This is a genomic window from Paenibacillus sp. FSL R10-2734 (genome assembly GCF_037963865.1).
GTDB lineage: Bacteria > Bacillota > Bacilli > Paenibacillales > Paenibacillaceae > Paenibacillus_AQ.
Genome location: NZ_CP150170.1, coordinates 7,035,624 through 7,093,294 on the forward strand (window position 1 = coordinate 7,035,624; position 57,671 = coordinate 7,093,294).

Below are 57,671 nucleotides of genomic sequence, written 5' to 3' on the forward strand. Positions count from 1 at the left end.
ATATTCCGGCCCATTTCTCCAAGTGTCAGACAAGCGTAGGTGACTTGGGTGCCGTTGTGTATATGCTTGGCAAGCGTTCCAGATATACCGAAGGCCTCGTCATCCGGATGCGGTAATATAACTAGAATATGTCTTTCCACTGAATTCCTCATCTCCTCTGCCATTAGAACGGCTCCCGGCTTAATTGTAAAGATACGACCAGTTTGCCTTGGCTGTCATGACCGGCCAGAATCAATCTTTCTGTCTCACTCTCTTCATAGTGAGTTAGTCCTTCCGAGTACACCCAGCCCTGCGACATTTTTAAGCCGACCCGATAAGGTCCATTGCCGGAAATCGAACCATGGGAATATCGGATCACAGCATTGGTAATGAAAGTAGCAGCCGGATGCTTTGAACTATCGAAATGGGCAGCGTATGCTCCCGTCGTCATTTCAAGATGGATATACAGTTCCTGATCTTTAAGCAGGTCGATCCTATCTTGTATTTCGGTTTGATTGATTAGCTGCAAGGTTACGCCTCCATCTCTGAATGAAATTATGCCTACGAAAAATAAGATCCATACCTTATAAAGGACGGATCTGTTAAAGGATAAGCGGGTCCGTATTTCTCATCAAAGTATAACTTGCACAGCTTTTTTATTCAAATGGATGCGGTACGTTGCTCAGCGATTCATTCCTTCAGCTTTTTATCCAGAATAGGGCGTATGAACCATATGTAATAAAGCAGACAGAGAAGCAATACTGCCGATGTCAGTAAAAAGGGCATCTCGTAATTCTGTCCTATCAAAATCCATCCCGTAAGCAGAGCGGCTCCAGATGATCCGAGGCTCCGAAATACGGATCTCATCCCTGCATAGAGATTCCTCTCCCGTTCCTTAAAGGCAGACATCAACTGGCTGTCCAGCAGATTAGACAGCATAGTAAGCCCTCCCCCGCGAACCAGAAACATGATTGTGAACATCCAGACCGGCATGGCCCAGGATAAAGAGGCGAACACGAGTATGTTAACCAAAAAGACAGATACAATGGCCACATGGTGGCCGAAACGTTGTAATACGTAAGGCGTCATTAGAGAAGCCGCAAACAAAACAGCTCCGCTTACCGCCAGCAGAACTGACACTTTATCATCCATCCAGTTCAGTCTGTACTTCACAATTACATTAAGAAATGACCCAGTGATGGCTATTGCTCCTCCGAGCAGGGCCATGAATACCGAGAACAACCAGAGTGTGCCGGAAGGAAGCTTTTTCCTCAAGCCTGAAACCTCACGGCTCACTTCCAAATCTCCGGATGTTCCAACTGCTCCTCTTTCCCCACCCTCAGAGGGAAGCCAGAGTCCTCTAATCATACTGTGAACAACGAAAACCAGCGCAGCAAGCAGCAGCGTAAATCCATAGCCTTCCCCGCTATCAGCCAGATTCGGCAAGTATCCAGCAGCCAGGGTTCCTGCCCCGGTAAATGCCGTAAACACGGCAAACATCAGAGAGAATGCACTTGCTTCTTCCTTGCGTGAGGCACAATAATGGAATAGCAGCTGCACCTCAGTCGTCTCCACAAGGGTAAGGCCGATCGAGACCAAGGTTTGGGCCAAATAGAATATGCTGGAATGATCGCCGATCGCATAAAGTGCACTTCCTGCCGCTATAAACATGATGCCGGATACCAGCAGCTTTTTACGGCCTATACGATTCGCCGATATGGATACAGGAATAGCCAATGCCCCCATAATCAGTATACCTATGGACATGAGCAGCCCGATTTCATCCTCCTTCATTCCTTTGGACAGCAAATGCAAATTAAGAACTAGCGAATACATACCGATGCCGATGCCATACATGGCTTCGGTCATAAGAAACCGGCGGACGCCGACGGACAGACGCAGCAAGTCCCTCATATACCCAGACATATCCATAACCCCTTTCCTTGGTGACACAGTCAAATAGGAAGGGCTCCAAACAGAGCCCTTCTACTTTCAAAAACTTATTAATGTAAGTGCCAAGCCCTATACCGGCTGTGTCTTCTTTAAGTAAGCCCGCCACGTGATGCACCACTGTGCGGGATCATCTAGAGAAGATTCCACATTCCGGTGAACAGTGCTATTGTGCGGAGCTAATTTGACGATATCTGGCTGCGTATAAGCTTCATTCGAAATATGGGTCAGCGCCTCGATATATTCATCAAGATCTTCCTTCGAATAAGATTCAGTCGGCTCCAGAGTGAACGGCTGCGGAACGATGTACGGATGATGGGAGGTCCAATAATGCAGGCCGAAATCACACATCCTACGGGTGATGTCTTCTGTCGTTACCCCAGTCTCATCGGTAAGCTGCTTCCAGCTGTACCGCACCTGTTCAAGACGCCGACCTTTGATGTAAGGAGCGCTGGCCCCGCGGATTTGCAGAATTTTGTGATACAGGTAGTTGTTATTCAGTACAGCGATCTGGGCCACATCCTTAAGGCCATCTGGGCCCAGGCTCATAATCCAGGCGTAGGAGCGAAGCACAGTCTGGGCCACGCCGTGGAAGCTGCGGACTTTGCCGATGCTGTCGTCGTTTTGCTCTGCAAGGACATAACGACTGCCGTCCCAATCAACAAGTGGTCCCGGCAGGAAACGCTTCAGGGCATCTGTTACCCCAAGAGCGCCTGTAGCCGGCCCTCCGCACATGTGAGGTGCAGCAAAGGTCTTATGCAGGTTGAAGAAACACATATCAAACCCGGCTTCCTTGGCCCGGGTGATACCCAGCAGCCCATTCGCATTCGCTTGATCGTAGAAGCAGATTCCTCCCGCTTCATGAACCACATCCGTGAACTCGCGGATACGATGATTGTATATGCCTGTGTCTTCCGGGTTTGCCACGACGAAACCAGCCGTGCGTTCGGAAATGGCATTCTTCAGCTTCTCCAGATCAGGGAATCCGTCTTCGTCTGGATGCAGTGTAATGATCTTATATCCCTTAACCGCTGCGGTCGCTGCTTGAGACGGATGTGAGAAGATGGTCGTAATGATCTCGTCCCGCTGGTCTCCCTCACCGCGTGAATCGTGATATGCGCGGACTATGGAAGCCATGGCCAGCAAGGCCTGGGTGCCACTGCTCGGCTGGAACGTGAAGGCATCCATCCCTGATATTTCACGCATCGCCTGGTCCAGCTTATAGTAGATTTCCAGGATTCCCTGAACGGATCCGGCATCTTGAAGTGGATGCAGCTCCATCAGATTTGGGGTACGTATAAGCATTTCATTGATACGGGGAATATACTTCATCGTACATGTACCCTGTCCGATCTCAACGTTAAGATCCGAACCCAAAGTCTCTTGGGAGAGCCTTAAATAATGCCTAAGCACTTTGGCCTGACCGATCTCGGGCAGCGCCGGCGCTTCTTTTCGCCGCATGGCTGCTGGAATTCGGGCTGAGCCTTGCCCTACAGCCTCGGCAATCCCAACCTCTGTGCCTGGCGGGATTACTCCGCGCTCACCCGGCCGGTGAAGCTCGAAGATCACCGGTTCATCCCATTTGGCCTGGTGAAAGCGGCGCACCTTGTGGTCTCTACGAATCCGTCTCATGGCTTTCCTCCTCCTCTTCTGTCTATTGATTCTTGCAGACAATACTCTCGATAGCTGACGCAAGTCGGTTCAGATCTGCCTGCAAATGAATTTCAGTTACGCAATAAAGGGCACATTGTCCCCACTGGGGATAAGTGGAGGACAGATCTTTTCCTCCGAAAATCCCTACTTCCAAAAGACGTTTATTAATCTCAGCAACAGACAATCCGGTCTGATTGAAATCTAAGACAAATTCTTTGAAGAAGACTGTATCTTTGAATCGCAATGAAACCCCGGGAATGGCACACAGCATATCTGCAGCGTATTGGGATTTCTGCATAATGGTCTCCCCAACTTCCTGCATACCCGCTGGTCCAAGCAAGGATAGATAGACTCCGGCAGTAATTCCCCACAATGCTGTCTGTGTACCCACAGACTCCTTCCCCTTCTCCCGGAGAGCAAAGGACGTACGCTCATAGGCCACATCGCCGAAGCCATACTCGCCTTCCACCTCAGTAGGAACAATACCGAACAGGCGGGACGGATATTCCATCACATAAGTTTCTTCATCCCGGGTAGCGATGAATCCGGCTTGCCCCCCTCCATAGTTCATGTGCATGCCCAGCGGCTGTAAATCCCCACAGATAATATCAGCGCCGTATCGGCTTGGAGGTTCCAATACGCCAAGGGAAATCGGATCAACACCTACTATAGAGATAGCGTTCACCGCGTGCACAAGCTCAGATATTTCAGCGCCTTGGTCCTCAACAACTCCAAGGTAACCCGGATTCTCGAAATAGAACGCCGCCGTTCCTTCCTCAAGCTTCCCCTGCAAATCATCCAGATCTATCTTTCCTGTCACCGGATCAATCTCCACGTACCTAATTTCCATTACAGGTGTACAGTAATTGGTTATGATCTTGGCTTTATCCGGATCGACGGATCTTGGGAGCAATGCAATCCTGCGGCCTGTAATCCGACCTGCCATTCGGATGGCCGTGGAGGCTGCCTGTGCCCAGTCGAAGGTAGGGACGTTAACTACGTCCATATCGACGAGCTCGGCCATCAGGCTCTGATATTCGAACAAGGACTGAAATCGGCCGTGGTCTTCGTAAGGCTCTCCTGCATAAGCCGTCACGAACTCCGAGCGCTGATTAATTTCGTCGCATACAGCCGGAACAAAATGCTGCCAGCATCCAGCCCCGAGGAAGTTAATATAATCGGCGCCATGCTTGTTCTTCGCAAGCAGAGCCTCGATATGTCGACGAAGCTCATATTCATTCATAGCTGGAGGAAGATTCATCTCCCGCTTGAGCTTCAGACTGTCCGGAATCGCATCATGCAGCTGGTCGATGGAGCTCAGACCGATTTCCTTCAGCATTGCCTCCCGGACTTCCGGTGTTGTATTCGGGATATAGGGATGGGCATAAGTTCTGTGTTCAGACAAGGATAACGCCTCCGTCCTTAAAAGGTTGATTTTAAGTGTTCATTTCTTAGTCGTTAGGCAATGCCTCCGCCGTCCACAACAAGTACACTTCCAGTGACCCAGGAAGACAGATCACTGGCTAGGAACAATACCGCATTCGCGATATCACGTGGTGTGCCCAGTCGCTCCAGTGGACGCCCCCCAGCCGAGGCTGCTAGGAAGACAGCTTCGTCCTGTTGAAGCTGCTTGGCTTCATCGCGCAGAAGCGGCGTATCCGTGTCACCTGGTGACACACAGTTCACGCGAATGTTCGCGGGGCCGTGGTCAATGGCCATAGCCCGGGTGAGGTTAACCACACCAGCTTTAGCCGCGCAGTAGGAAGCGGCACGGTCCCCGCCTTTAAGGCCCCAGCCGGAGCCGGTATTAATGATGCTGCCTCCTCCTCCGCGCTCCATCACCGGGATCATATATTTGGAGAGCAAATAGACTCCCTTAAGTGATACATTCATCACCAGATCCCAGTCGGCTTCCTCAAGCTCGACCACGGTCTTGCGGCGGATAATCCCCGCATTGTTGAACAGAATATCGACTTTGCCGTATATGTTCTCAATCTCCGAGGCTACACGCTTGCAGTCCTCCGAAGAGGAAACATCGCAGCGGTGGAAGCTGGCCGCCCCTCCCCGCCCTTTAATCTCATGAACAGCCTGCTCCCCTTGCCTTACATTGATGTCCAGCACAACGACATGTGCTCCGAAATCTGCAAGTAATCCGACCGTAGCAAGGCCAATCCCTGAAGCACCTCCGGTAACAACAGCTATCTTTCCGCTTAAATTGAGTACATCCTGTGTGTGGAGCATGCTGCCCCCTCCTCTCATTGTTGTGATTGTGTTAACCCGAACAGCATTTGTCTGCCAAGCCACTCCGGTGTTGTATCTTCTGATATAAACGGAATAAGCAGAATACGGAATGTAAAAGCTTGCGATGTTACCTTATGATCCGGCATCTGGGCAGGTCCACAACTGTTGCTGCCCAGCCCATTCTGCCGGTAATCCAGATTCAGCGTGACAAAGTCACGCGGAACAAGCTCACTTGCATGTTGTGCCTCTTCAAGATCCTTATCCGTATAACGGCGCGCGCTGAATTCAAGAGTCGGAATCCCCGCAGCAAGTAGACCAAGTCCGGATGCATCTGTAACGGATATCCATCTAACATCCATTCGGTTCCCATTCTCCTGCGGATATATATATGGAGTGAATAGTCCATCAATTGAAGCTGTATACACTCCAACACGGCATGCCTCTTTGCTGTCTGAATAATTCTCACCGGGACCCCGGCCATACCATTTCACCCGATCCATGTCGCCTGGAATCTCCAACTGGAGTCCAATCTTAGGCAGCATTTCTGGCGGCTTACCCTCCGGTGTGCCCTGCACATCCATAGTGATTTGCCCTATGCTGGTTACGGTATAGGTAGTTACACAACGGAAACCCCAATCAAAAACTGGCGGAGCAATCCTTGAGCTTACAGTAATGCGAATGGTCCCTTCATCGAGTCGGGTCCAGCTAACCTCATCAACGCGTTCTGTTAGCCGGTCCAGATGCGCTTTGCGCCAGTCAGGCAGCACATACATGTCATTGTCGATCGGCGCACGCCAGAAATTCAGCCGCGGTCCGGCCTTCATCAGTTCCTTGCCATTCAGACGAAGCGAATCCATTCGCCCGCTCCGCGTGTCAAAGGCCATACGGATGTCATCATTTGCAAGAATGATCTGCCCAGCTGCTTCTGTGCAGTGAAGATTCTGCCTGATCAGTTGACTTCCCATCGGGATAACAGCAGCACTGGAGGGATCATCTGAATGGCCTGTATGACTATCGCCAACATGATTCCCCACCTCATCCCGCATTAGAAACTGGGCCCAAGCCACTTCATGACCTTGCTCCGCCCAAATACAGTCAGCCGAGATCGAGAAGCGGACATTCAGCCACCGTTCCGCATCCTCACTGCGAAAGAGAGCATCAATACTGTGTTCATAAGGAATCTCCACTTCCGACTGGCCGCCCGGGTTAATTTCTGGCAGTACAAGAACTCCGCTCTGAACGGTTCGCCCATCCATGGTGATGCTCCAATCAGCATGAAGATGATCCAGTGTCAGGAAATCATAGCGGTTAATCACATTAACCTTGTTCCTGCTTATATACTCGACCCGAACCGGCTCGATAATTTTCTTATATTCAAGTAGACCCGGTGATGGCGTCCGATCCGGCCGGACCAGACCGTCTATGACGAAGTTGCTGTTATTGGGCACATCCCCGAAGTCCCCGCCATAAGCGTAATCGGCCTTCCCATCTACCGTCTTCCAGCTCAGCCCGTGGTCAATCCATTCCCACACAAAGCCGCCCTGCAGTCTGTCGTACTTATCAAAAGTATCAAAATATGGTCTTAATCCACCGGGTCCGTTGCCCATGGCATGTGCGAATTCACACAGAATGTGCGGCTTCGGATGGTCAGTCAGCTGACCGAAGCCTTCCATTTTCTCAACGGAGGAGTACATCGTGCTTACCACATCACAGACTTCCGCTTCACGGTCTTCTTCATAATGAATAAGCCGTGTCGGGTCAGCTTCTCTGCACCACTGCGCCATCGCCCGGAAATTGCAGCCGAAGCCGGACTCATTCCCAAGCGACCAGAAGATCACAGAAGGATGATTCTTGTCGCGCTCGACCATCCGCTGAATGCGCTCCACATAGGCTTCCTGCCAGGCGGGGTCGTCGCTGAGTCTGGAAATATTACCAAGCAGCTCGAACCCGTGTGTCTCTAGATCGGTCTCTTCCATAACATATAAGCCGTACTCATCACACAGATCATAGAACCGGGGATCATTCGGATAGTGAGCAGTTCTTACAGCGTTGATATTGTGTTGCTTCATCATCTTGATATCCTGTAGCATAGTGGAGACAGTGACTGTGCGACCTGTATCAGGGTGATGATCGTGACGGTTGACCCCTTTGAGCTGAATCGCCTGTCCGTTCATCAGAAACTGGCCGCCGCACACCTCAACTGTGCGGAATCCAACCCGCTGGGGCACCATCTCTACTGTCTTTCCACTCTCATCCGACAAAGTGATCATCAAATGATATAAATTGGGGGTTTCCGCACTCCACAGTTCCGGCTGCCCTACCGGCATTACAAGCTGCACATCTCTTCCTGCAGTAACCTGATCCTCAGCTAGGGCAACAGATTCTCCAGTCCGCTTAAGCAGCTCAAGCCGCAGACGGCCTTGTATAGCTGCTTCCCCTTGTATGTTCACTTGAACGGACAAGATCCCATCTCGGTAAGAATCATCCAGTTCCGTTATAATCCGATAATCGGCAATACGGAGGGAAGCAGGCTCGGATAACAGATACACATCTCTAAAAATCCCGCTCATCCACCACATATCCTGATCTTCCAGATAACTGCCGTCTGACCATTGGTACACTCTAACGGCTAAGGTATTGAGTCCCGATTTCACATAAGAAGTGAGATCGAATTCTGAGGTCAGACGACTGCCCTGACTGTATCCGACCGATTTACCGTTCACCCAGATATGAAACGCACTATCCACCCCGTCGAACTTAATGGCGACATTCCGCCCGTTCCAGGATTCGGGCAACATGAACTCTCTCACATAACTGCCTGTCGGATTCTCGTCAGGCACATGCGGGGGATCTGCCGGGAACGGATAATATAAGTCCGTATAATGTGGAGCTCCGTACCCTTGTAGCTGCCAGTGCCCCGGCACCTGAATCTCATCCCAGCCGGAAGTATCATACTCTTCCTCGTAGAAGTGGTCTGGAGCCCACTTTGGCCCTTTGGCATAATTGAATTTCCACATGCCGTTCAAGGATTTGAACCAGGGTGAGCTTCCCCTATTGTAGGTTAGTGCCCCTGACGAGTCAGAAAAGGGGATGAAGTAAGCCCGGCTTTTGGCCCGCCCTCGCTGAAGGACGTCAAGATCATCCCAATCCCTCCCGTTAGTTTGCTGTGTCATGGTTCATTTCTCCTCTCTTTTCTCTACTCTGCGCTGTGTGCTATTGGTTCAGTTCTGTTCTCTGTTCCTTGTCAAATTTGCCATTCTCTATTAGCTTCCTGTACCCGTAACGGCCAGCTAACCTTTAATGCCCGTAGTCGCAATGCCTCCAACAATGTAGCGCTGAGCGAAGAAAAAGATCGTCAACGGTGGGATCGAGATCAGACAAGTAATCGCCATAATAGACTGCATATCCACACCGAACATCCCTTTAAACTGCGATAGTCCCAGGGTCAATGTGTATTTCGTCTGGTCGTTAAGGAAAATAAGCGGACCAAGATAATCGTTCCAGCAGCCCATCATCTGGAACACAGCAACCAGGATCAGCGAGGGCCCCATCAGTGGAACAATAACCCGCGTCAACACAGTAAACTTGCTGGCACCATCGATTGTAGCTGCTTCGTCCAGCTCACGCGGAATGGTGAGAATGAACTGACGCAGCAGGAAAATGAAATAGGCGGACCCAAAGAAAGACGGTACAATAAGGGGTTTAAGCGTATTAATCCATTCCAGTAGATTGAACAACATATACTGTGGGATCATGGTGACTTCCCAGGGTATCATCATTGTTGCCAGCACAACCAGGAACAGAAAGTCCCTGCCCTTGAATTGGAATCTGGCGAATCCATAGGCAACGAGCGTGCATGAAATCAGTTGACCGAGCGTCGATAGAATGGTAATAATCAGTGTATTTTTCAGAAACATATTGAAGGGCTGAATATTCCACGCCTCTGCAAAATTGCTGAACTTCCATACAGAAGGAATCCACTTTGGTGGAAAAAGATACAGCTCGGACTGTGACTTGAGCGCAGTCGTAACCGCCCAGAACAGCGGAGCCATGAACAACAGTGAAAAAAAGAGCAGCAGCACGTATACGAGTATTTTCTTCACAAAGAACGTCTCCTTCCTTGAGCCTTCAGCTTCTTCTGAGGATTCTTCTTCATTTCACCTTCGTAGAACACCCAGGCTTCCGAGGATTTGAACACAAAGAAGGTCAAGCTGAGCACGATCAGGAACATGAACCAGGCGTTAGCTGCCGAGTACCCCATTTTGAAATACTTAAACGCATTCTCATACATGTACATGGCATAGAAATAAGTCGCTTTCATTGGCCCACCTCCGGTCAGCAATAAAGCCAGGGTCAGCTGCTGGAAGGCTGCAATGATAGAAGTAATCAAGTTGAATAAGATCGTCGGCGTGATCATGGGGATCGTCACACTGAAGAATTGTCTGAGCACGCCTGCCCCATCAATGGAAGCGGATTCATAAAGATCTTTCGGTATCCCTTTGAGGCCAGCCAGAAAGATCAGCATCATCGAGCCTTGTCCCCAGAGACTTGCGACCACCATCGCTACTAATGACCACTGCTTGTCGTTAAGCCAATCAGGGCCCTGAATACCGATCAGGGACAGGAAGTAATTCAGAATCCCATAATCACCGCTGTATACCCAAGACCAGATCATAGCCAGAGCGACACCGGATATAACGGAGGGAATATAAAAGGCTGTCCGGAATATAGCACTGCCACGTGTCTTCTGATTCAAGAGAATCGCAAGCCCAAGTGCCACAATGATGTTCAATGGAACAAACAGCGCCGCAAATTTGAGGGTGACCCCGAGTGAGGTCCAGAACAACGGGTCATCCGTGAACATATCTGCATAATTGCCAAACCCGATAAAACGTACTTCGCCGACAATCGGCCAATCGAAAAAAGAGATGATAAGGGAAAATAACAATGGCCCCAAGGTGAACACGAGGAATCCGAAGATCCAAGGAAAAATGAAGAGGTAGGGAACAACCCTACCCCATCTACGTTTTCGTGTAGGCTTGAGTTGGGCCTTAGGTTCCCCTGCTTGATGCAGAAAGGTCTGAGCCATCTCTTAACCTTCTTTCTGTAAATGTGTTATTTCAAATAACGTTCACTATCTTTTACAGCTTGATTCAGCACTTCCTGGGCATTTTCGCCGTGCATAACTGCTTCCACCGCCGCAGAGAGCTGGCGGTTCACTTCATTCCATTTCGGATTGAGCAGGAACGCCGGTGTGTTGCTGGAACGCTCCAGCATCGTGTAATACGGTTTATAGAGCGGGTCCTGATCCTTCTTCAGCTCGTTTACGACACTGACCCTTACAGGCAAATCCGCCACACGCATCTTGATCGAATCGTTGGACACATAGAATTTCACGAATTCCCAGGCCAGATCTTTCTGCTTCGAATCCTTGGCGATAGACAAGGCGGACTCCGCAAGCACCCCTTTGACCGGTTTGCCCGGGAAGGCTGGGATTTCGACCGTACCTACATTTATGCCTGCCGTCTTGAACGATTCCAGCGGCCAGATCCCGCTCTCCCACATGGCGATTTTACCTGCTTTAAAAATGTCATCCCCGCTCTGCTGGCCTTTGCCTCCGGTCAGCACAGCCGAGCCGTTCTTAACCATGTCGCCGAGCATCTGGATGGACTCGGCTGTCTCTTTGCTGTTCATAAATCCATCAATAGTTTTGCCATCATCAGAGATGAATGAGCTTCCGTTGCTCCATACGAAACTCTGCAGGTCATACGTATCATTCTCTGCGCGAACCCCGAAACCGTACTGCTTCTTCGACTTATCGCTGAGCTTGGCCACGATATCCTGAAACTCCTTCCATGTCCATCCATCCTTCGGATAAGGTACCTTGGCCTCATCGAATAACTTCTTGTTGTAGTAGACCACGCGTGTGGTGAACCCTGCCGGAATGCCATAAAGCTTGCCGTCAATTTTGCCATAGTTGAACAATCCCGGATAGAAATCTTCGATGTTCAATTCTTTATCTTTGCTCGCATAGCTATCCAGCGGTTCTAGAGATTGATGATAGGTTGGGAAATCCCACATATACATCACATCAGGCGGATTGGTCGCCCCGAATCCGGCGGCAAGCTTCTGATCAAAACCGTCTGCATAAGCCTCTACCTGAACCTTCGTTCCCGGATGGGCTGCTTCGAATTTCTTGGCGATGTCTTGCTCAATCTTGAGCGCATCTCCGGTATCCCATGTCGCAAAGCGAAGCGTTCTCGTCTCCCCTGAGCCCGAGATGTCTGTGGATGATGAGCTCTCGCTGCTTCCCCCGCAAGCCGTGACCATAGTTGCCATTAACGTTGTGGCAAGTACAATAAGAGAAATTTTCTTTTTCACTGTGGCAGCCTCCCCTTTGAATGAGGTTATAATAATTGAACCGCTTTCATCTTAACTTTTATGAAAGCGGTTCAAAACGGATATCTATTCGAATGTTTGCGTACTTTTGTTCGATTTATAGTCCGGGGTGTCCATCTGTTCGAATCCCGGCTTCTTTTTGTTGTATGCGGTAATGACTAGGCGTCTCACCCGTGCAACGCTTGAACCATTTGCTGAAATATTTACTGTCCCCCAGCCCTGTCCGCTCCGCAATATCCTGCATCGTCAACTGCGTATCCCGCAGTAATTCCTTGGCCAGCTTAAGCTTCCGTTTATATTGAAAAGCCACAAAGCTATCGCCCACCGTCTTCTTAAACAGGATCGAGAAATGGCTTCGGCTGAGCCCCACCTGGCCCGCCAAATCGCTAACCGACCAGTCCGCTCCAGGGCTCTCGTGCAGAAGCTTCACAGCCTTCCAGATCGGTTCAGGCCAGTCCTGGGACGAAATACCATGCAGCTTCTCAATTTCCGCTTCCTTATGAAGCGCCATGAAGGTCTTGCTTAAGTCTTCAGCGTTGCGCAGCGGTCCTCTCTTAGCCCACTTCAGCTTCTCGTTTTGGCTTTTCATCTGAACGAGCATACTGTCCGTAGTCTCCAACTCGTCACTAGGTACAATCCAGTAGCAAAGGTCCTCACCGTAAGGGATGATAATAGATGCGCTGTCGGGCATCCGGCTATTCCCATCCTCTTTAACCTTGACGAGATCCAGATAGGTACGATCGCATCCGCAGGTCTTAACCAAATAAATGTATAAGGGCTCCCTGTTCAGCGGCAGCTTCTCCCCAATGAGTTTATCCATTTCGTCAACAAATTTGCTGCTGTGTCCACTCTGCCAGGCAAACAGGAGAGAGCCCAGCCGTTCTCCATAAATTTCACTTGTTTCAGCATCCGCTACAGGGGCAGGCGACGTCAGCTCACTCTGGAACTTCTCCAGCATTCCTTCCAGTTCTTCATCTTCAAAGGCCGTCTTAAGCAAATATCCTGAAGCCCCAAGCTTGATTCCCTGCTGAGCGAATTCGAAGTCACGGTGACAGCTCAGCAGAATAATCCGGGTATCCTTATCGACTTCTTTAACTTTCCGTAACAGTTCAAGTCCATTCATCTCCGGCATGACGATATCGGTAATCACTATTTGGGGCAGATGAATCTGATAGGCCTCCCAGGCTTTAAGGCCGTTCGGCGCATCCGCCACCACTTCCATCCCATACTTATGCCAAGGTATTGTGGAGCGAAGCCCTTTGCGCACGATACTCTCATCATCTGCAATTAACACTTTAATGGTCTTGGTTGTCTCCATGCGGACTCTCCTCCTTCTTGGGCCACCGAATAACGATAGTGGTGCCTTCACCTTTCGTGGATCGAACGATCAAGCCATACTGCTGTCCGAAATGAAGCTTAAACTTTTGGTCAGCGTTCTGTACGCCGAGCCCTCCGCGTCCCTGCGGTTTACTTTCCGGCTTTGCAAGCATAAGTGCCCTCAGCTTCTCTTCGGTAATCCCTGCACCGTCATCAGACAATGTTAACAACAGATGCTCGCCTTCCTCCCGTACACTTAACGAAATGTTCCCCTTCCCGTCTTCAAATCCATGAAAGAAGATATTCTCAAAGAGCGGCTGAAGGGTCATACGAGGAATCAGATACGGCTTGAGTTCTTCGCCGCAGGTCTGTTCATAGCTGAATGCGGATCCATAACGAATCTCCTGGATTTTCAGAAAATGCTCAATCATGCGGAGTTCACGGCCAAGCGTGATCAACTCCTGAGAGATATCCAGATTACCTTCGAGCACCATCGTCAGATGATAGAGCATCTGGCGGATATCCTCCGCCCCTTGGAGTCTTGCCTTCCACTGGATAGAATTCAGCGTATTGAAGAGCAGGTGCGGATTAATCTGATAGTGGAATGCCTTGAGCTCGGCCTCCTTCTTCAGCCGCTCACTCTGCTCCACTTCCTGGACAAGGGATTGAATCCCCCCCACCATGCGGTTGAAGCTGGTATCCAGGCTTCCGAGTTCATCTTTGCCCTCCACCAGGGTCCTCGTATGTAGCTTGCCAAAGCTGACCTTCTGCATCGAGTCTTTCAGCCTGCGAATTCGAGCAGTGAATTTCGATGAGAATATATAAGCTAGCCCAAAGGCGAGCAGACAAGAAACAATGGCTACAAGTACTGTATTGGAGCGAATGAGGCTCGAGGAAAAATAGAATTGTTTGGACGGCAGCCTCGCTTCAAGCTTCCATCCGTTGGCTGCCAGTGTCCTATTCCATACCACGTCACTGTCGTTTGAGGTGAACGGCGATTCTGACTGGTAAATGGACTGCCCCTCGGAATCAGTTATCGTCAAATGCGCTTTAGTATCCTCCTCAAACATATGAAACATATCTAGAAGAACCTGCGCATTCTCTTCAATTAAGATCGTGCTTCCATGCTGGGTTCCAGCCGGATTATTAATCCGTACGGCGAGCCCCAGTAAGGGTTCCCCGGTATCCGAATCTCCCATACCATGATTCATAGGATAGAAGCCCAGCCAATTGGGACCTTTGGATGAATAAGTAATGGACCGCCAGGCGGGAATATCGCTAAGCTTACTGACATCCAAAATATTCTCCCCATAGTAATAACCAGAGCGGGTAATCAGATAAATACCTCTCGTCAGATCCGTCTTAAGTGATTTAAGCAGCGCCTCAAAGTCATCTTTATCCATAATCTCCTGATACGTGGTCGGAACGTGGTCGCCTATTCCCCCCCGCGCAGGATCAAGGAGATAAGAATAAATTGTTCCTGTTGTCTGACTCATCCGGTTCAAAGCGGAAGTGATCTGCTGATCAAGCTGTGCCACGGTATTCTCCCCATATTTCCCGAATTGAGAGTTAATGACTATGGCGGATTGATAATAGTTCAAGGCTCCCAGTGATAACAGCGGAATAATCGCGACAATAAGAAAGCAAAAGAGCAGCTTGGTCCGGATGCTGAAATAAGAGCGAATAGAGAAGCGATGATATACCTTCTTAAAGAAATGATTCAACATGACTTCTCATCCCCGCTTTAATTTCATTTTTATAGTTGAAGTGTAGCACGGACTGGCACACTCGGGAATATCTCGGAAAATGGGAAAGCACTTCCCCTCACGCCAGTCTTGACCAGGAGGAAGTGCCCGTATGTTGTTAAGTTGTATACTCGTGTCCCAGTATTAAGAAGACACTTGAGGTCCAGGTGAATGCCCTGTCACGAAGACCTTGACCCGTCAGAGCATCGAAGTTCTCGGCCATACCACTCTTGTTCAGCATTTCGCAGAATCGGCGGGCAACCTCGCTTGCCAGTTCGATATCCCCCGCCGCGGCCACACCTTCCACAAGCAGCATGGTTGATGGCGCCCAGATTGGACCTCGCCAATAGCCATCCGGCGAGTAGTAAGGGCTCTTAACGCTCTCTGTAGCCCAGCCGTTCGGCGTCAAGAAGCGACTCTCATCCCGCAGTCCATCCAGCAGTGAGCGCAGGATTGGCTCCGGCAGCCGCTTGCCGAGCAGAATGGGCACGAAGAGCAGCAGGCTATCGCCGTCGGAACCCTCGTGAGTTCCGGAACGGCAAGCTGTGAACCTTCCATCCTTCCAAAAATGACGCAGCATTTTCTCCAGCGTCTCCTCACCTAATCTTCTCCATGCGGTGCTTTCATCGGTAAACCCCAGAAGCCCAGCAATTTCGGCAAGCAGTTCGATCTGCAGGATCAAAAATGCCGCCAGATCCGGACTCTCCACCGGAATCCCGTTATTAAAGGCAGTACTGTTGTCCCAACCCGAATCGTTCCCATGATTGTACTGCGGAATACCGTCCCCGTCGTTATCCCGGTAATGGAACCACCAGTTCGTCCACTTGCTCAAGGGTCCATACACTTCACGAAGATGGGACTCCTTAATATAATCCGTCCGCTGCATCATCCAGGCCAGTGTCCAGCCATGAATAGGCGGCTTGTTGCAGTTCCAGAGCTCATACTTGTCGTTGATAAAGTCCGGAATCAATCCGCTCTCATCCTGGCGGTCAAAAAAGATCATAAACTGATCCCAAGCCAGCTCCGGGTGATGTCTGACCAGAGCCATCGCATTGAAGCAGTGATCCCAGCTCCAAATATTCGTCATCCAGTTCTTCGACATATACATAGCTGGCCGGGTCAAGCATCCTCCCGCGGGAACCAGACAAGACCAGGTAATGTAAGCCGCCAGCTCACGGCCGTCCTGCCAGCGTTCGGGAACGGTCAAGCTCGCATCCAGCCACTGGTCATATTCTTGTTGCACCTCTTGTACCGCTTCCTCCCATGGCGTCCAGACATCACGCTGTTCCCATACCGTGCGAAATTCTTCCACCGCGAACTCGGCGATTTCCGTACCCGCTTCAGGGATGAACTCTGCCACAATGCGGGAACTCTTGATTTTGTCCCAAGGCACCTCCATCCGTAGAGCCCCGGTTAACTGGGTGAGCATGAACCGACATTCATGGGTGAAGCTGTTTACTTCAAAGCTGCCTGCGCTGTGTTCATAAGCATAATCGTAGGCTGAGGTACGGAAGGTGAGGCGGATGCCACATCCTTTGCTCTTGAACCGCACGGTACGACCATCTGTAATACAGATCTCCGCATAGATATTTTCGGTATCCGTATTCAAACGAAGCAGTGCAGGCTCGGCTTTGGCTTCAAACGGGATATACTGATTGCTCTCGTCCAGCAGTTCAATTTGAAAAGCTTCACCGAATTTATCATCCCCACCACGCACGGTCCGTAAGTAAAGTCCCTCCACTCTGACATCCGATTCAGGGAGTTCAGAAATAGCCAGAAAGGTGCCTCTTCGGCTGAAGGGTACCGCTTTAAGATTAAAGTTCATATCGTTGGACTCCTTTTCAAAGGAAGTATGCGCTTCCATTTTATCCAAGGCGTCCGAAATGCGGAACAGACAGGTGTTAGCGATGGGGAGTCATATTGTTGGAGTGGGCAGTCTGACACGTACACGGGTGTCTTTTTGTTAGATGATCAGGGGTACAAATGTTAGCACGTCATGATTTCCAACAAAGACGACGACTAGAACCTCTTAATGAAAAAGGCTATCCTGTGTACCTCATATAGGCATGTACAGGACAACCTTTTGCTGATATTGCAATTTAAATCGCTCGTGTATGCTACTTACAATTCAATAAAGGATTGTAAGTTAATTTAATTTAATTTAATGGGATTAAATAAAACAGTCGGGAGCTTTTATTGTTGGTGTACCAGATGATTTTGTCGCCACTAACAATAGGGCTACATTCGGATAGTGCAAAATTCTTAATCGTTTGGATGCCGCCAGTAGCTGCTCCCTCTCCATTTATCAGAACATATTTCAAATCACCCGGATGATTCTCCATATCAAATTCCTGCCATAACACCATCAGCTTGTCGTCTGTTATTTTCACCAGTTGAGGAATGGATGCAATCTTGGTCGTACCTACATATTTAGCCAAGGTGATGTGGTTCACTGACGCGCTAGACATACTCGCTTTTGGTAAGACACTAAGAACGATATCCCTCTGGTCCTTTTCCAGTCCCACCATTTCATAAGACGTATAGTCTTTGACAAGCGAATGATCAATCGTATTCATAGCGACAATATAATTCGCCGAAGACATCTCAAATCCACCTATAGAAACACCAGTAGCATTCGCTCCTGTGCTGCCAGGGATATTAAACAGGTCTACCTCGTTATAGCTGGTTCCATCTCCTTTATTCAGGACAATCGAACGGGGATAAGCATCACCATGATCGACTAGAATATGAGTAGCACCATCCAACAATACATATTGATCAAAAGAGTGGCTGACATGATTCTTCTGGAATCTTCCCAGATCATTCGTCACGGTCATAGTTTGGGTATTCACGATAATGGTCAGCTGTGATTGATGATTTAGTTTATCTTCTGTCGTGTATCTAGTACGTGAGGTGTGGAATACAAGCGTGTCACCAGTCTCAGCCATTCTACCTGCAGCCGCATCAAAAGGGACTACAGTATAACTCTCCCCACCCTTTATGGAGACACTATCGACTCTATTGAAGCTTTTATCATAACGAACAATACGAATCACTTCTTTGCTATCATTCTCTTCACGATTCTCTTGTCCAAAAGCAATATAGTTATACTTCACCCCGCTATAGAAGCCGCCAAATATCGGAAGCTCCAAAGGAATGCTTTTGTTACCCGTTCGTTCAAACTTCTCATTATACGTTTCAATCGTAACTTCTTTATTCGCCTCTAGAACACTTACAGTCCCATCATTATTTTTCACCAAATAGGAAGAAACCGTACTTTTCCATCTAGGAAAATAAGAAGACACAGCGTTACTCTCGGTTTCAACTGCCGTCTTCACTCGGTAAGCATGCTCTGGGACTTTGGAGAACAACGATATCCGATCAGACTGAGCGTCATATTCGATATCGAATGGAATCTTCCCCGCCAAATCTCGCAGCTGAACATAGTTATTCTCGTCAATATTGTACGCCGTAATAGACTGCAACTGCCCATCCACTAGCACCTTAGAGGTCGAAAGCGTGGCTGAATAAGTTCTATTGCGACTATAATATTTGCTGCTAGCTTTCTTTTCAGGAGTATAGGCTTGCCCGGTTAGGATCTCTATCGCGTTGTTTGCTTTATTCCAAGTGATATCAAATTGACTCGTTGTTCCCGAGAAATACTCCGCTAAGTCACGCAGTCGGAAATAATTGTTGTTCGATATATTGAAACCATTTAAATCCCTTTGTTCACCGTCAAAATATGTACTGCTCTCGGTCACCTTAGCCTTCACCGTATTGCTCGCAATGGTTGTAGTGCCGAGCGTTGGTATAACCAGTAATACAATTAACAGAACGCTAAAAATCCTCTTCATCCAACTTTCCCCCATTTATGTATAAATAAAACTACTATCATTTTTATCGGTAATTTCTCTATACTGCTTTAACAAAAAAAGAATGGGGTCAGCGCCCCACTCTCGATGTTCATATTATAAACTTGCCTATTCCTCAACCACATAACTTACAAACGCCAATCTCTTGCTATCAGGAGACCACGAATTCACGTTAATCGTACCTTGTCCTCCAAACAGCTGTACTAGTGTGCGATATTCTCCTCCCGCGCTTGCCATCAATCGAAGCTCAACATCCTTATTCGCAGGATGATCGCCAGGATCTACATCTCCTTTACGGTAACTAAGGTATGCAATCGTCTGACCATCTGGCGACACATGCGGGAACCAGTTGTTACTCTCATCAAAAGTCATCTGTGTCTGCTCACTGCCATCGGCATTCATTCGCCACACCTGCATCAGCCCTGTACGCACCGAATTGAACCAAATCTGCTCTCCATCTGGCGAGTATTCAGGTCCATCATCCAGTCCAGGCGTATCTGTCAGCTGTACCTCATCTCCTCCGTCTACTGGAATGGTATAAATATCATACTGACCGTTGCGCTCTGCACAATAAGCCAATTCAGCACCATTCGGAGACCAGCCATGTAAATAGCTTGGAGCATTCGGTGTAACTAGAACCGGTTCACCACCCTCCATAGGAAGGATATATATACGAGATTTACCATCTTTTTTCGTATGATGACTAATTGCGATCTTGGTATTGTCACAAGACAGAACATGATCGTTATTACATTCCGTAGCAAAACCCGAATCCAGGCGAACACTCTCACAGGTTGCTATGTCGAACGAATAGAGACAACCTTGACTATTATAAATAAGACGTTTGCCATCGCTAGTCCAATTGGGTGCCTCGATTAAGTAATCAAATGAGCGGAGCGCAGTTCGTTCCCCTGTCTGTACATCCACGATTTCTAATGTGCTAATCACTTTCATTATCCTCTCTCCCATCGTTAAAATATGTACATAACCCACTTCGACAGCTATCCAATATCCCCTTTCTTTCTTGTTAATACAATTATTAACGCGAAAAAAATCTGCCTCGAAGAGAATTCACTCCTCAAGGCAGATCTATAATCATCTTATAAACGTCCTGCAGCTTTTACTTTTACTAGCAAGGCATTGCCCGGCAAGTATGCAATCGGAATATCCTCTGACAATACGATCTGTACAGTATCACGATCTGCACCGGCAAGAACAGCTTGTTCTATTGCATGGCTGCGAGCATCTTCCTTAGCTTCGTCATAAGACATCTCATCCAGCGAATAGATTCGCTCTGTCTCTCCGCTAACCTCACCTAACGCAGCGCCAATCGCATTCGCAGCATCATAGTGATCCGGTCTTACAATCCGTGATACACCTTCAAGCTTATCTGCTACGAGAATGCTTCCGCCGCCGACCAAAATGACATCAACAGGATCCGAGCTTGTCTTCATCCGATCAATTGCATCCTCAATATCCCGGGTAATGATCTCATCTGCTCTCTTGCAGATCGATTCATTAAGCGCCTCTGTCTGCGCATCTTTCCACTCGTACCGACCAAGCTTAACCGCCACATCGGTTGCTGTGAGCGTATCGCCACCAAAGATAAGGCCGCGCTTCAGTAGCTCATACCCCACGCTATCCGGCCCCACCGTTACCTGATCCTGCGATTCATCCAAGCGGACGATTGTACCGCCGCCGATCCCGATAGATAAGATATCCGGCATGCGGAAGTTCGTGCGAATCCCGCCAATCTCAACAGCAGCGGAGGATTGACGCGGGAAGCCCTGCGTGAGAACACCGATATCCGTCGTCGTACCGCCAATATCAACAACCAGTGCATCATTAAGACCTGACAAGTGCGCAGCCCCCCGAATGGAATTTGTCGGTCCGCAAGCAATCGTCAGAATAGGGTAGCGAAGCGCATACTCACTGTACATTAGCGTTCCATCGTTCTGACAGATATATAGGCTCGCATCAATTCCAAAGGTCTGAAGTGCCTCTTCGAAGCCTTTTACTACTCCTGCAATGACGTTAAGTAATGCGCCGTTTAATAGTGATGCATTCTCACGCTCGAGCAATCCAATACTACCAATCTCATGTGACAGCGTCACAGGCATGTCTGCGCCAAGCACTTGCTTCGCGAGCTCTTCGACACGCTTCTCCTGCGAGGTATTCACTGGAGAGAACACACCACAGATCGCAACCGCTTCGACTTCACCCTTCATTTTCAAAAAGCAATCTTGAATCTCTTCTTCATCCATCTCGACAATCGTGCGACCATCATATTCATAGCCACCGTGAACGACATAAGCATGTGGGCAAACCGTTGCCTTAAGCGTATCGTCCCAATCCGCGAGTGGAGGAACCGCAGTTGTGGCTGGTGCCCCGATTCGAATCAAACCGACTTTCCCCAAGTGCTTGCGTTCCACAATAGCATTCGTACAGTGCGTAGTTCCGAGCATTGCATAACGAATCTGTGCCGGATTCACACTGCTCTCCGCTAGCAAACGACGGATCGATTCAGTAATGCCTTCATTGACATCACGTGTGGTATGCACTTTTATCGTATGAATGGTGTTTAACTTGGAATCGAGCAAGGCTGCATCTGTATTCGTCCCGCCTACATCAATCCCAATGCGATATATTTCATTCATGCTGTTAACATTCGTATAAGACATTACTCTGCTCCTCCTTTCTCTGTAGCCAATTTTTCAATTGGAACATAAGGTGCATCATAGCCGAAATACTGCGGACCTACCGTCTCAAGACCCTTTGGTGAACGCCATTTCGGATCACAAGGGAAACCAACCACGCTAACCCGGGCACCGTATTTCAAATTCTCAGTCGTGATCGGCATGCCGGTATCCTGGTCAAGCACAGAGATCAGGTCAGGAGTAATAGCCATTGAATGTCCATCTTCTGTGGCAAGAAGGAACTCATTCTGGAAGAACAAAGTCATCGTACTTCCCTTTTTAGCATCTGTGCCTTCGAAGATCGCTTCACCGCGTGTAAATCCGCCTTCTGTACGACGACGAATATCCACCGCCTTGCCTTGGAACAACGCATATCCATTCAGCTGCTTCAGCAGCATTTCAATTGGATTCTGCTTCAATTCCTTGGACTCGAACAATGTTTTTCCAATTTCATACGCAAGCGTCAAGGTATGCGGAATAGCACTTTGCTTTACCTGCGCTCCGGTCACTGGATAATCACAGATCGAAGCCGATCCACCCATTTGAATCGTAACCGCACGCGCCATCCGCTCTTCCCAGACGCCGTCGATCGCATGCATAAGCACACCGTTGCCACGTTCATCCGCCATCGTAATCGGACTGCAGTCGATCCCGTCCAAGTAGAATGTCACCATTTGCGATTCTGGAAAAGCCCGCCCCATGGCATCTGCATCCACGATAGGAATATTGCGTTCTGCTGCCGTAATCACAGGAACCAGTGAATTGCCACCGCCAACCTCAATCGGCATAATAGCGCTCACCTTGCGTCCAAGCTCTTTTTCAATCATATCCAAAGGCTTGATCATTTGCTGAATTGAAGGAATCTTCTCATTCATAACCGTTGGTGCACCAATCATGGATATAGGGACTACTAACGCGTCGTCCTCTAGATCCTCAGGACTTACTACACGAACAGGACCATGCTTACGAATCGCTTCCTTAGCCATCAATTTACCGATATGCGGATCACCGCCCCCACCTGTTCCAAGTACAGCTGCACCTACAGCGATATATTGTATCGCTTGCTCATTTAATTCTGTTAGTTTGAAATTTCTCATGCTGTTATCCCTTCTTTGTCATGATTTTTCCGACACCCCACTGTACGATAAAGGCGAACACAAACGCATCTAATGCCGGAACGCTCGTTACCTGGAACCATCCAAAGCCATCTGGCGCTGCAGTTGTCATAAAAGCGAACAGAGTAGCTGCAACCCATACTGCTAAGGAACGAATCACCCAGTTTTTATTGCGATCTAGACCTTCAAAAGTAAATTTCTTTCGATCCACAAGCAAAAATTCGGACGTGTAGATCCCCCCGATTGGAGAGACAAACATCGTAATGATATTTAGGAAAGTCAGGAACTTATCATAAATGCCTAATACGGCAAGCAGCGTAGCAATAATGCCCGCCACCACCGTGATCAGCTTCTTCGGAACTTTCTGGAACACGACAGAGAATCCTAGCGAAGCAGAGTATAAGTTGCTTGTATTCGTCGTCCATTGGGCAAGCGTTAAGACAATAATTGCTGGAAGTCCAAGCCCAAGCGCAATGAAAATATTCGTTAGATCATCTGTATCCATAATACGAGATAGAAAAATAGCCACGATCGTCATGAAGCTGTTACCCACAAAGAAACCAATAAAGGCTGCCGTTATGGCATGCATCGGTGTACGTGCCCAACGAGCTATATCAGGTGACAGCACCGTACCAACAATAAAAATACCAATAACAAGCGAGATCGCTGTCCCCATCGGAATCGCTGAACCGCTAATCGGCTCCCAGGCTGCTGAAGCTCCTTTGGTATGGAACGCTGAATAAATAGCTACTCCGATAAACAGAACAAGCAATGGTACGGACCATGTGCTTAACCGTTCAATAGATCGATACCCCCAAATAGCCGTTGACATCATCAAGAGCCCGCCAAGAAACGAAAGCACGCCTAGGGACAAATTAATATTCCATAAATGACTAAATGCAGTCTGCATGTTCGAAGCGAAGAATCCGACCTGCACCCCAAACCAACCGAGTGAGAAGATACCGAGGATGACCGCTACGATACGAGCACCCATATTTCCGAATAGGAAACGAGAGATCATTGACGTCGACAACCCCGTTTTCGCGCCTACATACGCACACATGGCTCCTATTACTCCTAGAATCATCGATCCTATGATCGTCGCTGTGAGCGAATCTGAAAGATTCATTCCATTCCCAAGCTGTGCCCCCAAGAACATCGCCGATAGATCGATCCCGATGGCAATCCAAACGAGCGACATGGACAGCCATCTTTTACGCATATTTGCAGGAACAGGCTCTCTCTCAAAATCCCCCGAGCTTGAATCCTTACTCTTCACTTGACTTGCTTCTGCCATTCTCCCCATCCCCTTGTTGTTATCTTCTTCTGCTGTTTTATGAGGACGCCCCATTCCAATACATTTCAAACGCATGGTTCAGTTTACGCTCATATATTCCTTTAGAAGTGTAATAGAAATATTGCATACTTAATCCATCCATCAAGTTGAGAAAAGCATCTACGAGAAGCTGCACGGATTGATCGCGAATTACTCCCTCCTCCATCCCTTTCGAGATGAATTGTTCAATGATCTTCGTCAGCATCGCGTCGGACTCTAGGAATGCTTCCTCAATCGTTTCCTTTAAGAATGCCGGTGGGAAGACCACATACCTCAGTACAATTTTGCTTGCTTCAGGACTCTTCTGATAGAACTCATACTGTCTAGACAATATGCCTCGTAGACTTTCCTGCGCACTCAGTACTTTCTGTTCTTCCGTTAGCTCTTGAATATAAGTGTTATAGGACTGCATAGCCTCACGAAAGACCGTCATAAACAAATCCTCTTTATTCTCAAAAAAGGCATAGATCGCCGGAGTCTTCACACCAACTTCCTTCGCAATTTCAGAGAGAGCCGTACCCTCGTAACCCTTCTCTCCGAATAGTCGCATCGCTACTTCTTTCAACTTGTTTTTGGTCAAGACATTCCACATCCTTTACTTACTTAATTAACGTTAATTAAAAAACACTATACATCTTTATGCATAATAACTCAATGATTTTCATAAAAAAATAGCCATCGATACATACAAAAAAGCCGACCAACATCAGGATAATCCCTGAATTATGATCAGCTGAACGGTGAACTGGGTTTACTTTAGAAGCAAAGTTGTTAATTTAATCTTTCATCAAACATTAATTGAATTTGAATACCGAACGGGTCTTCAATGATACCATAGGCTTTGCTAAATACATTGCTAGATAAGGGCGTAATGATTTTTACTCGGTCATCTGTAATTAAGCTACTATAGAAGTGTTCAATTTCCTCTAGGTCAGCACTTTGAATACATAATGAAGTGTTATTACCCACTGTATAATTCTCATTCGTATTCATGGTATCTTCTGCTATCATTATTTTTGTTTTTCCGATTAACAGGACAGAGTGAGTAATATAATCCTTATTTTCGTCCGTAAGCTGTATGGAGCTGTCACGTTCTGCGAGTTGTTGATAGGTAACACGTAACAATTCCTCTGCATTAAAATGCTTTTTGTAAAATTCTATAGCTTCCTTTGCTCTTCCCTTCATGGATAAGAAAATAGCTACTTCTAGTGTTGTACTCATAGTGTAAATCTCCTTCGTATATTTGATATGTGATCTTAAACTTATTATCATATATAAAGGTATCAAAACATGACACCTTTATAAGGAGCATTATATATGAAGAAATCCGAACGCTTACCTGACATGATGAGATACTTAAACAGTCGGGAATTTTTTAATTTAAGTGACCTCATGGATAAATACAATATTTCAAAAAGCACAGCGCTACGTGATATTAGTTCCTTAGAACAATTAGGTATGCCCATTTATTCGGAGCATGGTAGACACGGACGTTATGGACTTTTAAAAAATAGATTGTTATCCCCTATTATTTTCACGATGGATGAGGTGTATGCACTGTACTTTGCCATGCTTACATTAGAGTCTTATCAATCTACACCTTTTCATTTAAGTGTTAATAAGCTAAACGAGAAGTTTGAGCACTGTCTATCAAATACACAAATCAACCAGATTCATAAAATGAAAAAGGTCCTACAATTTGAAATGTATCAGCATAAGCATGTTAGTCGTTTTTTAGATAAAATTCTAGCAAGTATTCTGAATGAGAGTGCCTATAACATTGAATATACAAAAAATAACCAGACCAAAAGCTACGCTGTTCAATTTTTCAAAATTTCCGCGAAGTTTGGTCAATGGTATGCTGCTGGAATAGAGTTGGATTCGAATAAACATAGAGTTTTTAGATGCGATCGAATCACCTTTATAGCGGAAGAGGAACGCACAGCCCACTATTCTATAGAAGAACTTCTTAGTCGTTCATTAGAATTTTATCAATCCGAGAACAGTATTCACTTTGAAGTTGAGATTGCGGAGCAAGCCAAGGATATTTTTTATAAAGAGCATTATCCCTCTATGGAAATAGAAGCTGGCTCGAAAACAGTCATAAAGGGATTCTATAATCCAGGCGAAGAAGATTTTCTAGCTAATTATTTCATGCGTTATGGTCAGTATGTTAGAGCGGTGAAGCCTGAATCCTTGAAACAAATAATTCAGGATAAGCTAGAACAACTCTTAACTCACTATGGAAAATTATAAAGCTACTCAAAAGAGGTAAAAAACACATCTTGAAGAATGGCCTTAGCTTTCTTAAGATTGCGTGTATCAAGTTGGTTAAGCATGTCTACGATTTGACTCATTTCATCGATTTCCATTGCCTCAAGAGATTCTCCAACATTTAGTAGTTCTTCTTCAGCAACCGATTCCGAATGAACCCATGAGGCTTCCAAAGTATCCTCGAACGCTTGGATCAGAAATAACAATTCATCTGTGTTATATCTCTGTAGAAACCGATTTATCCCTTTATTCATCTCCTTATGTAGAGCCTGATGCAAAACGAATATTTCTTTCCCTAGAGGTGTTGTAAGAAACAGCACTTCTTTTTTATTATCGGGGAGAAACTCCGTGCGAATAATTTGCTGCAGAACTAATTTTCTAGTGATTTTGGACACGCTACCTTTCGGAATTCCGAAATGCTTCGAAATGGTAGTGCCATTCACCGGCTCAAGCTGTCCAATTGCATCTATTACATGCAGCATCATGACTGTGGAGTCTTGGAGGAAATCAATGATAAGGGGATTACTACAGTTCTGAATCAACCACGCCTTCTCTTCATCATCCTCCGATTGAAATCGCTTTTGTAATTGGGGAATCATCTCTATCAGTTTTTTTATCAAAATATCCTTATTAGGTAAGTTCTCGAAAGAATGCGTCACTGTTAAGTCTCCTCGTAAATTCATCTTATGCTCATTTTAACAAGACACCGCTCATAAATAAAGTTTCCTAGAAATAATATTGACAACAAGGAAACTTAAAACGTATTATTGTTTCCATAGTTAATATTTTATTTCTAGGAAACAATAATACGTAAAGAAGGTATTTATATGAATGTCTTAATTATTTTTGATCATCCATATGGAGCATCAGCGTCCGAGAATATCCCACATCAGCGAAGCTATTCCGCAGCCTTATTAGCCTCCGTAATGCGAGGTCTTACCACCAAAGGTCACACGATTGATCTTATCGATCTGCATGCCGATGGATTTGATCCAGTCATGTCGCGCGAAGAACTTGCTGCTTGGCGGCAAAAGAAAACCACCGACCCCCTAGTCGCCAATTATCAGCAACGGCTTATGGCAGCAGATCATATCGTCTTCATATTCCCCATTTGGTGGGAGGCCATGCCCGCTCTCACCAAAGGCTTTCTTGATAAGGTATTCGCGAAAGGCATTGTCTACGAGGAAATTAAACCTGGACGGCCCTTCAAATGCTTGCTCACGAATCTTAAAGGAGTGTCACTGCTGACCGTAATGAACACTCCCGACTTCTTTTATCGCTGGATTTTTGGCAACCCCATCACCAAAATTCTGTTCAGAGGGACCTTCCGCAAAATGGGAATACGGAAGAACCTCCGTTGGAATAATTATGCCGGGATGTCAGATCGCAGCTTAGAAGAACGGGTGAAGCATCTTAATAAAACAGAACAACGTTTTGCACGACTAGAGTAGATTAGATTACTGAAGCTGGAACTGATTTCGAGAGCTGAACATCGAGCTTCTTCGCCTCCCTAAGCACCAGCAATCCGATGAATAAGGATACAACACCAATAATGATCAGCAGTGCTCCCAGCTCCTGACTGTAGACTGTTAACGCCCCATCCCGATAAGCCATCCCGCGTATAAGGCGATTAAGCCAGTTCATCGGCAATGCCCAAGCGGAAATTTGAAAAAACTCCGGAAACGCTAATGGGCTCAATTGGATCCCAGTGGCAAGAAACGACGGATACAATACGAAATTAGTTCGTAAATTAACTTTGGATACGTCTTTGGCAGTATAACCAATCAACAGGCCCATAAGTGACAGAGCAAAGGCATACACAAACAGCGGAATAATAAACAGATAAGGCTCTGCTTCAAAGCGCATTCCCCCTTCCTGCCGCAAGCGAGGGACAATTGAGCCAGCTGCGCTTGTTGTAATCATCAGCACCACAATATTCACAAACCCAAGTACCATAAAGCCGACATAACTCGTGGTCGGATTAAACAACATACGCTGCTGCAGGGACAACGGAGGAACAAACCCTTTAGAGGTTTCGGCATCCATACCTTTCTGAATCAGACGGGTCATAGAAAGAGTCATATTTTCAGTCTGGATGACTTCCTGAATCGCGGTTCGGATGCCGGTTAGACCTGATGGCATGGTGTTATCCATTAAGATGCCGAGATTCGTTGATATCCCCTGCTGCTGACGCAGCTCCAACTCTTTAGGAAGCGTGATGACCGCGACCGCCTGCTCATTTGCCAGTAATGTTTCTGGATCTAGGCGGCTAGCGTACACATTGGTTACTTTCATATAAGGAGAAGCATTTATTTTAGAGATGAGCTGTCGTGAATACGAGCTGTGATCCTCATCAATGACTACAACATGCGATTCACTGATTTGATTCTTCGAGAACATTAAGCCAAAAAATATAGCCGCGATAAGCGGGCCGATAAAGATCAGGCGCAAATACTTACTACCCGCCACGTACTTCCACTCGTCAATCAGTGATTTCATCGAGCTTCACCTCCGCTGTCATCCCCGGAAGCAAATCAGCATTCGCATCCATAGCTATACGGACAAGAAACATGCTTAAATCGGCTTGCCCTTTTTCACGTGACATGCGTAAGCTCGCAAATTGAGGGGCGGCTGCGATGGAAGTAACGACACCCGTCACCTCACTTGGATGGTTCAAATACGGAAAATGAACGTCGATACTTTGATTCACCCTTAGCTTTTGGATTTCGCTTTCCTGTATGTAAAGGTCTGTATAAAAGTTGTTTTTTTGCAAAACCGCCATTGGCATTCCTAGCTGTATTTGATCTCCCGGCTTTACAACAATCCTGTTGACCGATCCGTCCTCCGGCGCGAGTACATCTGTTTCTCCTTCTTCAGCGGATTTAACCTTGAACAATACCTCTCCCTGTTTTATAGAATCACCTACAGCCACACTGACCTCTACAATTGACCCTGGACTGTTCTGATAAAATATAGTCTTTTGCTCTGCATCAAGAATCCCTTGTTTCCTGCTCTCAGCTTGACTGACAGCATCCTTTCCTTTTATGGCAAGTAGCGAACCTCCAACGATTAACGCAATCGCAATTCCAATATATAAACCTGCTTTTATCTTCATTTCCCACTCTCTCCCCTTACCATTTTTTTAGCCGTATTTTCGGCAGCCTCCATAATCACTTCTCCCAATGTGGGATGAGGGTGAATGGTCATCGCCAAGTCCTCTACAGTTGCTCCCATCTCAATAGCAAGGGCAAGCTCCGACACCAGTGTAGATGCTTCTACTCCAACAATTTGGGCACCAATAACGATTCCCGAGGTTGGGTCCGCTACAATTTTGACGAACCCTTCCGTTTCCCTCAAGGCCAATGCTCTCCCGTTAATCCCAAAAGAAGATTTGCCAATAACCAGTGGGATGCCTTTTGCCTTTGCTTCTGTTTCACTTAAGCCAACACTGGCCAGCTCTGGATCAGAAAAAACAACAAGCGGAATGGCTCTATAATCAACCTCGGAGGAAAGGCCTGCAATGGCTTCTGCCGCAATCTTGGCTTCGTAGGATGCCTTGTGAGCGAGAGTCGGGCCTGCCGTAATATCTCCAATTGCAAAAATATGCGGGATAGCTGTTCTGCACTGTTCATCTGTCTCAATCAACCCCCTGCTCGTCACTGGTAAACCTATACGATCCAGCCCTAAATTGCCGTCTGTATTTGGTTTTCTGCCGACAGTGACTAACACAAATTCCGCCGTCACATGCTGCTGCTCCTGATTTTTCAAATAATGCAGTGTGATGGCGTCTGCACTCTGCACTACGTTCACAGCTGTTGCTCCGGTAATCATCTTAATCCCATCAGCTTTCAACTGCCGGATAGCAGGACTCACAAGCTCCGTCTCAAATCCAGGCAGCACTTGATCTCCGCCCTCCAGAATCGTTACCGTTGTTCCAAACTTGGCATACATTTGCCCCAGTTCAATACCTATATATCCACCGCCTATAACTACTAGGCTAGTTGGAATCGCTGGGAGCGCTAAAGCTTCTGTGGAAGACAAAACACGTCCGCCAACTGGAAAGGCTTGCAGCTCAATCGGACGTGATCCTGTGGCTAAGATGGCATTTTTAAAAGAAATACTTTGCTCTTGTCCAGACTGACTGATAATAGCGGTATGCTCATCAACCAATCTGGCCTCCCCTTCCAAAATGCTCACACCTGCAGTCTTTAATAAATTGCCAACTCCACCTGCCTGCTTATTCACAATTCCTTGCTTGAAATCCTGAGCATTCTTAAATGACACTGCCGCATCCGCAGAACTGAACGGTCTAAGCAACTCGTAACGATGGGATTCAGCAATTAATGCTTTGGAGGGAATACACCCAACATTAGTGCAGACCCCACCAAGCTGATTGCGTTCAACAATCGCCGTTCTCATTCCAAGTTGTGAAGATCGCAGCGCCGCCACATACCCACCCGGACCTGAGCCAATGACCAACGTTTCTACGAACTCAAGCTTCCCCATCTCCTGATACCTCCTGTTAATAGTTATTCTAAAATATGATGATCGTAATATATTATTACCATCATATTTTAGGTCCGTCAACAACCGTATTTAGTCTTTCATGAGCCATCCATTCTCAGAATCGTTAAATTGACAGGCTTTATTATGATGCATATAATATTTTAAAAGAAGAATTATGAATCTATGGAGTGATTATGATGCCCTATCCCAAAGGCCATAAAATAAAAGTGAGAAATACGATTGTTGAAAGTGCTGCCCAGGCTTTTCGCGCCCATGGTATTCATGATGTAAGTGTTCCGCTCATTATGAAGGGAGTCGGATTGACTCACGGTGGGTTTTATTCACATTTTGACAACAAAGAACAGCTAGTAGCCGAAGCCTGCCGGTATGCCATCAGCGATACCATCGCACTACTGCAGAAGGTCGCGGACCAGGAAGAGCAGCACCCCAAAATCAACGCTGTCATTGATTATTATTTAAGTCCATATCACCGCGACAAAACCGAGATGGGCTGCATTATTCCTGCCCTCTCTGCCGAAATAGCCCATTCTTCCGAAGAAGTTCGGCAAGTATTCACGCAGGAAATGGAGCGGATGGTTACCTTCATCTCCACTCTGGCTGAAATTGACGCGTCCAAAGGTAACGCACTGTTCAGTACCATGGTTGGCTCTCTTATTCTTGCACGGACTGTAAATAATCCTGAACTGAGCGACAGCCTTCTTTCGTCAGGCAAACGGTATGCTAAAGAGCTAATTATGGCCTAGACACAAAAAAAAAACCCCAACAAATGAATCCAACTCAGAGAATCTTCGTAATATTATGAATTAAAGATAACTGAGGGGTGTATCCAATGAACGAGCAGTATGCAGCAAGGGTTGAATTGTTCGCAGAGAACGCGCAGAGGATCAAAAAGGCTTTTCCTTGGCAAAATGCAATGGTTAGCCGTTTGGCGGGGTTACTGTACACAGCAGAGAATAAAAGTGCTGATGAGGATGCGATTCGCGCGAGCCATGAGCTCATTAAAGAAAATACCGGAATATTTTCTTCGTTTAGGGGTAACTCGGCAATCAGCATTGCTACTATGCTCTCGCTTTCTGCTAACAAGGAGCAACAGCTTGCAAACACGCTGACCGTGTACGACTTATTAAAAGACGTCAAATTCAGAGCCTCTGATTATCTCGTCGTTGCCGCTTATCAGATCGCCGCTAATACGACAACAGATCAGTATCAGCGTACGGTAGAGCGTGCAAAGATGTTTTACGATAGTATGAAAGCGAAGCATCGTTTCCTTACTGGACATGATGATTATATCTTCTCTGCTATGCTCGGCCTTTCCGATATTGACGTGGACAGCGGCATAGACCGGATGGAGCAGCTTTACACTACACTAAAGCCTGAATTTATGTCGGGGAACAGCGTGCAAGCTCTGACACAGGTATTGGTTCTTGGAAAAGAAGCTCCAGAAGCAGCGGATCGTGTACTGGCATTACGAGATGCGTTCCGTGCACATGGCATCCGGTTGGATAAGGAATTTCCCCTTTCCTCGCTGGGCGTGTTATCTTTGCTCCCGTCCAACAATAAGGACATGGTTACGGAAGTCTCAGAGACCTTCGATTTACTTCGTACCAAAAAAGGCTTTGGCAACTGGTCCATTGTAAAACAGGAATTGCTACTGCTGTCTGCTGCGCTGGTAGCCTTCAAATATGTGGAAGATGTGCAAAATGGCATCGTAACCTCGATGCTCTCCACCAGTATCACCAATATTGTGATCGCGCAGCATGCGGCTCTTGCTGGGGCTGCCGCCGCCGCATCCGCTGCGGCTATAGCTTCTTCTTCGAATTAAATGAACAGCGAGGGAAGACATGGACTCGATACAACGCATCACCACTAGAAATGAAGAATGTTTATACCCTCTACTGAATATTTGGGAATCATCTGTGCGCCATACGCATCTTTTCCTGTCTGAACAGGACATTGATGTGTTGCGTCCACTGGTTTTACAGGGGATGGAGCATATCAGTCATCTGTTTGCTTTTATAGATGATCATGACCAATCGCTTGGTTTCATAGGGGTTCAGAATAACAAGATTGAAATGCTGTTCGTAGAACCTACTGCAATGGGAAAAGGCATCGGCAAATCGCTCGTAGCTTATGCTATACAGGCACTGGACGTACATTACGTTGATGTAAATGAACAAAATCCGCAGGCTAAAGGTTTTTATGAGCACATGGGTTTTCAAGTTTTTGAGCGTTCAGCACTAGATGAACAAGGAAATCCTTTTCCTATTCTGCATATGAATCGAAAGTAGATTTCACTTATAATGAGACTTCTAATTGTAAAAAAACAGAGTAGCGATTCTCCGGTTTGAGAATCACTGCTCTGTTTTTTTGTGTATTAGTGTATGTGGTTCACCTACACCACGAAATCATCGTTGCGGACCCAGATGACGTTATTTGCGTATTTCCAGCTTTTTTATCAGCGTTTCGGACTCCAGCGACACTATTCCATAGAAAAAGACTCATTTGGGAGGTTTTTCATGCCAATAGTGGCTATGCGGTCCGATAGCATTCCAATTTGCGGTAATTACTGCATTTAAGGTCATCTGTGTCCGATAGGCGCTGCTTCAAAATCGCAATTGGGTTCGAAACAAACGAAGTTTGTTATGTTAGATATTATTCCACCGACTTCAACGCCTCAATCATATGAATCCGTTTGAGCTTGATATGCATGAAAGCCATGACTACGCCCGAGAACAACAGTGTTAAGAGTGCGGCATAAATATAGCTTGGCCACTTGATGATCGGAGCGAACATCGTCGCATCCAGCTCCGCTGTATTCAGGACAAAGCTGTGTAGAACAATACCAAGACCCGATCCGACCACAATGCCGAGTAAGCTCAGCAGCATATTCTCGCGGTAAATATACATCGTTACTTCCTTATCATAAAATCCCAATACCTTGATGGTGGACAGTTCCCTGATCCGCTCAGAGACATTGATATTAGTCAAATTGTAGAGGACGACAAACGCCAGAGCAGCAGCCGACACAATGAGCACTAAGGTTACAACGTCCATACTCTTCATAGTATCGTCGAAGGCAGTGCCTACGCTACTAGAGAAACTGACCGCAGCAATACCCTCATTGTCCGTTAGCTTCTCGCCGAAATTGTCTTCCCATTCTTTATCCTGCGAGGCATAGTTCAGCCGCTCTGTGTTGAACACCGGTTCATGTCCGAATACGGAAGCGTAATATACAGGTGTCATATAAACATAGTGCATGACATAGTTCTCTGTAATCCCCGCGACCTCAATCTTGAACGTTTCATTGTCCTTGTCCAGCAAGGTCAACTTATCGCCGGGCTTAAGTCCGTACAATTTAGCCAGCTTCTCCGAGATAATAGCGCCCTCGTCCGTAAGCATCTGCCTTTCTCCACTTGTACGATCCCGTAGCTCCACAAAATCGGATATAGAATCAACGGATGCAGGAATGAACAGATGAACATCCTGATCATTTACACCACTGCTGTGCGCGGTCATCGTTTCCTGTGCCACACTTAGTGTCCCAGTGATGGCCGACTCGCCATTGATTAATTGTTCGTAGGCATCCCGCACATCAGCAGGCACATCTTCATGTAAAGCTACAAGTGCATCATATTTCATAATCGTGCCGAACTGCTGTCCGGCGATGCTACCGATCGAGTCTTTTAGACCAAAACCAGTCAGAATCAGCGCCGTACAACCGGCCACACCAAACACAGTCATGAACATCCGCTGTTTATAGCGGAATAAATTACGTGCGGTAACCTTCTGAACAAAGCTCAACCGTTTCCATACAAAAGTAACTCTCTCCAGTAAAATCCGCTGCCCGCTCTTTGGTGCCTTCGGACGCATCAATACGGAAGCGTTGCTGCGCAGTTCTACCCGAGAGGCAATCCAAGCCGTTAAAGTAGTGCAGATTAGCGCGACTATGATGGAAATGATGGAATACGAAGGATAGAAGCTTTTGATAAGATCCGGCAGATTATAAAGCGAACTGTACGCATTATAGATAATGGTTGGAAACATGGTAAACCCGAGCGCAAGCCCCGCAACCGAAGCCGTCAAGCTGGCAAGCGTACCATAAACCAAGAATTTGGCCATAATGTCACGGTTGCCATATCCAAGCGCTTTAAGTGTCCCGATCTGCAAACGATGCTCCTCGACCATTCGAGTCATAGTCGTCAAGCTGACCAACGCAGCAATCAGGAAAAAGAATACCGGGAACGCACTCGCAATGGCCGACAACCGATCAGCGTTGTCTTTATATTCTGCATACCCTGGATTGGCGTTTCGGTCAGTGACGTAGACCTTGGGTAGTCCCAGTTCTGCAAGCTTCTGCTCCCCTGCGGCCAGTTCCGTCTTGGCTGTGGCCAGTCCATCAGCAATGGCTTTCATGCTTGCAGCCTGTTCCTGCTGCACCACTTCTGGCTGGCGCTTTAAATCGGCGAGCTGCTGCTCGGCGGCAGCCACCTTGCCACGTCCACTGGACAGCTCTTTCTCACCTTCAGCCCGCATCTCCGCAAGCCGAGCTTCCGGCACGCCGGACAGCGCCTGCTCTACTGCCTTGGTATGCTGTTCGATTAATGCCTCATACTTTGGTGAATAAGCCTTTACACCAGCTGTATCCTTAAAAGCCAGATAGGCTTCCGTATAAACCGGGAGCTTGAAATCTGACTCCGGGATCGCTGCGAATGCATCCGCCGTCCCTTTGCCAATCCCACTGGTGCCACGGGTACTCTTCTCAATAAACTGTGGGCTCCGAACAAAGCCCACTACGGTATAATTCAGTGTCTCGAAGTTATTCGACATCTCCACATCCGTACCGTCTCCGCTGAATGTTACTTTGTCACCTAGTGCATACTTTTCGACCAGCTTGTCATCCAATACGATTTCTCCGGATTTTTCTGGAAGGCGACCTTCAATGATGCTGTACTGGTTAAGCGGCTTATCTCTATTATAAGAATGGACCTTGAGTATCAACGCATTATCGCCGCTGAACACATCCGCACTGTAACCCGGCTGGACCTCATCGATCCCCGGTACATCGCTCAGCAGATCTACGTTATCTTCGGTTAGACCATAGTTGGTCTGTACCTTCAGATCCATCAGTCTCGTCTCTTGATAAAAGGTTCCGGCTGTATCCAGCATATCTGGGCCGGCCGCCTTGATGCCAGAAAAAAAACTAACACCTAGCATAATGATTGCAAAGATCGAAATAAATCGGGCTTTGGTATGCCTAATTTCACGAAAAATATCTTTCCACAACGCGCGCTTTTTCATAGATGCCTTCTCCTTACCATTCGATATCTTCAACAGATACTGGCGAAGGATTGGTTACCATCTTCCGTACCTTAGCATTGTTAATCTCAATGACCCGATCCGCCATTGGCGCAATCGCCAAATTATGTGTGATTACGATGACCGTGGTCCCTGTGTTACGGCAGGTATCCTGAAGCAGCTTAAGCACCTGCTTGCCAGTATTGTAGTCTAACGCACCTGTTGGCTCATCGCATAGGAGCAGCTTCGGCTGTTTAGCCAATGCTCTGGCGATAGCGACGCGTTGCTGTTCACCGCCAGACAGCTGAGCCGGAAAATTATCCAGCCGCGCGCCCAGTCCCACATCCTCCAGCACCTTACGCGCATCTAGTGCACGCGGTGAAATCTGAGAAGCAAGCTCAACATTCTCCAGTGTAGTAAGATTGGGCACTAAGTTGTAGAACTGAAACACAAAACCTACGTCATTGCGGCGGTAGCCCGTCAACTCCTTAGCACTGAACTTGGCAATGTCCGTACCGTCTACAATGACCTGGCCTTCGTCGGCAGAGTCCATCCCACCAAGAATATTAAGCACCGTCGATTTGCCCGCACCGCTGGGACCGACAATCACAGCAAACTCACCTTTATTTATCTCAAAATCAATTCCGTCATTGGCAACGATCACACTCTCACCCATTTTGTAACGCTTGTACTCATCTTTTACAGCAACAAAGCTCATTTCTCATCCTCCTGTCTCTATCCAAACCAAGCCTAATCACTTTACATTGTTTCAGTTTATCATAAATAGAACGCCCAAGCCCGAATGGCAAACCCTCATTACTCAAGGTAAAATTCACATCATTAATAAGTTCATTTTCTTGTAACAATAATGTAACAAGGAAATTTTACCGTAAACGATACTTAGTCATTTGATAGTGTTATAATCACCTTGATTTATTCATTCTTAACAGGCAAGAGTGAAAGAACAAACAGAAACAGGTGATCAGATGTTCGAACTGAAATGGCTTTGGCAGAACTTAGAGGGAAACCGGACACGGTACATTCTTGCGCTCTGCCTCTCGGTGGTGGGCTCAAGTCTTACGATTGTGAACCCTTACATCAGTCAGCGCATTGTGGATACGTTTATAGCGGGTGACAATGCCCTGCAGAATCTTACACAAGAACGGCAATTATTAATTATGCTCTGCCTGGGCATGATTGGATTTTCTCTACTGCGCACAGGACTTGCTTATTTTACAACCATGCAGTACGAAAGATCCTCGCAAAACATGATGTACAATATCCGTATTTTTTTGTACAACAAGATTCAGGGGCAAGACAGAGAATATTACGACCGTAACCGAACCGGGGATCTCATGACCAAGATGACCGGGGATTTGGACATGGTTCGTCACTCGATGGCATGGATTTTCAAAACGATCATTGAATCGATAACGATCTTCATTGCTGCTGTTATCTATTTTTTCACCATAGATGCTCAGCTGACGTTGTGGATGCTAATCCTGTCACCACCCATTTTTATTGTGGCTTACATATTCGCTAAACGCGTTCGTCCAATGTATATTGACCTGCGCGAGCGGTTGTCCCAGCTTAACACAACTACACAGGAGAATATTTCAGGCAACCGTGTAGTCAAGGCTTTTGCCCGCGAAGAGTTCGAGGTCGAAAAATTCACAGAGAAGAATGTCAACTATTCTACGGCGAACAAAAAAGCCGCCCTTGTATGGCTTGATTATTTCCCTTATCTGGAATCCTTCGCTCAGGGCTTCAACGTCATTCTTATGTTGGCGGGTGGCTTGTTCCTAATGAACGGCCGGATCACCTTCGGTGAATTTACAGCTTTCTCCTCGCTCATATGGGCTGTGTCCAACCCTATGCGCAACATCGGTATTATCATCAACGATATTCAGCGCTTTTTTGCGAGCTTGTCCAAAATCGTTGATATTTATTACGCAAAGCCTAATATCGTAAACGAGCATGCCTCTGCTAACAAACGCCGTTACGAAGGTCGTATTGAGTTCGATCATGTTCGCTTCAAATTTGACAGCGCTATCGTACTTGACGATGTTAGCTTTACCGTCGAACCCGGTGAAACCATAGCGATCATGGGCTCGACCGGATCAGGTAAAACAACGATCATCAACCTGATTCCTCGTTTCTACGACGTAGCTGAAGGGCGCGTACTCGTCGACGGCGTTGATGTCCGAAAGCTGGAGCTCGATGAGCTCCGCGATAATATCGGCATGGCGACTCAAGATGTGCTCTTGTTCTCAGATACTATCGATGGAAACATCGCCTATGGCAATCCTGATCTTCCGGAAGAAGATGCAATAAGCTTTGCCGAGCTCGCTGCCGCACACGACTTCATTACCAAAATGCCTGAAGGTTATGATACCGTTGTTGGGGAACGCGGAGTCGGTCTGTCCGGAGGTCAAAAACAGCGTATCGCATTAGCACGTGCCTTGGCCGTTCGCCGTCCGATCCTGATTCTGGATGACACGACTTCTGCTGTCGATCTTGAGACGGAGGAGCATATTCAGAAAAGTCTACGCGAGCTGGAATATCCTTGCACGAAGATTATTATCGCGCAGCGTGTATCTACGACCGCGCAGGCTGACCGTATTCTTATTCTGGATGGCGGGAAGCTGGTTGAGGAAGGCACCCATGCCGAACTGCTAGCGAAACGGGGCTACTACTACGATGTGTTTAAACTGCAGAACGAGGGTATTGGAAGGCAGGTGACCGCAAGTGGCACGGAATAAATTCGACGTCGATGAGAATCTGGAATCGCCGTTTAATATAAAACACTTCCGGCGTGCGATGGTTTACATCAAACGAAAGAAAACACCAATGATTGTTGCATTTATACTCAGTGCGCTTTCAGCGGCCATATCATTATCAGCTCCACTGATCATGCAGCATGTGATCGACGTGACCATTCCGGCAAAAGCAAAGCTTGCGCTACTGGGCTGGGCAGGACTGATGCTTCTGACCATTGTAGTCAGTGTTTATCTAGCTACCATACGTTCACGTATCATGACGAGTGTTGGGCAGGATATTATTTTTGATATTCGTACAGATTTGTTTAAGCACCTACAAGAGTTGCCCTTCAAATATTATGACGACCGGCCGCAGGGCAAGATTCTCATCCGGGTCGTAAACTACGTTAACGCCGTTTCAGATGTGTTATCCAACGGTATTATCAACTTTATTCTAGAAATCGTGAATCTGCTCTTTATCGCAGCCTTCATGTTCGCCGTTGATGTACGGCTCTCCTTTGTCATCCTTGCAGGATTGCCAGTCTTCTTTGTCATCATGATGCTGATCAAAACTCGGCAACGCCGGGCTTGGCAAGCAGTGTCCAACAAAAGCTCTAACCTGAATGCCTATTTGCAAGAAAGCATCAGCGGTATTGGTGTGACGCAAATGTTCTCCCGGGAACAACGCAACGAGGGAATCTTCACACGTCTCGCGGGTAATTTCCGTACAGAATGGATGAAGGCACAACGTTACAACCTGCTTATTCCGTTCTCCGTAGACAACTTATCTACGATCGTTACATCATTGATTTTCCTTGTAGGCCTACTAACACTTAGTCCTCAAGACATGACCCTCGGTGTCATTCTGGCGATGAGCAGCTATGCTGCCCGCTTCTGGCAACCGATACTGAATCTTTCGAACCTGTACAATAACTTTATCAACGCTGTTGCCTATCTTGAGCGTATCTTCGAAACGCTGGATGAGCCAGTTACCGTCAGTGATATTCCGAATGCGAAGTCACTGCGACCTGTAGAGGGCCATGTCACCTTCGACGATGTAACCTTTGCATATGACCCAGGACTCAATATTCTGGAGAATATCTCCTTCAAGATCAAAGCGGGAGAAAGCATCGCGCTGGTGGGACCAACCGGTGCAGGCAAAACTACGGTCGTCAATCTGATCTCGCGCTTCTATAATATTTCCAGCGGTAAGATTCTTATCGATGATCAGGATATCTCGCAGGTTACGCTGAAATCCCTGCGCAGCCAGATGGGGATTATGCTACAGGACAGCTTCATCTTCTCTGGTACGATCTTGGACAATATTCGTTACGGAAAACTCGATGCGACTGAAGAAGAAGTGATCGCTGCGGCGAAAGCCGTGTGCGCCGACGAATTCATTCGTGAATTTGATCAGGGCTACCTGACAGAGGTCAACGAACGTGGCTCCAAGCTGTCTCAGGGACAGCGGCAGCTCATTTCGTTCGCTAGAACACTTTTGGCTGATCCACGCATTCTAATCCTGGATGAAGCCACTTCTTCGATCGATGCGAAGACTGAGCGTTTGCTGCAAAAAGGTCTGAATGAGCTCCTTAAAGGACGTACCTCATTCATTATCGCGCATCGCTTGTCCACCGTAAAAAACTGCGACCGCATTATGTATGTGTCCAACAAAGGTATTGCAGAAAGCGGCTCACATGATGAGCTTATCGCACAAAAGGGCCTTTATCACCGCCTCTATACAGCGCAGAAGATGGAAGCTTAATTATGGAATAGTAAACCGTCAGACTATGGCAGATTACACGCCATGACAAAGTGAGACCCACAAGAAAAACACTTTAAAAAGTGAACTTCTTGTGGGTCTTTTGTGTTTTATCCTATTTTATTGTGTATAGACTAATAATGCCTCTTGGTCTTTGACCAGCATCAGCTTATTCCCCGAAAACGAAATAATCCCTAGCTTCTCAAATTTACTGAATTTCCGGCTAATGGTTTCACGCGTTACACCGACGTAATTGGCAATCTCTTCGCGAGTAATCGGAAGCCGAACTAAAATACCACCGTTGCTGCTTTTACCGAACTTGTTACAGAACTCCAATATGATCGCGGCCACTCGAATATCTGGATCCTTGGTGGCTAGATTCTTAGCAAGATTCTCAGTATGTGCCATTCGTTTCGTTACTTCGGTTAATAGCTTCATCGCAATCCCAGGGTTATCCTGCATGATTTGATCCATCGATTGCTTGGTAAGGATACAAATTTCCGTATCATTAATTGCTTGAACACTGAAATTATGAAGTTCATCTGGATTAAAGATATGCAATTCCCCAAAAAAATCTCCGCTGGTTAATAGATACAGAATTTGCTCTTTTCCGTCGCTCGTATACTTTGATACCTTAACCTGCCCACGTTTAACAATAAACAGTTTGTCAGACTTCTCACCCTCATGAAACAGCATTTGACCTTTTCGGTACTGAATATGGTTGATCATACGAGAAATCTTCATGATTTCATCGCAAGATAATGACTGGAAAATGGGGACCCTGGACGGGCAAGGCACCTTACCAAGGGTAGTATGATTACAAGAGTACTCACTCATATTTCATCACCTTATCCTAATTAATATGTTTAGCGTAACACGAAGAGAGAGCTCCAATAGTGATTGGAGACACAAACAAAATAAAACTACTCCAGCCTGATTCACGAATTCAGACATGAAGTAGTTCTGTTAATTGAGGGGTACAAATTTTTGTTAAAAATAAGCTCTAGTCATTGTTCTTCGTATTCAGCAAATTTTTCTTTACCTTCTCCACACACAGGGCATAACCAATCTTCTGGTACATCTTCAAAAGCTGTGCCTGGCTCTACATCCTCGTCCGGATCGCCTACTGCGGGATTATAAATGTAACCACATGGCAGACAAATATATTTTTTCATTGTTAATCTCCCCTTATGAATGATTTTTTACGTACGCCATTACTTCGGCAATTGATATTCCATCGAGGTGTAGACCTTCAACGGAAGCTTCACTAATAATTGCAGCTTTGTATGGAGCCGAAGCTACTACTGTATCCTGCGAAATCACACCAACAATTTGATTCTTTTTCAAAAATAATCTCGTATATTTATCTTCATTATCTACTAGTGTCTTGTCGCATCGAGACGCATCCACACAACCCATTGAGAACAGGTTTAGGTCAAAGGCATTAAACAATGTGAGCGGAATGGTTGTGTTATACGTTGCAGTGGCTCCAGTCGCCATATTCTGACCTGCAATAGCACCTTGTGCCATCGCACGATCCCATAGACCTTCCACTGTACCCTTCCATTCCGTAATATCACCGGCAGCATAAATATCAGCAACGCTTGTTTCCATGCAATCATTAACCTGAATTCCACGATTCACCTGAATTTCAGTGCCCACTGCTAAAGCAATATTCGGAGTGATTCCGATGGCATACGATATACTATCGCATGGAATCACTTCGTTATTCACCTTGATTCCAGTAACAGCTTCATTACCTACGATTTCTTGAATGGTTGCTTGTAATACAACGTTTATGCCAAACGATTCAATTTGAGCTTTTAATTTGGCACTCATCTCTTCATCTAATTGATTAGCCATTAGACGTGAAGCCACTTCTAGGATGGTAACTTTTTGTCCTGCTTTATGAAGGGACCATGCCGTTTCCAAGCCTTGAATTCCACCGCCGATGATCGCTACCTGCTCTTTATCCTCGATGTAAGCTTTAAAAGCATCTGCCTCATGACGCTCACGGATACAGAACACCCCTTGCTTATCAATGCCATCCAACGTTAATTTACGATTATTAGAACCTGCACAAATTAGCAGCTTATCATAAGAAATGCGCTCACCATCAGATGTTTCAATCGTATGCTGATTAGGATGAATAACCTCAATTCTCTTATCAGAGATCACTACGACTTGTTGCTTCTCGAACCATTTTTCTTTCTTAATGAGAACTTTGTCTGCATGTAAATCTGCGAACAAATCTTTGGACAATTTGATTCGATTATAGGGTAAGCCTTCTTCAGCGCCGTAGATGTGAATAGTTCCTTCTGCATCATAATCGCGGATGGCCTTTGCTGCAGTAACCGCTGCGACACCAGTGCCGATAATAACGTAATTTGTACTCATGTTGTCACCCACTCCGTTTAGATTGCGCTCTGCAATAAATCTGTCACGAACTCAGTAGCATGTTCAATTTTTTGCAATTGCTCATTTTTCGGTGTGAAGCGAATACGGATTGGGAATTCCACATGTGTCATACCTGTCGTTTTAATGACTTTCGAGGTACTCTGTACATCCATATTCGTCTCGTTAAGGTAATCTTGGATGACTTCAATCGCTTCACCACTCCAGCCATAAGAACCGAATGCAACAGCAAGCTTACCTTCCAAGTTCATCTCTTTTAGCTGAATTAATAATGGCTCCAGGTTACCAACCATGTCGGCATATTTCGTCGAGCCGCCGATGAACACCGCATCAGCAGCCTGAATGCTTGTGATCATGTCGGCCATGTCCGATTTATCTGCATTAAATACCGTCGTTTGAATTTGATTTGCCTCAAAAATCGACTTCATTTGTTCTGCAACCTTTTTGGTATTGTTCTTAATCGTGGTATACACAATCGTTACACGTTTATCTTCGATGGTGTTCGCGCTATACTTGTCGTATATGTCAATGTACTTTTGAATATCGTGACGTAGAATGTAACCATGTGAAGGACAGATCATTTGAATGTCCAAGCTTTCTAGTGCAGTAATCAATGTACGAACATAACGACGGTGTGGGTGAATGATCGCGTTGTAGTAGCCAACGAATTCGTCGGTTATATCATAGCCGCACTCGTCTTCGAACAATGCTTTAACAGCAACGTGGGAGCTAAAGATATCGCATGGGAACAAAATCTTGTCTTCAACACAGTACGTGATCATTGTTTCTTCTGTATGCAGATAAGGTGTTTCTTTGAATAACAATGTTTTTCCACCGATATCCAATGTATCGCCATCTTTCACAACTAAGAAGTTACGGTGATGGAGCTTGTACATCTCTTTCAACTCATCAACGGCCTTCTCCGTACATACAATGGTTGCATGCTCTGCTCGGCCAGATAATGCAGCCAAACCTCCGGAGTGGTCAGGTTCTGTATGATTAATTACGATATATTGGATTGTGGCTGGATCGATCATCTTACTCAAGTTTTCGACGAATTCACGACCGAATGCCAAATCAACAGCATCAATAACCGTCGGCTTTTCTGTATTAAGCAAGTAAGAATTGTATGTTGTACCGCTAGACAGAACGAGACGGTGGAACGGAACCTCCCGATCGTCGATTTTACCCACCCAATAAATGTTATCTGCAATCTTGTTGTTACTCATTATATATACCTCCATTGGCTTGTAGTTTGTTGTTTGTTTTTTGCTATGAACATAGCCTAATGGATTTTCAAAAGGTAAAGCAGGATTAGAATCACACTTCGCAAAATGTTTAGCGTTAACCACGAGCAACCACTATTTTCTGATGAACAAACTCCACAGTTTGGCGAAGCATTAAACAAGCTTGGAAATCTCTTTTAGCTCCAACTTTTTTAAGAATCGATTGTTGGCGATTAAGCTCTTCACTCTCTTCGTTACATTAGGCCCTTTAGGTGTACTACCTCTTCTATTCAGCAAGATCCATCTAAGACAAGCCCATGCTTCGAAGACTTCAAGCTCTTCCTGATCTATATCTATTTCCAATAAATAAGCAGAACGAAACACTTCAGCGTAACGCTCGGAAATGTGTATTTTCAGGAGAACAAATGACCATTCAAAATCATATCTAGGGTCTCCCAACTGGCCGTTCGTCCAATCGATGACGGTATATCGCTCCTGTTCCTCTACAATATTTCCTATGTGAAAATCTCCGTGAATGATACGGTCCTGCTTCATTGGAGTTTGCTCCCTAAGAGAAGTCACTGCATGGTTAAGGTCTGCGTGCTCTCTCGCTTCAGGGAAAAAGTAATCGATGAAATCATACTTAGGTAGCTCTATATGTTCAAGCTCTTCAATGTGAATTTGATGTAGTTTGGCTAAAATATTCGCAAGCTCTTTCATTTTCTTATCATTCACTTTATGAATTGGTGTCCCGTCAAAGCTTGTTAACAACACTTTATCTCCATTCGGATCGATCCCCCAGCCTACTGGTCTAGAGACGGCTACCCCTCGTTCGAACAGAATATCCAATAACCGATATTGAGACTGAACATCCGGTTTAGAGCTCTTACTCCAAGTTTTCAAGACATAACTCTTCTGATCTAAACTGATCTTTAGGACTTCAGCTTCAAAGCCATGATCCATAGCATGCGTGGTTAAGCTCTCTTCTTGCGGGAGTAAGTCGTTCAGGATCTCGTTGTGTTCTAGCCAATCTACGACACTTATAGGGGGTTTCAAAAGTGGAATGCCTGCTACGATCTCAATCAGATTCCCTTCAGGGTCAGCCACAACAGCTTCACGCAACCCATAGGGCTGAGAAATAGGCTCTTTTATAGGAGTTGCTCCTGCCTTCACCAGACGATCAAATTCCTTGTCGACATCTTCAGGAGAGGGAACGCCAAAGGAGACTTCCATAGTCCCATTTAAACCATTGGGATAGCCTAGTTGTGAGATACCTACTACATCCCGCTGACACAAATTAAAGAACACACCACTCTTCAACTTGACCCCGGTAAATACATCACCATCCCATTCTATAGCCATATTCATGACGTCCCGATAGAATGTAACCATCTTTCCCATGTCCTTTACAAAAAAAGTGATCGCACCGATTTCCATAAGATCCTCCTACTATTCTAAATTATTCCTTTTCTAATCGTAGACATAGTAACATAGGCAAAAAAATATTGAAATGAACTATAACAATAATAAAAAGCTCTGTAGAAACTCTACAGAGCATAATAGCGATCATTCGCTGGGAATCTAGTAATCTGTTTAATGGATTTCATAGCCAACGGTAAATCTGAAACCGCACAACTCATAGCCGATCTGAGTATATAATCGAATGGCTTTCTTATTGTCTCCATGCGTACCCAAGGTGGCGATAGTTTTGCCCTGCTTTTTTAGATAATCCAGTGCGGTGCAGATGATGGTACGAGCGACACCTTTTTTCTGCCATTCAGGAATGACGAATACATTCTCCGTTGCACTTCTCTCGTCGGTGATTCTCCAGGTTGAGGTGTTGCCGATCAATTGATCGCCATGAAACGCACAGAAATTAACGATTTCGGGTGATCCCTGCATCCATCCCAAATGATTTAGGCTCCACGCCACACCATCAAAGGAAGCAAGTTCTGCTTGACGATATTTCTCCTGATTTTCACTATCATTCAGAGTAGTTGGCTTCACAAGAACACCTTCTGGTAAAGGGTACTCAGGAATCTCTCGGCTCAAGTCAAATTTATATACGACAATCGTATCGCAGATCGTAAATCCACGTGCTAGACAGAAGCCCAACTCTTCCAGATTATCCGTGTCGATATATTGAGCCATTATTATACGTTTTTCTTGATGCTCAGCTTTAATTTCTCTAGATCGTTCGATCAATGCTTCAATCAGTGCAGCTTTGATACGTTCGTCCTCAGCGTTCTCCGCAAATATGATTTCGTAATTAAGATACCGTTTGAAACTTGAGTCTTCGTCATGCCCAGCCGCATGAAAGGTATCATGCTCCATCAGATGAGCAACGGCCAGAACCTCTTCGTCCCCACTCACTGCGCAGAACATATTTCGCTTATCCAGATCGCCATGATACAGATATAGCATTTTCAAAACAAAATCCAGGCTTTCGATTTGCTCCGCATCTTCATCCTTCGGATTTCTGATTACAAAGTCCTCCATTAATAAACATCGTCTCCAATCTTTTATGGTGCTGCAAATGATTTATTAGTTAAATAATGGATGATACAGGCCACGCTCAGCAAGGGAGAATTTAGTTATAGTCATTGTTGCACAATGTTTGGGTTCGCTAAGCTGTCTTGATGCCTGCTTCGACAGTGTAATCCTAATCCTCTGAAGCTAACGGACCCAGATGCCGCTATTTTCGTAATTTTAGCTTCTGCAGCTTCGTTGTAGACTCCAGTACAGCTATCGCTTAGAAAGAGGTTCGTATATGGAGGTTTTCAGAACAATAGCGTCTATGTGGTCCGTTAGCAATCCAAATACGGTCTAATATTACGTTTAAGGTCTGCTGAGTCCGATGGCAGCCACCTACACGAAAATGTTACCTAAAATCAAAAAAAGGGAGCGCCTCATCAGCCACTAGATGGCTAAGGGTGCTCCCTGCAAGTTTTTTATTCGTGCAAAACGAACTGCGCAATATTTTTACTATGATCACCAATTCGTTCCAGATTGGTCAGCAGGTCAAGGTAAATAGATCCCGTTCCGACGGAGCACAAATTCTTATGCAACCGCTGAATGTGGTTGTTACGGTACTCTCTCTCCAAATCATCCAGCTGTAATTCTAATTGAAGTACTTCTTTGGCTGCATCCTTATCATTATGCTCAAGTGCAGTTAGCGCTTTATTCACAGCGTGATTAGCAACTTCCATCATTTCCTTGAGCTCAGCAGCCGCATCAGCCGATAACTCCAGCTTGTTCGTGATTCTAAATTCGCCCAGCTCCACAATATTCTCAGCGTGGTCACCGATTCGTTCCAGGTCACTTACGGTTTGGAACCAGCCCGTAGCATTCTCTGATTCTTTCGGAGAAAGACCCTTCTGGTGGATTTTCACGATATAATCGGTGATTTTACGGTTCAGCTCATTCACTAGCTCTTCCTTCTGAAGCGCCAGCTCTGCGGATTTATTGTCCTTGTTGAAAAAGAACCCTGTTGCATCCTGAAGAGATTCAGATGCATATTGTCCCATCCGTACAATCTCATGCTGTGCTTGACCAAGAGCCATAGCAGGCGTCGCGAGAAGACGTTCGTCCAGATAAATCGCTTTGAACTGAATCTCCTGCTTTGTGCCCGGAATAACCTTAGTTACGATCCAAGCCAGCACTGGAATAAGGGGCAGGAAGATAAGTGTATTAGACACATTGAATAAACCGTGAGCATAGGCAATCTGCATTCGGATATTCACACCTTCTCCAAGCCAGATGACAATGTTATAAACAACTGGTAGTAGAATCGTGAAGATAATCGCCCCAACAATATTAAAGATAACGTGTACGAGAGCCGTACGTTTAGCAGCCACCGACGCACCGATCGATGCGAGCACTGCTGTTATTGTTGTGCCGATATTGTCACCGAACAAAATCGGTAAAGCCCCCTGCAGATTAATCATGCCCTCGTCAGCAATCGTCTGCAGAATACCAATCGTTGCACTAGAACTCTGTACAATCATTGTAAATAACGTCCCGACAAGCAAGCCTAAGACAGGCTGGTGAGATAGATCAATCATAAAATCTGTAAATGCAGGCAATTCCCGAAGTGGTTTAAGTCCCCCACCCATCGTAGCAAGGCCAAGGAACAAGGTACCAAATCCAAATATAATCTGTCCAATATACTGGTAACGCTTTTTGTTAATGAAGAATAAGAAGAAAGCACCTACAGCAATAATTGGAAGGGCATATTCTTCAATCTTAATCCCTACAATAAATGCAGTCATTGTTGTTCCGATATTGGCACCCATGACCACACCAATGGCTTGTCGCAAAGTCATAAGCCCCGCACTAACAAGTCCGATTGCCATAACCGTTGTCCCTGTCGACGATTGGATCAATACAGTTACGCTAATACCGACAAGAACACCCAAAATCGGATTGGATGTATACTTCTCAAGCAGACCACGCATTTTATCCCCAGCGGATTTTTGAAGCCCATCCGACATGTATTTGATACCAAATAGAAAAATCCCAAGTCCACCAACGAACTTAAATATTAAATCCTGCCAATCCAATAGGTAAATCCTCCTCTAGTTGTGTTTGTAAAAGACCTGTTTTATTTTAGCATGTTGTATAAAGATTATGAATTATATAAATTTAGACATAGGTCACGTCTTTCTCTATTGGCTACAGCATATAGCATGATCTATTTTCAGGATGCCTAACCCGAGTTTACATATAAAGAAATAATTTTCAAAAATATTGCAATAATCGGGTGTATTACAGCTAAAAAAGCTCAAACATCGGCAGAATAGCCGCAGGTTTGAGCTTCTTCAATGTTATTTAAAGGCGCAATTCCAATAATGACAGATTTCCGATTTCCGTTCACAATTTCACTGTTCTGTTCTCTTGGGCCTCTTTGGTTTCCTTCTATTTAAACCATATCTGACAGAAAAGCTAATGCTAAGCCTTGACCCCAGCCCTGAATCCAGCCTTTTGGAATATTGCGATATCCATCCCGATCCTTCATAACCGCTGTTCCACCAGATACACCCAGCACTCGTCCATCTTCGCTAATATTGTGCAAGATGCCTTTTAGGGCCTTTTGCACATATTTAGTATGCAGCGGATTACCGTTATTGATCATAGCAGCCGCAATCCCGCAAGAGGCAGATACTTCTTCATAGGACTCCTCGTCATCTAGAACTGTCCGCCACAGACCATTCTCCGTTTGAACAAGCTTCAATGCCGCCAACTGATCGCGAAGCGAACACTCTACGTCCATACACTGCGGATATAGATACCACTCTTTCAAAAGCATTTTGACTTGCGACATGGTATATGCGCCCCAAGCATTCGCTCTTCCCCAATATAATCCAGACATGTGATCCTGCTTCACATTATTGTAGCCATGGTACCAGAGACCACTACTTGGATCTTGCAGGTATTTGATATGCCAGTAATATTGATTCAGGGCATCCTGGATCATTTCCTGATCGTTTAATTTGCTTCCAACACGGAGCAGAAAAAATGCCGCCATAAACAATGTATCCGCCCACGCCTGTTCTGGAAAATCGTTAGAAACGGATACGGTATGCTGAAGCACGTGATCTCCAAATCTGAGCGCATGGTTCTGAAGATAATCCACCTTGCTCATCACAATATCCCAATATTTCTGGTTGCCTGTTTCTTCATACAAAGTAATCAGCATATGGCCCATGGCACAAGTGTTTACCGTCCAATCCGGCAGGCCTAGCTCAATATATTCATCTGCCCACTGGACAAGCATATCTAAATACTCTTTATTTCCTGTTGTTTTATAGGCTCTGCATACCCCATAATAAGCCACACCACAAGGCCAGTCCCATGTTAAATCCATCGTCATTGTTTTTCTAACCACTTTGTCGATGACGCTTAGAATCTCATCTCTGTCATAAGTTAATTGAAGCATCTCAATTCTCCTCTCATTCGCACACGCCCTCAAAGGCGCATGAATGCTGTCCGTCCACATTGCAAACGCTTTACTAATTCTATTGTAAGGAGTAAAATGGTCTGATTCTAAGCATATTCATAACTAAACTGTGCAATTTCAACCATTTAGAGTAATCACTTTAACCTATAATCTACACAAATCAACGGAATGGGAGCAGAGCACCCAATATGCCCAAAAAAAAGAAGCCAGTCATTGAATACCGCCACTACAGCTTGCCGATAAACTTCCCTATCTTGCTATTAAGCGGTGATCGTTGGAAGATTTCCGATATTAAAAGTGAACATCTACATTTTCATAACCATTTGGAGATTGGTATTTGTCATTCGGATAGCGGCATCATGGAGATCAAAGGAGAATCTGTACCTTTTAAAGCTGGAGATGTGACCTTCATCCCTAGGTATCTACCTCATACGACTTATAGTTCACCAAATGAAGCCAGTCTTTGGTCTTATATCTTTTTTTCGCCTGAGGACCTCTTTCAGCATTCATTCAAAAGCGCTTATAGCGACTTCGAGCCAAATGTGTGGGCGATAAAGGGAATGAACTATATTTTGAACAAGGAGGAACATCCCAAGGTTTATACTCTTGCGACATCGATCGTAGAGGAATTGAAACAAAAAAATCCATACTATCAGGAAAGTGCCTACGGCTTGTTGCTATCCCTTTATATAGAACTCCTTAGAATCTATTCCTGGAATGAACCCTTGGAAGAGCAAGAAACCGAGCATAGCCTGAAAGGCGATTTTGTCATCTCTCCGGTTCTGGAGTACATCACCAAAAACTATATGACACCTATTACCATCGATTTCTTAGCTGATCTGTGCCATCTAAGTACGACTCATTTTCGAAGAAAATTCCATGAAATTATGGGGACGACGCCTCTCGATTTCCTAAACAGTACCCGCATTGAAGAAGCCTGTAAGCAGTTAAAAAGCACGGATGATTCCATCCTCTCGATCTCCGGACAAGTCGGCTTTCAGTCCATTTCCAGCTTCAACCGATGTTTCTCCAAGCTTATGGGCGAGTCGCCTAAACAATGGCGTAAAAGCGCACAATCCGAAGTGCAATCCGCGAAAGCGTCAATATTGGAGTTCAGGGGGTGGGTATAAGGGAGAGGGCACTCCCTGTTTACTTCACTTCACAAAATCTACTTAACAAATGAATGATTTGCTCCTTACTCATAGGGGCGTCGTGTCCTGGTATATACGTAGTGAATGAGAGAGTTGTTAAAAACTCAACATACTCCTTCATTTTCATTGGATCAATCTTACCTTCTCCATGATAATAATCTCCACTATGTGCATCACCTGCAAATAATACTCCCGCTTCTTTTAAATATACTACACAAGAGTCTGCCTCATGTGGGCCTCCTACCTTTAGAATCTGGCAAGTGATACCCCCTAAATCTAATGTTAAACAATCCTCGAAAATAATCGTTCCTGTGCTAACTGTAATTTTATCAAACGTATCATATTCTTTTTTCATACAGTTATAGGCGAATTCTATTTCTTCTTTTGTCTCTAGACGTTGTACAACAGATTCTTCATCCCATTCCCACTTTTTCAATCTCTTTAGTACCTCATTCGTTGCTGTAGATACTATGGTTTCCCCATCAAAGGCATGCATGCCAAATGTGTGATCCCAATGCCAGTGCGTGATCAGAGCATATTTCGGACGTGGTAGCTTGTTATCATCCAAACTCTTTATAAAGGTATCGAAATGCGATTTTGAATTGCCGCAATCAATCATTATTGAAAAGTTCTCACCTACAACATATCCCAAAACAGGTCTGTCTGTTTCTCTAACACTTTCTAAATAATAGATAGACTCATTTATTTTTTTCAGTTCCATAAGATTGTTTTCTCTCCTTAAGGTCCATGTGTCATTTTTCGATATGAATAATCTCTATTTCATAATGTATCCGGAAGGCTTACTTCGCAAGGGAGAGTTTATTTATAGGCGTTCTAATCAAGTACACAAATCAATCCGACTAAAAAACAAAAAGGGAGTCCCCCCGATAACCACTTTCATGGCTATCAGGAAACTCCCTTACTGTTAGGTATTATCTTTGCTATAAGATTATTTAGATTTCTTTACAGTCGTTGATTTAACTTGAAATGCTCCATTTTTGTAAGTAAGAACAGAGGTTTCTTCGCCTTTAACTACGGAAGTATTTGCACCATGAATTGTTTTTGTTCCAACAATTTCATAAACTCCGTTTTTGTCTACATCAACAGCCTTCAATGTGTTGTAGAGCGAGCGTTGACCCTTCACTTTAACGTACTCGTTAAGAAGAACTTTAACACCACTGTCTTTGAAGGATACTACGTAAGCATTTGTGCTGCCGCTGTTACCGCCAGAGTATACAGTGATCATAACATCTTTAGATTTATCTCCGTTGAAATCTCCAATGAAGTTAATTTTTGGTTGGTAACCATCAAATCCTTTGATATTGCTGTTAATCACTTTTTTAGTTTTACCTTCTAGAACAACGATGTTGATATCTGTAACCAGACCACCATTAGCAGCATCCTTGTTACCGATCAGTAATACGTTATCTGCAACGCCATTACCAGTTACATCCATTGTTTGTTTTGCCAGCAAGATTGTTTTTGGTGTTGTTGTAATACCCTTAAGCTCAAAACGTTTGCCAACGGTGTAATCACCAGTTGTAGTTGTAGTTGAAGGAGTTGGTGTAGTTACAGTTGGTGTAGTCGCTGGTTTGCTATCGGATTTAACGGTTTCTTTATTAACAACCTTGAAAGCACCGTCTTTGAAGGAGAAAGTTGTTTTTTCCACACCTGTAACTACAGAAGTCGCGTCGCCATGAATTTTTCTAGAACCTACCAGGTCATATAACCCATCTTTATTAGGATCTACTTGCTCTAAAGTATCGAAAAATGCTGGTTTACCATCCACAACAGGTTTTACACTCAGAAGTGGCTGTATCTTATCGCCTGCGAAAGACAATATGTAGGCATCTGTAGTACCGTTGTTACCGCCGGAGTATGCAGTAAACATAACATCATTTGCTTTGTCGCCGTTGAAATCGCCGATCCATTGAATTTCTGGTTTGTAACCATCAAAACCGGTGATGTTCGAATCTTTCACTGTGTTTGTTTTGCCATCGACAACAACCAGGTTGATGTTGCTTACATAACCAAGCTCATCTGCTTTGTCGCCGTACAGATAGATTTTATCTTCTACACCGTCTTTATTAACATCGTTAACTTGTTTTCTGATTAGAATCGATTTATCAGTTGTTTTAATACCTTGCAATGCGAAAGGCTGTCCAACAGTCTGTTCACCAAGTGCAGGTTGTTTAAAAGGGTCTTCCTTAGTTGTTTCTGTTTTGCTAACTTGGAATTCGCCGTTTTTGTATGCGAACCATACTTTTTCATAGCCTGTTACCACGGAAGTAGCTTCTCCATGGAGGATTCTGATTCCAAGCAGTTCGTTCACGCCATCATTTTCCACATCAACCGCTTCTAATGTTCTGAATAATGCCCGCTCGCCTTTCACCTTCAAGTCCCCGCCCAGAATAATAGAAGGCTTATCGTCTCTGAAGGTTACGATTCTAGCATTAGTAGATCCGTTGTTACCACCTGAGTAAGCAGTAATCATCACATCAAGTGCATGGTCATTATTGAAATCATTCACATAGCTGATTTTAGCGTTCAAACCATCAAAGCCTTTAATCCCTGCGTTTAACACTTTGTTTGTTTTGCCATTTACAACAATGAGATTAATATTGCTGAAATCAGGAGATTCATTTTTGTCGCCGATGAGATAGAGAGTATCTTTCACTCCATCCAAATCGATATCAGTAGTTTGAGTTGCAATCAATACTGTATTTGCATTCGTTTGAACACCTGCTAGTGTAAACTTTTGTCCCACTTGATTAGTGGATGCGGCTACTGTTGAACTAGTTGGTGTTGCGACAGGATTTGCCATTGCTTGGGATGAGAAGGATGCTACAGCTGCTACGCATAATGCAACGGATAATGTTTTCTTTATTTTCATTGTGTTACCTCCGATGGTTTATTAAGGTTGGTGTTGATTACTTTCTTAGTATAGCCTAGCAATTGTCGAACTGTGTTACGGTAAGGTAACATTATCCTATTGAAATAAAACAATATATAAATAAAATAACCAAATCAGAGGAACTTCAAGCACTAAATAATGCCAAATCATTTAAAGGAAATCGGTTTCAAAAAATTAATAGAAACGCTTTCATTGGCTATACCACTTGGGTTTTGGACAATTCTACTTTTTTTTAATAGTTTGATAACAATTCTGTAAAATCAGTTTGATCCAAATATAAAAAGGGCTATCCCAAGTCTTTATCAAAGACTTTAAGGATAGCCGCTGTATAACGATTCTAAAGCGTTTCTGTAGTGAGTGTAAACCCTTCGATCACGGCATCCTCGTCGACCTCAATTAAGATGCAGCGTCTCCCTTGATAATTCACTTGCTTCACATACTTTAAATCCTGTGGGCTGACCGAAATCGTAGCTACCTTTGTATCGATCTTTATCGATTTGGTAGTGAATTTCGGCATCACGCTGCTCGCCTTCATTTCATAGTGCTTATTGTCGACGATGGTTTCAAACGCACGTTCCACTTTTTCCGTCGTCACGTCTTCAACACCGCTTACCTTCAGCACACGTTCTACATCTCTATAGTCGAGCTTAGGAGGCTCTTCTTCCCCTTCGCCACCTTCGATGACCTGGTGGATTTCCTCGTACAGCTGAGCAATGGTGGTCGCGTCAAGTTGTTCGCCCGCCACTTCCTTCACGATGTCTTCGAATATAGCTCTCTCTTCCAGTGCTGTCACGGATCTTTCAGCGTTCAAGACCTGCTCAATAAAATGCGGATCTGGAAAATTCGATTTTCCCGTACAATACAGAACGCGGTTCACATCGGAATAATTGTCCGTCACGCTCGGGTAAAAGAAGCCCTGCTCCGGTGTACTTAACTTAACGATCGGATCTACAATGACATTGTATTTGAATTCCCTATCCACATAATCAAATAAGAGAGCTTTCCGTTGCTTCTCCGTGGAATTCACGCTGCATAGAATAAACGGATGCGCAAACAGTTCGTTTTTTTCACTTTCCTCTGCTTCATCGTTCCTATCTTTGGTCGGCCGGAAATACTGTCCGCGAATGAAAGTGACCACCGTATCTCTTTCATAATGGGTATCCGCCATCATTCTGTCCACCAACAGCAGCATCAGGTCCTGCCATTCATCTGGATCCCCTGTCACCAAAGCTTGGTGAAGCATCACCTGCGCTGGCTCCTCCGCTTCCGCCTGAAACTTCAACTCGAACAATTTCTGATCCAGTTCGCCGGTCAAGAGTTTTTTGAAATTGCCCATATACAGCTCCTGCTTCTCTCTGTCCACCATTCCAAACGGCAGGCGCTCCCAATGATAGATCTCGTTGCTTTCCTTCATAATATACACGTTGAGAATATCGTAAATACTCATCATATCGTGATCTAGCTTAAATTGCTTGCGTATATGCGCGACTTCTTTCTTTATCATGATTCGTTAGACAACTCCTAGGAAGATAAATTGGTCTTTTCAGTATAAAGGATAAAAAAAACCTTCGCTATATTAGTTGAATTTAAGATTTTTCTATTAAGGTAAGTACGTGACCATCACTTTTCCTTTTTAGAATGTTTTTAGTTCAACATATATAGAAGGTTTTTTTTACGTGTTGCTTCTAATCAATTTTTGGCATGCTCTAATGCATAGTCCTCAAGCTGAATATCTACCTGTTGATTCATGGCTAGCTTGGCTAGCTGCTCACCAAGAAAGGGTCCCATCGTTAATCCGGATGACCCTAGTCCGTTAGCAACAATTAGTTTATTCCATCCTTGAACCCTTCCTAGCACTGGAAGAAAATCTGCGGTAAAAGGACGGAACCCTACTCTTATCTCATTTAGGCTACAATCCGCAAGACCGGAAGCCGTTTGAAGACCTTTATTTAAAATTTCCTGCATTCCACCTGCGGTTACAGAAGTATCGTAGCCTACAACATCATTTTCGTGAGTAGCACCTACTACGATATTTTGCTCAGCAAATGCAAGTATATATTGATCTGTAGGCGGCATTATCACAGGCCATTGCTCTGTACTCGCTTGTTGAGCAAGCTTCAGGTGCATAATTTGAGCTTTTTGATAACGCACCTGGAGCATGATCCCGAGCGGATGTAGCACAGCATTGGACCAAGCCCCTGCGCACACAATCACTTCATCCGCTGAGAATGTCTGTTTCCCTACTCTAACACCTGTAATTTCATGATCAGCATGCTCTAGAATAGCATCTCCCTCAATCATTTGTGCACCGTTACGCTGTGCCGCTCTTAGCAAAGCATCACGCAATTCACGTCCATCCACTCTTGCTGCACCCGATACATGAAGCGCATGATAACCTTCCGACAATAATGGAAACTTCTCTTTCGCCTCAAGATCCGTCAGCATCGTAAGTTCCCCTATTTCAGGTGCATCCTCTCTGCGAAGCTCCGCTCTTTCTTTCATCGCGAGCAATTTTTTCAGATCATCATGAATGCATATCGCTCCTACTTTTGCGTATCCAGTCTCGGTTTCTCCTGTCGCTTCCAACTCCTGAATAAGTGCTGGATAGAAGCTCGCTCCCGCTTTAGCGAGACGATACCATGCTTTGTTTCTGCGTTGAGACAACCAAGGACAAATAATCCCTGCTGCTGCATCCGTTGCTTGTCCAACATCCTTACGATCTATAATGGTGACTTCAGCACCTAACTTACTTATCTGATATGCCGCTGAAGCCCCTAATATCCCTGCGCCAATTACAATAACCCTTTTCATGTCCGAAGTCCCTTCAGTTATCACTTTTAATAAATAAATTAATCGTATTGGAATAATACCATGTTTTTGGGTGTGCTCAAAAAAGAAGACGCTCAGGGAAATCCCCTCGCGTCTTCTTTATGTGTATCTATGTGCATCTCTACCCTAAGTAGACCATCTTATTTTGAATCCACAACCGGAACCGAAGCTGGAGCTGCAACTACTCCTTCATTCTTCTGCAAGTTCTCCTTCACTTGTTCAGACCCTAAGGACTGTACAGGAGCACCGATGCTGAA

The 57,671-nt window shown here is 45.5% G+C and carries 47 protein-coding genes (2 of these 47 cut by a window edge); 8 read left to right on the plus strand and 39 right to left on the minus strand.

Annotated elements, in window-relative coordinates; all coding sequences use genetic code 11:
• The 20 genes from bshB2 to NSS67_RS30655 all read right to left on the minus strand — a co-directional run.
• Positions 1-140, minus strand: partial view of a bacillithiol biosynthesis deacetylase BshB2 gene (gene bshB2, locus NSS67_RS30560; RefSeq protein ID WP_339320750.1) — the beginning only. It extends 514 nt beyond the left edge of the window; only the first 140 of its 654 coding nucleotides appear in the window; it begins with the start codon at positions 138-140; its stop codon lies beyond the left edge, outside the window.
• Positions 141-163: 23 nt separating this feature from the next.
• Positions 164-508, minus strand: coding sequence for a YojF family protein (locus tag NSS67_RS30565; RefSeq protein WP_339317540.1), 345 nt, complete (start codon positions 506-508; stop codon positions 164-166).
• A gap of 161 nt (positions 509-669) precedes the next feature.
• Positions 670-1,905 carry an MFS transporter gene (locus NSS67_RS30570; RefSeq protein ID WP_339317542.1) on the minus strand — a complete coding sequence of 412 codons (1,236 nt, stop codon included), beginning with the start codon at positions 1,903-1,905 and terminating at the stop codon, positions 670-672.
• Positions 1,906-2,001: 96 nt separating this feature from the next.
• On the minus strand, positions 2,002-3,561 hold the full coding sequence (gene gcvPB, locus NSS67_RS30575; RefSeq protein ID WP_339320751.1) for an aminomethyl-transferring glycine dehydrogenase subunit GcvPB: 1,560 nt from the start codon (positions 3,559-3,561) through the stop codon (positions 2,002-2,004).
• 22 nt (positions 3,562-3,583) lie between these two features.
• Positions 3,584-4,987 (minus strand): aminomethyl-transferring glycine dehydrogenase subunit GcvPA, encoded by a 1,404-nt coding sequence (gene gcvPA, locus NSS67_RS30580; RefSeq protein WP_339317543.1) that lies wholly within the window; start codon positions 4,985-4,987, stop codon positions 3,584-3,586.
• A gap of 53 nt (positions 4,988-5,040) precedes the next feature.
• Positions 5,041-5,823: a glucose 1-dehydrogenase gene (locus NSS67_RS30585; protein ID WP_339317544.1), complete on the minus strand. Its 783-nt coding sequence runs from the start codon at positions 5,821-5,823 to the stop codon at positions 5,041-5,043.
• Between the two features lie 14 nt (positions 5,824-5,837).
• Positions 5,838-8,996, minus strand: a complete 3,159-nt coding sequence (locus tag NSS67_RS30590; protein WP_339317545.1) for a glycoside hydrolase family 2 TIM barrel-domain containing protein — start codon at positions 8,994-8,996, stop codon at positions 5,838-5,840.
• Positions 8,997-9,113: 117 nt separating this feature from the next.
• Positions 9,114-9,926, minus strand: a complete 813-nt coding sequence (locus NSS67_RS30595) for a carbohydrate ABC transporter permease (RefSeq protein WP_339317546.1) — start codon at positions 9,924-9,926, stop codon at positions 9,114-9,116.
• Positions 9,923-10,912, minus strand: a complete 990-nt coding sequence (locus NSS67_RS30600) for a sugar ABC transporter permease (RefSeq protein ID WP_339317547.1) — start codon at positions 10,910-10,912, stop codon at positions 9,923-9,925. Before NSS67_RS30600 ends, NSS67_RS30595 begins: the two co-directional genes overlap by 4 nt.
• A gap of 26 nt (positions 10,913-10,938) precedes the next feature.
• On the minus strand, positions 10,939-12,204 hold the full coding sequence (locus tag NSS67_RS30605) for a sugar ABC transporter substrate-binding protein (RefSeq protein WP_339317548.1): 1,266 nt from the start codon (positions 12,202-12,204) through the stop codon (positions 10,939-10,941).
• Between the two features lie 115 nt (positions 12,205-12,319).
• Positions 12,320-13,540, minus strand: a complete 1,221-nt coding sequence (locus NSS67_RS30610; RefSeq protein WP_339317549.1) for a response regulator — start codon at positions 13,538-13,540, stop codon at positions 12,320-12,322.
• Positions 13,518-15,266 carry a sensor histidine kinase gene (locus NSS67_RS30615; RefSeq protein WP_339317550.1) on the minus strand — a complete coding sequence of 583 codons (1,749 nt, stop codon included), beginning with the start codon at positions 15,264-15,266 and terminating at the stop codon, positions 13,518-13,520. The genes NSS67_RS30610 and NSS67_RS30615 overlap by 23 nt, the downstream gene beginning before the upstream one ends.
• Positions 15,267-15,402: 136 nt before the next feature.
• The gene (locus NSS67_RS30620; RefSeq protein WP_339317551.1) at positions 15,403-17,109 is read right to left on the minus strand and encodes a trehalase family glycosidase; all 1,707 of its coding nucleotides are present in this window, start codon (positions 17,107-17,109) and stop codon (positions 15,403-15,405) included.
• Positions 17,110-17,440: 331 nt separating this feature from the next.
• Positions 17,441-19,138, minus strand: coding sequence for a hypothetical protein (locus tag NSS67_RS30625; RefSeq protein ID WP_339317552.1), 1,698 nt, complete (start codon positions 19,136-19,138; stop codon positions 17,441-17,443).
• A gap of 126 nt (positions 19,139-19,264) precedes the next feature.
• Positions 19,265-20,110 (minus strand): transporter, encoded by an 846-nt coding sequence (locus NSS67_RS30630; protein WP_339317553.1) that lies wholly within the window; start codon positions 20,108-20,110, stop codon positions 19,265-19,267.
• A gap of 146 nt (positions 20,111-20,256) precedes the next feature.
• On the minus strand, positions 20,257-21,837 hold the full coding sequence (locus NSS67_RS30635) for a hydantoinase/oxoprolinase family protein (RefSeq protein ID WP_339317554.1): 1,581 nt from the start codon (positions 21,835-21,837) through the stop codon (positions 20,257-20,259).
• The gene (locus NSS67_RS30640; protein WP_339317555.1) at positions 21,837-22,949 is read right to left on the minus strand and encodes a DUF917 domain-containing protein; all 1,113 of its coding nucleotides are present in this window, start codon (positions 22,947-22,949) and stop codon (positions 21,837-21,839) included. The genes NSS67_RS30635 and NSS67_RS30640 overlap by 1 nt, the downstream gene beginning before the upstream one ends.
• A gap of 4 nt (positions 22,950-22,953) precedes the next feature.
• Positions 22,954-24,339, minus strand: coding sequence for a cytosine permease (locus NSS67_RS30645; protein WP_339317556.1), 1,386 nt, complete (start codon positions 24,337-24,339; stop codon positions 22,954-22,956).
• Complete coding sequence (locus NSS67_RS30650; protein ID WP_339317557.1) at positions 24,302-24,883, minus strand: TetR/AcrR family transcriptional regulator; 582 nt, start codon at positions 24,881-24,883, stop codon at positions 24,302-24,304. The genes NSS67_RS30645 and NSS67_RS30650 overlap by 38 nt, the downstream gene beginning before the upstream one ends.
• Before the next feature lie 191 nt (positions 24,884-25,074).
• Positions 25,075-25,524: a VOC family protein gene (locus NSS67_RS30655; protein WP_339317558.1), complete on the minus strand. Its 450-nt coding sequence runs from the start codon at positions 25,522-25,524 to the stop codon at positions 25,075-25,077.
• A gap of 96 nt (positions 25,525-25,620) precedes the next feature.
• Between NSS67_RS30655 and NSS67_RS30660 the strand changes: the two genes are divergently transcribed.
• Positions 25,621-26,559, plus strand: a complete 939-nt coding sequence (locus NSS67_RS30660; RefSeq protein ID WP_339317559.1) for a YafY family protein — start codon at positions 25,621-25,623, stop codon at positions 26,557-26,559.
• Positions 26,560-26,561: 2 nt separating this feature from the next.
• On the opposite strand, the gene NSS67_RS30665 is transcribed toward NSS67_RS30660, so the two are convergent.
• Complete coding sequence (locus NSS67_RS30665) at positions 26,562-27,236, minus strand: MarR family transcriptional regulator (protein WP_339317560.1); 675 nt, start codon at positions 27,234-27,236, stop codon at positions 26,562-26,564.
• 168 nt (positions 27,237-27,404) lie between these two features.
• Between NSS67_RS30665 and NSS67_RS30670 the strand changes: the two genes are divergently transcribed.
• Positions 27,405-28,028 carry an NAD(P)H-dependent oxidoreductase gene (locus tag NSS67_RS30670; RefSeq protein ID WP_339317561.1) on the plus strand — a complete coding sequence of 208 codons (624 nt, stop codon included), beginning with the start codon at positions 27,405-27,407 and terminating at the stop codon, positions 28,026-28,028.
• A 1-nt stretch (position 28,029) separates the two neighbouring features.
• Here NSS67_RS30670 and NSS67_RS30675 read toward each other — a convergent pair whose 3' ends face one another.
• The 3 genes from NSS67_RS30675 to lpdA are packed head-to-tail and all read right to left on the minus strand — an operon-like array spanning position 28,030 to position 31,083.
• Complete coding sequence (locus NSS67_RS30675) at positions 28,030-29,076, minus strand: ABC transporter permease (RefSeq protein WP_339317562.1); 1,047 nt, start codon at positions 29,074-29,076, stop codon at positions 28,030-28,032.
• Positions 29,060-29,692 (minus strand): HlyD family efflux transporter periplasmic adaptor subunit, encoded by a 633-nt coding sequence (locus NSS67_RS30680; RefSeq protein WP_339317563.1) that lies wholly within the window; start codon positions 29,690-29,692, stop codon positions 29,060-29,062. The genes NSS67_RS30675 and NSS67_RS30680 overlap by 17 nt, the downstream gene beginning before the upstream one ends.
• Positions 29,689-31,083: a dihydrolipoyl dehydrogenase gene (gene lpdA, locus NSS67_RS30685; RefSeq protein ID WP_339317564.1), complete on the minus strand. Its 1,395-nt coding sequence runs from the start codon at positions 31,081-31,083 to the stop codon at positions 29,689-29,691. The genes NSS67_RS30680 and lpdA overlap by 4 nt, the downstream gene beginning before the upstream one ends.
• A gap of 197 nt (positions 31,084-31,280) precedes the next feature.
• Between lpdA and NSS67_RS30690 the strand changes: the two genes are divergently transcribed.
• The 3 genes from NSS67_RS30690 (at position 31,281) to NSS67_RS30700 (ending at position 33,392) form a co-directional block, all read left to right on the plus strand.
• Positions 31,281-31,847, plus strand: a complete 567-nt coding sequence (locus NSS67_RS30690) for a TetR/AcrR family transcriptional regulator (RefSeq protein ID WP_339320752.1) — start codon at positions 31,281-31,283, stop codon at positions 31,845-31,847.
• 86 nt (positions 31,848-31,933) lie between these two features.
• Positions 31,934-32,926, plus strand: coding sequence for a DUF4003 family protein (locus NSS67_RS30695; RefSeq protein ID WP_339317565.1), 993 nt, complete (start codon positions 31,934-31,936; stop codon positions 32,924-32,926).
• 19 nt (positions 32,927-32,945) lie between these two features.
• A complete protein-coding gene (locus tag NSS67_RS30700; RefSeq protein WP_339317566.1) occupies positions 32,946-33,392 on the plus strand; it encodes a GNAT family N-acetyltransferase in 447 nt (148 codons plus the stop codon).
• Between the two features lie 364 nt (positions 33,393-33,756).
• Here NSS67_RS30700 and NSS67_RS30705 read toward each other — a convergent pair whose 3' ends face one another.
• Both NSS67_RS30705 and NSS67_RS30710 read right to left on the minus strand, forming a co-directional pair.
• Complete coding sequence (locus tag NSS67_RS30705) at positions 33,757-36,402, minus strand: ABC transporter permease (RefSeq protein ID WP_339317567.1); 2,646 nt, start codon at positions 36,400-36,402, stop codon at positions 33,757-33,759.
• Positions 36,403-36,415: 13 nt separating this feature from the next.
• Positions 36,416-37,117, minus strand: a complete 702-nt coding sequence (locus NSS67_RS30710; protein ID WP_339317568.1) for an ABC transporter ATP-binding protein — start codon at positions 37,115-37,117, stop codon at positions 36,416-36,418.
• A gap of 238 nt (positions 37,118-37,355) precedes the next feature.
• On the opposite strand from NSS67_RS30710, the gene NSS67_RS30715 reads away from it, so the two are divergent.
• Both NSS67_RS30715 and NSS67_RS30720 read left to right on the plus strand, forming a co-directional pair.
• Entirely contained in the window at positions 37,356-39,161 is a 1,806-nt protein-coding gene (locus tag NSS67_RS30715) for an ABC transporter ATP-binding protein (protein ID WP_339317569.1), read from the plus strand.
• A complete protein-coding gene (locus NSS67_RS30720; protein WP_339317570.1) occupies positions 39,148-40,923 on the plus strand; it encodes an ABC transporter ATP-binding protein in 1,776 nt (591 codons plus the stop codon). Before NSS67_RS30715 ends, NSS67_RS30720 begins: the two co-directional genes overlap by 14 nt.
• Positions 40,924-41,040: 117 nt before the next feature.
• Here NSS67_RS30720 and NSS67_RS30725 read toward each other — a convergent pair whose 3' ends face one another.
• From NSS67_RS30725 to NSS67_RS30760, 8 genes are all read right to left on the minus strand, one after another.
• A complete protein-coding gene (locus NSS67_RS30725; protein WP_339317571.1) occupies positions 41,041-41,757 on the minus strand; it encodes a Crp/Fnr family transcriptional regulator in 717 nt (238 codons plus the stop codon).
• A 170-nt stretch (positions 41,758-41,927) separates the two neighbouring features.
• Positions 41,928-42,095 carry a rubredoxin gene (gene rd, locus NSS67_RS30730; protein WP_339317572.1) on the minus strand — a complete coding sequence of 56 codons (168 nt, stop codon included), beginning with the start codon at positions 42,093-42,095 and terminating at the stop codon, positions 41,928-41,930.
• Between the two features lie 13 nt (positions 42,096-42,108).
• Positions 42,109-43,317 carry an FAD-dependent oxidoreductase gene (locus NSS67_RS30735; protein ID WP_339317573.1) on the minus strand — a complete coding sequence of 403 codons (1,209 nt, stop codon included), beginning with the start codon at positions 43,315-43,317 and terminating at the stop codon, positions 42,109-42,111.
• Between the two features lie 17 nt (positions 43,318-43,334).
• On the minus strand, positions 43,335-44,564 hold the full coding sequence (locus NSS67_RS30740) for an FprA family A-type flavoprotein (protein WP_339317574.1): 1,230 nt from the start codon (positions 44,562-44,564) through the stop codon (positions 43,335-43,337).
• Between the two features lie 171 nt (positions 44,565-44,735).
• Positions 44,736-45,998, minus strand: coding sequence for a phosphotransferase (locus NSS67_RS30745; RefSeq protein ID WP_339317575.1), 1,263 nt, complete (start codon positions 45,996-45,998; stop codon positions 44,736-44,738).
• Between the two features lie 156 nt (positions 45,999-46,154).
• Positions 46,155-47,060: a GNAT family N-acetyltransferase gene (locus NSS67_RS30750; RefSeq protein WP_339317576.1), complete on the minus strand. Its 906-nt coding sequence runs from the start codon at positions 47,058-47,060 to the stop codon at positions 46,155-46,157.
• A gap of 452 nt (positions 47,061-47,512) precedes the next feature.
• Complete coding sequence (locus NSS67_RS30755; protein WP_339317577.1) at positions 47,513-49,123, minus strand: Na/Pi cotransporter family protein; 1,611 nt, start codon at positions 49,121-49,123, stop codon at positions 47,513-47,515.
• 359 nt (positions 49,124-49,482) lie between these two features.
• Positions 49,483-50,499, minus strand: a complete 1,017-nt coding sequence (locus NSS67_RS30760) for a glycoside hydrolase family 88 protein (RefSeq protein WP_339317578.1) — start codon at positions 50,497-50,499, stop codon at positions 49,483-49,485.
• A gap of 209 nt (positions 50,500-50,708) precedes the next feature.
• Here NSS67_RS30760 and NSS67_RS30765 point away from each other — a divergent pair, with 209 nt between their 5' ends.
• Positions 50,709-51,650 (plus strand): AraC family transcriptional regulator, encoded by a 942-nt coding sequence (locus NSS67_RS30765; protein WP_339317579.1) that lies wholly within the window; start codon positions 50,709-50,711, stop codon positions 51,648-51,650.
• A 19-nt stretch (positions 51,651-51,669) separates the two neighbouring features.
• On the opposite strand, the gene NSS67_RS30770 is transcribed toward NSS67_RS30765, so the two are convergent.
• From NSS67_RS30770 to NSS67_RS30790, 5 genes are all read right to left on the minus strand, one after another.
• Positions 51,670-52,392 (minus strand): MBL fold metallo-hydrolase, encoded by a 723-nt coding sequence (locus NSS67_RS30770; protein WP_339317580.1) that lies wholly within the window; start codon positions 52,390-52,392, stop codon positions 51,670-51,672.
• 228 nt (positions 52,393-52,620) lie between these two features.
• Positions 52,621-54,564, minus strand: coding sequence for a hypothetical protein (locus NSS67_RS30775; protein ID WP_339317581.1), 1,944 nt, complete (start codon positions 54,562-54,564; stop codon positions 52,621-52,623).
• 358 nt (positions 54,565-54,922) lie between these two features.
• On the minus strand, positions 54,923-56,089 hold the full coding sequence (locus tag NSS67_RS30780) for a DUF4317 domain-containing protein (protein ID WP_339317582.1): 1,167 nt from the start codon (positions 56,087-56,089) through the stop codon (positions 54,923-54,925).
• A gap of 185 nt (positions 56,090-56,274) precedes the next feature.
• Positions 56,275-57,396: an FAD-binding oxidoreductase gene (locus NSS67_RS30785; protein ID WP_339317583.1), complete on the minus strand. Its 1,122-nt coding sequence runs from the start codon at positions 57,394-57,396 to the stop codon at positions 56,275-56,277.
• Positions 57,397-57,554: 158 nt separating this feature from the next.
• Positions 57,555-57,671, minus strand: partial view of a hypothetical protein gene (locus tag NSS67_RS30790; protein WP_339317584.1) — the final stretch only. The gene runs 741 nt beyond the window's last position; 117 of the gene's 858 nt are visible here — the last part of the coding sequence; the start codon falls outside the window, past its right edge; its stop codon occupies positions 57,555-57,557.

Coding starts and splice junctions, on each gene's coding strand:
- NSS67_RS30570 (WP_339317542.1), bottom strand. CDS start 1,905: ATGTCTGGGTATATGAGGGACTTGCTGCGTCTGTCCGTCGGCGTCCGC.
- gcvPB (WP_339320751.1), bottom strand. CDS start 3,561: ATGAGACGGATTCGTAGAGACCACAAGGTGCGCCGCTTTCACCAGGCC.
- NSS67_RS30585 (WP_339317544.1), bottom strand. CDS start 5,823: ATGCTCCACACACAGGATGTACTCAATTTAAGCGGAAAGATAGCTGTT.
- NSS67_RS30590 (WP_339317545.1), bottom strand. CDS start 8,996: ATGACACAGCAAACTAACGGGAGGGATTGGGATGATCTTGACGTCCTT.
- NSS67_RS30600 (WP_339317547.1), bottom strand. CDS start 10,912: ATGGCTCAGACCTTTCTGCATCAAGCAGGGGAACCTAAGGCCCAACTC.
- NSS67_RS30610 (WP_339317549.1), bottom strand. CDS start 13,540: ATGGAGACAACCAAGACCATTAAAGTGTTAATTGCAGATGATGAGAGT.
- NSS67_RS30615 (WP_339317550.1), bottom strand. CDS start 15,266: ATGTTGAATCATTTCTTTAAGAAGGTATATCATCGCTTCTCTATTCGC.
- NSS67_RS30620 (WP_339317551.1), bottom strand. CDS start 17,109: ATGAACTTTAATCTTAAAGCGGTACCCTTCAGCCGAAGAGGCACCTTT.
- NSS67_RS30625 (WP_339317552.1), bottom strand. CDS start 19,138: ATGAAGAGGATTTTTAGCGTTCTGTTAATTGTATTACTGGTTATACCA.
- NSS67_RS30630 (WP_339317553.1), bottom strand. CDS start 20,110: ATGAAAGTGATTAGCACATTAGAAATCGTGGATGTACAGACAGGGGAA.
- NSS67_RS30635 (WP_339317554.1), bottom strand. CDS start 21,837: ATGTCTTATACGAATGTTAACAGCATGAATGAAATATATCGCATTGGG.
- NSS67_RS30640 (WP_339317555.1), bottom strand. CDS start 22,949: ATGAGAAATTTCAAACTAACAGAATTAAATGAGCAAGCGATACAATAT.
- NSS67_RS30645 (WP_339317556.1), bottom strand. CDS start 24,339: ATGCGTTTGAAATGTATTGGAATGGGGCGTCCTCATAAAACAGCAGAA.
- NSS67_RS30655 (WP_339317558.1), bottom strand. CDS start 25,524: ATGAGTACAACACTAGAAGTAGCTATTTTCTTATCCATGAAGGGAAGA.
- NSS67_RS30660 (WP_339317559.1), top strand. CDS start 25,621: ATGAAGAAATCCGAACGCTTACCTGACATGATGAGATACTTAAACAGT.
- NSS67_RS30670 (WP_339317561.1), top strand. CDS start 27,405: ATGAATGTCTTAATTATTTTTGATCATCCATATGGAGCATCAGCGTCC.
- NSS67_RS30675 (WP_339317562.1), bottom strand. CDS start 29,076: ATGAAATCACTGATTGACGAGTGGAAGTACGTGGCGGGTAGTAAGTAT.
- NSS67_RS30680 (WP_339317563.1), bottom strand. CDS start 29,692: ATGAAGATAAAAGCAGGTTTATATATTGGAATTGCGATTGCGTTAATC.
- lpdA (WP_339317564.1), bottom strand. CDS start 31,083: ATGGGGAAGCTTGAGTTCGTAGAAACGTTGGTCATTGGCTCAGGTCCG.
- NSS67_RS30690 (WP_339320752.1), top strand. CDS start 31,281: ATGCCCTATCCCAAAGGCCATAAAATAAAAGTGAGAAATACGATTGTT.
- NSS67_RS30695 (WP_339317565.1), top strand. CDS start 31,934: ATGAACGAGCAGTATGCAGCAAGGGTTGAATTGTTCGCAGAGAACGCG.
- NSS67_RS30700 (WP_339317566.1), top strand. CDS start 32,946: ATGGACTCGATACAACGCATCACCACTAGAAATGAAGAATGTTTATAC.
- NSS67_RS30705 (WP_339317567.1), bottom strand. CDS start 36,402: ATGAAAAAGCGCGCGTTGTGGAAAGATATTTTTCGTGAAATTAGGCAT.
- NSS67_RS30710 (WP_339317568.1), bottom strand. CDS start 37,117: ATGAGCTTTGTTGCTGTAAAAGATGAGTACAAGCGTTACAAAATGGGT.
- NSS67_RS30725 (WP_339317571.1), bottom strand. CDS start 41,757: ATGAGTGAGTACTCTTGTAATCATACTACCCTTGGTAAGGTGCCTTGC.
- rd (WP_339317572.1), bottom strand. CDS start 42,095: ATGAAAAAATATATTTGTCTGCCATGTGGTTACATTTATAATCCCGCA.
- NSS67_RS30735 (WP_339317573.1), bottom strand. CDS start 43,317: ATGAGTACAAATTACGTTATTATCGGCACTGGTGTCGCAGCGGTTACT.
- NSS67_RS30740 (WP_339317574.1), bottom strand. CDS start 44,564: ATGAGTAACAACAAGATTGCAGATAACATTTATTGGGTGGGTAAAATC.
- NSS67_RS30745 (WP_339317575.1), bottom strand. CDS start 45,998: ATGGAAATCGGTGCGATCACTTTTTTTGTAAAGGACATGGGAAAGATG.
- NSS67_RS30750 (WP_339317576.1), bottom strand. CDS start 47,060: ATGGAGGACTTTGTAATCAGAAATCCGAAGGATGAAGATGCGGAGCAA.
- NSS67_RS30760 (WP_339317578.1), bottom strand. CDS start 50,499: ATGCTTCAATTAACTTATGACAGAGATGAGATTCTAAGCGTCATCGAC.
- NSS67_RS30765 (WP_339317579.1), top strand. CDS start 50,709: ATGCCCAAAAAAAAGAAGCCAGTCATTGAATACCGCCACTACAGCTTG.
- NSS67_RS30770 (WP_339317580.1), bottom strand. CDS start 52,392: ATGGAACTGAAAAAAATAAATGAGTCTATCTATTATTTAGAAAGTGTT.
- NSS67_RS30775 (WP_339317581.1), bottom strand. CDS start 54,564: ATGAAAATAAAGAAAACATTATCCGTTGCATTATGCGTAGCAGCTGTA.
- NSS67_RS30780 (WP_339317582.1), bottom strand. CDS start 56,089: ATGATAAAGAAAGAAGTCGCGCATATACGCAAGCAATTTAAGCTAGAT.
- NSS67_RS30785 (WP_339317583.1), bottom strand. CDS start 57,396: ATGAAAAGGGTTATTGTAATTGGCGCAGGGATATTAGGGGCTTCAGCG.